Source organism: Mycobacterium yunnanensis (assembly GCF_025823185.1).
In the GTDB taxonomy this organism is placed as follows: domain Bacteria; phylum Actinomycetota; class Actinomycetes; order Mycobacteriales; family Mycobacteriaceae; genus Mycobacterium; species Mycobacterium yunnanensis.
In genome coordinates this window covers 1-57671 of sequence record NZ_JACKVK010000008.1, presented here as the reverse complement: position 1 = coordinate 57671, position 57671 = coordinate 1, and the positions used below count along the sequence as shown (strand labels likewise).

54 protein-coding genes and 1 pseudogene (1 of these 55 running past the window's edge) are annotated in these 57671 nt (G+C 68.9%); 34 read left to right on the top strand and 21 right to left on the bottom strand.

Annotated elements, in window-relative coordinates:
- Positions 1-1693, top strand: partial view of an adenylyl-sulfate kinase gene (gene cysC, locus H7K45_RS10385; protein ID WP_263995722.1) — the 3' portion only. The gene continues 209 nt to the left of window position 1, outside the view; the window shows 1693 of its 1902 coding nt (coding positions 210-1902); its start codon lies off the left edge, out of view; its stop codon occupies positions 1691-1693.
- A 67-nt stretch (positions 1694-1760) separates the two neighbouring features.
- Positions 1761-2681 carry an LLM class F420-dependent oxidoreductase gene (locus tag H7K45_RS10380; protein ID WP_263995721.1) on the top strand — a complete coding sequence of 307 codons (921 nt, stop codon included), beginning with the start codon at positions 1761-1763 and terminating at the stop codon, positions 2679-2681.
- On the opposite strand, the gene H7K45_RS10375 is transcribed toward H7K45_RS10380, so the two are convergent.
- The gene (locus tag H7K45_RS10375) at positions 2667-3443 is read right to left on the bottom strand and encodes a trans-aconitate 2-methyltransferase (RefSeq protein ID WP_263996952.1); all 777 of its coding nucleotides are present in this window, start codon (positions 3441-3443) and stop codon (positions 2667-2669) included. The genes H7K45_RS10380 and H7K45_RS10375 overlap by 15 nt on opposite strands.
- Positions 3444-3490: 47 nt before the next feature.
- On the opposite strand from H7K45_RS10375, the gene H7K45_RS10370 reads away from it, so the two are divergent.
- Entirely contained in the window at positions 3491-4381 is an 891-nt protein-coding gene (locus tag H7K45_RS10370) for an amidohydrolase family protein (protein WP_263995719.1), read from the top strand.
- 26 nt (positions 4382-4407) lie between these two features.
- Positions 4408-6222, top strand: coding sequence for an ArnT family glycosyltransferase (locus tag H7K45_RS10365; protein WP_263995717.1), 1815 nt, complete (start codon positions 4408-4410; stop codon positions 6220-6222).
- Here the strand turns inward: H7K45_RS10365 and H7K45_RS10360 are convergent.
- Together H7K45_RS10360 and H7K45_RS10355 are read right to left on the bottom strand one after the other, a co-directional pair.
- A complete protein-coding gene (locus tag H7K45_RS10360) occupies positions 6212-7126 on the bottom strand; it encodes a class I SAM-dependent methyltransferase (RefSeq protein WP_263995716.1) in 915 nt (304 codons plus the stop codon). The two genes, H7K45_RS10365 and H7K45_RS10360, sit on opposite strands and share 11 nt — an antisense overlap.
- Before the next feature lie 27 nt (positions 7127-7153).
- Positions 7154-8053: an oxygenase MpaB family protein gene (locus tag H7K45_RS10355; protein ID WP_263995715.1), complete on the bottom strand. Its 900-nt coding sequence runs from the start codon at positions 8051-8053 to the stop codon at positions 7154-7156.
- 75 nt (positions 8054-8128) lie between these two features.
- On the opposite strand from H7K45_RS10355, the gene H7K45_RS10350 reads away from it, so the two are divergent.
- The 7 genes from H7K45_RS10350 to H7K45_RS10320 all read left to right on the top strand — a co-directional run bounded on the left by H7K45_RS10350 (position 8129) and on the right by H7K45_RS10320 (position 16723).
- Positions 8129-8770: a TetR/AcrR family transcriptional regulator gene (locus H7K45_RS10350; RefSeq protein ID WP_263995714.1), complete on the top strand. Its 642-nt coding sequence runs from the start codon at positions 8129-8131 to the stop codon at positions 8768-8770.
- Positions 8771-8821: 51 nt separating this feature from the next.
- Positions 8822-9940 (top strand): alpha/beta hydrolase, encoded by a 1119-nt coding sequence (locus H7K45_RS10345; protein ID WP_263995713.1) that lies wholly within the window; start codon positions 8822-8824, stop codon positions 9938-9940.
- Entirely contained in the window at positions 9931-10893 is a 963-nt protein-coding gene (locus H7K45_RS10340) for a 2-hydroxyacid dehydrogenase (RefSeq protein ID WP_263996951.1), read from the top strand. The genes H7K45_RS10345 and H7K45_RS10340 overlap by 10 nt, the downstream gene beginning before the upstream one ends.
- A gap of 49 nt (positions 10894-10942) precedes the next feature.
- A complete protein-coding gene (locus H7K45_RS10335; protein ID WP_263995712.1) occupies positions 10943-13123 on the top strand; it encodes an acyl-CoA dehydrogenase family protein in 2181 nt (726 codons plus the stop codon).
- A gap of 25 nt (positions 13124-13148) precedes the next feature.
- The gene (locus tag H7K45_RS10330) at positions 13149-14084 is read left to right on the top strand and encodes a LysR family transcriptional regulator (protein WP_263995711.1); all 936 of its coding nucleotides are present in this window, start codon (positions 13149-13151) and stop codon (positions 14082-14084) included.
- Positions 14085-14172: 88 nt separating this feature from the next.
- On the top strand, positions 14173-15672 hold the full coding sequence (locus H7K45_RS10325; protein WP_263995710.1) for an APC family permease: 1500 nt from the start codon (positions 14173-14175) through the stop codon (positions 15670-15672).
- A gap of 28 nt (positions 15673-15700) precedes the next feature.
- Complete coding sequence (locus tag H7K45_RS10320; RefSeq protein WP_263995708.1) at positions 15701-16723, top strand: aminotransferase class IV; 1023 nt, start codon at positions 15701-15703, stop codon at positions 16721-16723.
- Positions 16724-16793: 70 nt separating this feature from the next.
- Here the strand turns inward: H7K45_RS10320 and H7K45_RS10315 are convergent, their stop codons facing one another.
- A complete protein-coding gene (locus H7K45_RS10315; protein WP_263995707.1) occupies positions 16794-17597 on the bottom strand; it encodes a transglutaminase-like domain-containing protein in 804 nt (267 codons plus the stop codon).
- Between the two features lie 134 nt (positions 17598-17731).
- Positions 17732-18511, bottom strand: a pseudogene (locus H7K45_RS10310) (SDR family NAD(P)-dependent oxidoreductase).
- Positions 18512-18653: 142 nt separating this feature from the next.
- Between H7K45_RS10310 and H7K45_RS10305 the strand changes: the two are divergent.
- Both H7K45_RS10305 and H7K45_RS10300 read left to right on the top strand, forming a co-directional pair.
- Positions 18654-19586 carry an esterase family protein gene (locus H7K45_RS10305; RefSeq protein ID WP_263996950.1) on the top strand — a complete coding sequence of 311 codons (933 nt, stop codon included), beginning with the start codon at positions 18654-18656 and terminating at the stop codon, positions 19584-19586.
- A 16-nt stretch (positions 19587-19602) separates the two neighbouring features.
- Positions 19603-20400: an MBL fold metallo-hydrolase gene (locus tag H7K45_RS10300; protein WP_263995706.1), complete on the top strand. Its 798-nt coding sequence runs from the start codon at positions 19603-19605 to the stop codon at positions 20398-20400.
- On the opposite strand, the gene fadD2 is transcribed toward H7K45_RS10300, so the two are convergent.
- Positions 20397-22148, bottom strand: a complete 1752-nt coding sequence (fadD2, locus tag H7K45_RS10295; protein ID WP_263995705.1) for a long-chain-fatty-acid--CoA ligase FadD2 — start codon at positions 22146-22148, stop codon at positions 20397-20399. The two genes, H7K45_RS10300 and fadD2, sit on opposite strands and share 4 nt — an antisense overlap.
- Before the next feature lie 57 nt (positions 22149-22205).
- On the opposite strand from fadD2, the gene H7K45_RS10290 reads away from it, so the two are divergent.
- The 3 genes from H7K45_RS10290 (at position 22206) to H7K45_RS10280 (ending at position 25767) form a co-directional block, all read left to right on the top strand.
- Complete coding sequence (locus H7K45_RS10290) at positions 22206-23471, top strand: DNA polymerase domain-containing protein (protein ID WP_263995704.1); 1266 nt, start codon at positions 22206-22208, stop codon at positions 23469-23471.
- Positions 23472-23632: 161 nt separating this feature from the next.
- Positions 23633-24088, top strand: coding sequence for an STAS domain-containing protein (locus H7K45_RS10285; protein WP_263995703.1), 456 nt, complete (start codon positions 23633-23635; stop codon positions 24086-24088).
- 191 nt (positions 24089-24279) lie between these two features.
- Entirely contained in the window at positions 24280-25767 is a 1488-nt protein-coding gene (locus H7K45_RS10280; protein ID WP_263995702.1) for a sugar porter family MFS transporter, read from the top strand.
- Between the two features lie 205 nt (positions 25768-25972).
- On the opposite strand, the gene H7K45_RS10275 is transcribed toward H7K45_RS10280, so the two are convergent.
- On the bottom strand, positions 25973-28495 hold the full coding sequence (locus H7K45_RS10275; protein ID WP_372512528.1) for an excinuclease ABC subunit UvrA: 2523 nt from the start codon (positions 28493-28495) through the stop codon (positions 25973-25975).
- Between the two features lie 132 nt (positions 28496-28627).
- Between H7K45_RS10275 and H7K45_RS10270 the strand changes: the two genes are divergently transcribed.
- The 10 genes from H7K45_RS10270 (at position 28628) to car (ending at position 36395) form a co-directional block, all read left to right on the top strand.
- Positions 28628-28921 (top strand): hypothetical protein, encoded by a 294-nt coding sequence (locus H7K45_RS10270; protein ID WP_263995700.1) that lies wholly within the window; start codon positions 28628-28630, stop codon positions 28919-28921.
- A 43-nt stretch (positions 28922-28964) separates the two neighbouring features.
- Positions 28965-29402, top strand: a complete 438-nt coding sequence (locus tag H7K45_RS10265; RefSeq protein ID WP_263995699.1) for a hypothetical protein — start codon at positions 28965-28967, stop codon at positions 29400-29402.
- On the top strand, positions 29399-30628 hold the full coding sequence (locus tag H7K45_RS10260) for an NRAMP family divalent metal transporter (protein ID WP_263995698.1): 1230 nt from the start codon (positions 29399-29401) through the stop codon (positions 30626-30628). Before H7K45_RS10265 ends, H7K45_RS10260 begins: the two co-directional genes overlap by 4 nt.
- The gene (locus tag H7K45_RS10255; RefSeq protein ID WP_263995697.1) at positions 30625-31014 is read left to right on the top strand and encodes a hypothetical protein; all 390 of its coding nucleotides are present in this window, start codon (positions 30625-30627) and stop codon (positions 31012-31014) included. The genes H7K45_RS10260 and H7K45_RS10255 overlap by 4 nt, the downstream gene beginning before the upstream one ends.
- Positions 31001-31354, top strand: coding sequence for a PRC-barrel domain-containing protein (locus H7K45_RS10250; RefSeq protein WP_263995696.1), 354 nt, complete (start codon positions 31001-31003; stop codon positions 31352-31354). The genes H7K45_RS10255 and H7K45_RS10250 overlap by 14 nt, the downstream gene beginning before the upstream one ends.
- A gap of 63 nt (positions 31355-31417) precedes the next feature.
- Positions 31418-31828: a phage holin family protein gene (locus H7K45_RS10245; protein WP_263995695.1), complete on the top strand. Its 411-nt coding sequence runs from the start codon at positions 31418-31420 to the stop codon at positions 31826-31828.
- Positions 31815-32102: a DUF3618 domain-containing protein gene (locus H7K45_RS10240; RefSeq protein WP_263995694.1), complete on the top strand. Its 288-nt coding sequence runs from the start codon at positions 31815-31817 to the stop codon at positions 32100-32102. Before H7K45_RS10245 ends, H7K45_RS10240 begins: the two co-directional genes overlap by 14 nt.
- On the top strand, positions 32099-32389 hold the full coding sequence (locus H7K45_RS10235; RefSeq protein ID WP_263995693.1) for a DUF4235 domain-containing protein: 291 nt from the start codon (positions 32099-32101) through the stop codon (positions 32387-32389). Before H7K45_RS10240 ends, H7K45_RS10235 begins: the two co-directional genes overlap by 4 nt.
- A 67-nt stretch (positions 32390-32456) precedes the next feature.
- The gene (locus tag H7K45_RS10230) at positions 32457-32657 is read left to right on the top strand and encodes a hypothetical protein (RefSeq protein WP_263995692.1); all 201 of its coding nucleotides are present in this window, start codon (positions 32457-32459) and stop codon (positions 32655-32657) included.
- Positions 32658-32852: 195 nt separating this feature from the next.
- Entirely contained in the window at positions 32853-36395 is a 3543-nt protein-coding gene (gene car, locus H7K45_RS10225) for a carboxylic acid reductase (protein WP_263995691.1), read from the top strand.
- 94 nt (positions 36396-36489) lie between these two features.
- On the opposite strand, the gene H7K45_RS10220 is transcribed toward car, so the two are convergent.
- From H7K45_RS10220 to H7K45_RS10190, 7 genes are all read right to left on the bottom strand, one after another.
- The gene (locus H7K45_RS10220; RefSeq protein ID WP_263995690.1) at positions 36490-36828 is read right to left on the bottom strand and encodes a hemophore-related protein; all 339 of its coding nucleotides are present in this window, start codon (positions 36826-36828) and stop codon (positions 36490-36492) included.
- Positions 36829-37056: 228 nt separating this feature from the next.
- Positions 37057-38028 carry a pyridoxal-phosphate dependent enzyme gene (locus H7K45_RS10215; protein WP_263995689.1) on the bottom strand — a complete coding sequence of 324 codons (972 nt, stop codon included), beginning with the start codon at positions 38026-38028 and terminating at the stop codon, positions 37057-37059.
- Between the two features lie 28 nt (positions 38029-38056).
- Positions 38057-38827, bottom strand: a complete 771-nt coding sequence (locus H7K45_RS10210; protein ID WP_263995688.1) for a class I SAM-dependent methyltransferase — start codon at positions 38825-38827, stop codon at positions 38057-38059.
- Positions 38824-39774, bottom strand: a complete 951-nt coding sequence (locus H7K45_RS10205; RefSeq protein ID WP_308206400.1) for a methylenetetrahydrofolate reductase — start codon at positions 39772-39774, stop codon at positions 38824-38826. Before H7K45_RS10205 ends, H7K45_RS10210 begins: the two co-directional genes overlap by 4 nt.
- A gap of 40 nt (positions 39775-39814) precedes the next feature.
- Positions 39815-40996 (bottom strand): zinc-dependent alcohol dehydrogenase, encoded by a 1182-nt coding sequence (locus tag H7K45_RS10200; protein ID WP_263995687.1) that lies wholly within the window; start codon positions 40994-40996, stop codon positions 39815-39817.
- 94 nt (positions 40997-41090) lie between these two features.
- Positions 41091-41339 carry a hypothetical protein gene (locus H7K45_RS10195; protein ID WP_263995686.1) on the bottom strand — a complete coding sequence of 83 codons (249 nt, stop codon included), beginning with the start codon at positions 41337-41339 and terminating at the stop codon, positions 41091-41093.
- A 133-nt stretch (positions 41340-41472) separates the two neighbouring features.
- Complete coding sequence (locus tag H7K45_RS10190; protein WP_263995685.1) at positions 41473-44952, bottom strand: indolepyruvate ferredoxin oxidoreductase family protein; 3480 nt, start codon at positions 44950-44952, stop codon at positions 41473-41475.
- Positions 44953-45090: 138 nt separating this feature from the next.
- Between H7K45_RS10190 and H7K45_RS10185 the strand changes: the two genes are divergently transcribed.
- The gene (locus tag H7K45_RS10185) at positions 45091-45561 is read left to right on the top strand and encodes an Lrp/AsnC family transcriptional regulator (protein ID WP_263995684.1); all 471 of its coding nucleotides are present in this window, start codon (positions 45091-45093) and stop codon (positions 45559-45561) included.
- Here H7K45_RS10185 and H7K45_RS10180 read toward each other — a convergent pair.
- Entirely contained in the window at positions 45551-45922 is a 372-nt protein-coding gene (locus tag H7K45_RS10180) for an SRPBCC family protein (protein ID WP_263995683.1), read from the bottom strand. The two genes, H7K45_RS10185 and H7K45_RS10180, sit on opposite strands and share 11 nt — an antisense overlap.
- Positions 45923-45982: 60 nt before the next feature.
- A complete protein-coding gene (locus H7K45_RS10175) occupies positions 45983-46222 on the bottom strand; it encodes a hypothetical protein (protein WP_263995682.1) in 240 nt (79 codons plus the stop codon).
- 121 nt (positions 46223-46343) lie between these two features.
- Here H7K45_RS10175 and H7K45_RS10170 point away from each other — a divergent pair, with 121 nt between their 5' ends.
- On the top strand, positions 46344-47051 hold the full coding sequence (locus H7K45_RS10170; protein ID WP_263995681.1) for a TetR/AcrR family transcriptional regulator: 708 nt from the start codon (positions 46344-46346) through the stop codon (positions 47049-47051).
- Position 47052: 1 nt separating this feature from the next.
- Here H7K45_RS10170 and H7K45_RS10165 read toward each other — a convergent pair whose 3' ends face one another.
- Entirely contained in the window at positions 47053-48171 is a 1119-nt protein-coding gene (locus H7K45_RS10165) for an alpha/beta hydrolase (protein ID WP_263995680.1), read from the bottom strand.
- A gap of 117 nt (positions 48172-48288) precedes the next feature.
- Between H7K45_RS10165 and H7K45_RS10160 the strand changes: the two genes are divergently transcribed.
- The 3 genes from H7K45_RS10160 (at position 48289) to H7K45_RS10150 (ending at position 50456) form a co-directional block, all read left to right on the top strand.
- Positions 48289-49617: an NAD(P)/FAD-dependent oxidoreductase gene (locus tag H7K45_RS10160; protein ID WP_263995679.1), complete on the top strand. Its 1329-nt coding sequence runs from the start codon at positions 48289-48291 to the stop codon at positions 49615-49617.
- Positions 49618-49729: 112 nt separating this feature from the next.
- A complete protein-coding gene (locus H7K45_RS10155; RefSeq protein ID WP_263995677.1) occupies positions 49730-49861 on the top strand; it encodes a hypothetical protein in 132 nt (43 codons plus the stop codon).
- A gap of 22 nt (positions 49862-49883) precedes the next feature.
- Complete coding sequence (locus H7K45_RS10150) at positions 49884-50456, top strand: hemerythrin domain-containing protein (RefSeq protein ID WP_263995676.1); 573 nt, start codon at positions 49884-49886, stop codon at positions 50454-50456.
- Positions 50457-50474: 18 nt separating this feature from the next.
- On the opposite strand, the gene H7K45_RS10145 is transcribed toward H7K45_RS10150, so the two are convergent.
- The 4 genes from H7K45_RS10145 to H7K45_RS10130 form a co-directional block, all read right to left on the bottom strand.
- On the bottom strand, positions 50475-51344 hold the full coding sequence (locus H7K45_RS10145; protein ID WP_263995675.1) for a LysR family transcriptional regulator ArgP: 870 nt from the start codon (positions 51342-51344) through the stop codon (positions 50475-50477).
- 7 nt (positions 51345-51351) lie between these two features.
- A complete protein-coding gene (locus H7K45_RS10140; protein WP_263995674.1) occupies positions 51352-51603 on the bottom strand; it encodes a DUF3297 family protein in 252 nt (83 codons plus the stop codon).
- 635 nt (positions 51604-52238) lie between these two features.
- A complete protein-coding gene (locus tag H7K45_RS10135; protein ID WP_263995673.1) occupies positions 52239-52370 on the bottom strand; it encodes a hypothetical protein in 132 nt (43 codons plus the stop codon).
- 84 nt (positions 52371-52454) lie between these two features.
- Positions 52455-52739, bottom strand: a complete 285-nt coding sequence (locus H7K45_RS10130) for a hypothetical protein (protein WP_263995672.1) — start codon at positions 52737-52739, stop codon at positions 52455-52457.
- 526 nt (positions 52740-53265) lie between these two features.
- Here H7K45_RS10130 and H7K45_RS10125 point away from each other — a divergent pair.
- From H7K45_RS10125 to H7K45_RS10115, 3 genes are all read left to right on the top strand, one after another.
- Positions 53266-56295: a cadherin-like domain-containing protein gene (locus tag H7K45_RS10125; RefSeq protein ID WP_443677450.1), complete on the top strand. Its 3030-nt coding sequence runs from the start codon at positions 53266-53268 to the stop codon at positions 56293-56295.
- 757 nt (positions 56296-57052) lie between these two features.
- Positions 57053-57253 carry a hypothetical protein gene (locus H7K45_RS10120; RefSeq protein ID WP_263995670.1) on the top strand — a complete coding sequence of 67 codons (201 nt, stop codon included), beginning with the start codon at positions 57053-57055 and terminating at the stop codon, positions 57251-57253.
- Positions 57244-57671: hypothetical protein (locus H7K45_RS10115; RefSeq protein WP_263995669.1), on the top strand; the 428-nt coding region annotated here is incomplete at its 3' end. The genes H7K45_RS10120 and H7K45_RS10115, both read left to right, overlap by 10 nt.

Below are 57671 nucleotides of genomic sequence, written 5' to 3'. Positions count from 1 at the left end.
CGAGCGCGAGCAGGGCATCACCATCGACGTGGCGTATCGCTTCTTCTCCACCGCCACCCGCAGCTACATCCTGGCCGACACCCCCGGCCACGAGCGCTACACGCGCAACATGTTCACCGGAGCGTCCAACGCCCACGTCGCGATCCTCCTCGTCGACGCCCGCGCGGGGGTGCTGCGCCAGACCCGGCGGCACGCCAGGATCGCAAAGCTGTTGGGCATCAAGCACTTCGTCGCGACGATCAACAAGATCGACCTGGTCGACTTCGACCAAGGCCGGTTCGACGAGGTCGCCGGCGAGCTGCAGCGAATGGCCGCGCGCCTTGGCGGCGCCGAACTGACCGTCATCCCGATCGCCGCCAAGCACGGCGACAACGTCGTGCACCGTTCGCAGAGCACTCCCTGGTATTCCGGGCCCACGCTGCTCGAGTACCTGGAGGGCGTCGAATTGTCCGCCCCGCAGCCGGAAGCCGCCAAGCTGCGACTCCCCATTCAGTGGGTGTCGCGGCCGACGGCCGAGGAGCGGCGGCGCTACACCGGGCGACTGGCGGCCGGTACGGTCAGCGTCGGCGACGCGATCGTGTCGCTGCCCGCGGGCACCCGCTCGACGGTCACCGCCGTCGACACTCTGGACGACGACCGTACGACCGCCGTTGCGCCGCTGTCGGTTTCGATCGAGCTGGCCGACGACATCGACGTCGGCCGCGGTGACGTGTTCGTCAGCGGTGCCGACGATGCCGCCCTGCCGGTGTTGGCTCGCGAGCTGGACGCCACGGTGTGCTGGTTCACCGAGACCCCGTTGCGGGCCGGCGACCGGGTAGCGCTCAAGCAGACCAGCAAGACCGTCCGCGCGACGGTCCAGGCCCTGCACACGCGGCTGGATCCCGAGACGCTCGACGAGCTCGACAACCCGGTCGAGTTATCCATCAACGACATCGGCGCGGTGACCCTGCGCACCAGTTCCGTGGTGGTTGCCGACGCCTATTCCGACAACCGGGACAGCGGCGCGTTCATTCTGATCGACGAGACGTCCAACGAGACCATTGGCGCCGGCACCATCGTCGAGCCGCGCGAGGTCAAGCCGGGCGCCCAGACGCGCAACGACATTCGTTGGCATCCTTCGTCACTCGACCGCGACCACCGCTGGAACGCGACCGGTCAGCGCGGCGCCACCATCTGGTTCACCGGCCTGCCGGCGTCCGGCAAGTCGACCCTGGCGGTGGCCGTCGAGCGTGCGCTGGTCGAAGCGGGCGACGTCGCCTACCTGCTCGACGGCGACAACATCCGCCACGGGCTCTCCGACGATCTCGGCTTCACCGCCGGTGACCGTACCGAGAACATCAGGCGCGTGGGACATTTGACGCGGTTGTTCGCCGACGCAGGAGTCGTCGCGCTGGCGTCGCTGGTGTCCCCGTTGAAGTCCGACCGGGAGACCGCCAGGGCGCTCAGCGATGCGGCGAAGCTGCCGTTCATCGAGGTGTACATCTGCACCTCGGTCGAGGAGTGCGAGAAGCGCGATCCCAAGGGCCTCTATGCCAAGGCCCGGGCCGGCGAACTGAAGGGACTCACCGGGGTCGACGCGCCCTACGAGGCTCCGGAGAACGCCGACCTGGTCCTGGACACCGCCGGCGCCGACATCGACGAGCTGGTCGCCAAGGTACTCGAGGTGCTGCGGGCCACCCGCGATCGCGGCTGATTTATTCCCGCTTCGCACGCAGCGAAACGTCGTTCACGGGCTGGCGCGCTCTGGTTAAGGTCGACGCATGACCATCAAACTGGGCTATCAGATCCCGAACTTCTCCTACGGAACCGGTGTTGAACAGCTCTTTCCGACCGTGATCGAGCAGGCCAAGGAAGCCGAGGGCGCCGGTTTCGACACCGTGTTCGTGATGGACCACTTCTATCAGCTGCCCGGCCTCGGGACGCCCGACCAGCCGATGCTGGAGGCCTACACCGCGCTCGGGGCCCTGGCGACGGTCACCGAGACCGTCCAACTGGGCACGCTCGTCACGGGCAACACCTACCGCAACCCCACCCTGCTGGCCAAGGCCATCACCACGCTCGACGTGATCAGCCAGGGCCGCGCCATCCTGGGCCTGGGCGCCGGCTGGTTCGAGCTCGAGCACGATCAGCTGGGATACGAGTTCGGCACCTTCACCGACCGCTTCAACAAGCTGAACGAGGCGCTCGAGATCATCCTGCCGATGCTCAAGGGAGAACGGCCGACCTTCACCGGTCAGTACTACCGGACCCAGGAGGCCATGGCCGAGCCTCGCTACCGCGACCACATCCCGTTGATGATCGGCGGCAGCGGCGAGAAGAAGACGATGCCGTTGGCGGTCAAGCACTTCGATCACCTGAACCTCATCGCCGGGTTCGACGACCTGCCCGGAAAGGTCAACGTGCTCAGGGAGCGCTGCGAGGAGGCCGGCCGCGACCCGGCCACGCTGGAGACCAGCACGCTGATCTCGGTGATCGTCGACGAGAAGGCCACTCTCGACGACGTGCCGGAAGGCAGTCGGCAGCGCACCGCAATCGGCAGCCCCGAGGCAATTGCCGAACAGATCAAGACCAAGGTGTTCGACGCGGGCATCGACGGCATCGTGTTCAACATGCCGAACTACACGCCGGGCGCCGTCGCCGCGGTCGGCGAGGCTGTCAAGCCGCTGCTACCGGGCGCCTAACCCGACCTGCGCCACGACGAAGACCCGGCGGAACGGGAAGAACGTCCGTCCGTCGGGTCGGGCCGGGTACGACTCGGCCAGCCGGGGGATTAACTCAGCGCGGAAGCGTTGCCAATCCTCTTCTGCCAGTGCGCCCTTGACCGGGGTCAACGCCGTGCCGGTGATCCAGTCCAGCACCGGGTGCTCACCGGTGAGCTCGTGGACGTAGGTGGTCTCCCACGCGTCGACGGCGCCTCCGGCGTCGGTCAGCAGGCCCGCGTACTCGACGGCCGAGTCGGTCACCTTCCCGACGCGAAACGGTATGTCGCCCAACGCGTCCACCCACTGCGGGCTGCTTGCCAGCTCCCGCACGGCGGCGTGCGACGGCGCGTCGAAGTTTCCCGGGACCTGCACCGCGATCCATGCCCCCGTGGGCAGTGCGTCGACCCAGCGGCGCAACAGGTCTCGATGCGACGGCACCCACTGCAGCGCGGCGTTGCTCACCACGACGTCGGTGTCGGGCTTCGGCGTCCACGCCGCCAGATCGCCGAGCGTGGCGTCGAGGCCACGCTCGCGGGCCGCGGCGACCATCTCGGGAGACCCGTCGACCGCCTCGACGACGGCGTCCGGCCAGCGCTGCGCCAGCGTCACCGTCAGATTGCCCGGCCCGCACCCGAGGTCGACGACGCGGCGCGGTGATTCGGCCCGCACCCGCGAGAGCAGCTCGTAGAACGGACGGCCGCGGTGGTCGGCGAAGGCCAGGTATACGTCGGGATTCCACATGTACTGGATCATCCTCCTCGCGTCCGGGTATGCCATCCTGTCCCACGATGGACGAGTCAGCCGCAGTGCGGGCGATTTGGGAACCCCTGGGGATACCGGGAATCGTGGACGTGCACACCCACTTCATGCCCACGCGCGTGATGGACAAGGTGTGGCAGTACTTCGACGCCGCCGGGCCCCTGGTCGGCCGCACGTGGCCCATCACCTACCGCACCGACGAGGCCGAGCGGCTCCGCACGCTGCGCAGCTTCGGGGTGCGGGCGTTCACCTCGCTGATCTATCCGCACAAGCCGGACATGGCGGCGTGGCTCAACCAATGGGCGGCCCACTTCGCCTCGACCACGCCGGATTGCCTGTCCACCGCGACCTTCTACCCGGAACCCGGTGCCGCCGAGTACGTCACCGCCGCCATCGAGGGTGGCACCCGGGTGTTCAAGGCCCACGTCCAGGTCGGCGGTTACGACCCCACCGACCCGCTGCTCGACTCCGTGTGGGGCGTCGTCGCCGAGGCAGGCGTCCCCGTGGTCATCCACTGCGGTTCCGGACCTCAGCCCGGACCGCACACCGGACCGGGCCCCGTGGCGGCGGTCCTGGCCAGGCACCCCGGGCTGCGGCTCGTCGTGGCCCACATGGGCATGCCCGAATACGGCGAATTCCTCGACCTCGCCGAGCGCCACCCCGACGTTCGGCTCGACACGACGATGGCATTCACGCCGTTCGTCGAGGAGGACCACCCGTTCCCGCCGTCGGAGCGACCCCGGCTGCTGGCCCTTGGCGACCGCATCCTGTTCGGCAGCGACTTCCCCAACATCCCCTACGGCTACCTGGAGGCCATGCGGGTGTTGACCGAGGTGCCCGGCGTGGACGACGACTGGTTGCGTGGTGTGTTGCACGACAACGCCGCAACACTGTTCGGGTTGGGCGCCACAGCATCCTGACAGCGACGGCCGGTTAGCTTCCCCGTGTGACGACCCGGTGGCCGCGGTGGGGACTCGCCCTGCTGCTCGTGGGAACGGCCGCCCTGTATCTGCCGAACTTGTCTGCCTCGGGCTACGGCAACGCCTTCTACGCCGCCGCGGCCGAGGCCGGCGCACGCAGTTGGTCGGCCTGGTTCTGGGGTTCGCTCGACGCCGGAGACTTCATCACCGTCGACAAGCCACCGGCGTCTCTGTGGGTCACCGGCCTTAGCGTGCGGATGTTCGGCATGAATCCCTGGGCCGTGCTGGCACCGCAGGCGGTGATGGGCGTCGCAGCCGTCGGGGTGCTCTACGCGGCCGTTCGTCGCGCGGTGCCCGACGCCGGCCAGGGCGCGGCCGCCGGACTGATCGCGGGGGCGGTGCTGGCCTGCACCCCCGCGGCGGCGCTGATGTTCCGGTTCAACGATCCCGACGCCCTCTTGGTCCTGCTGCTGGTCGTGGCGGCCTACTGCCTGGCGCGCGCCCTACAGGCGGCGTCGTGGCGGTGGCTGGCCGCGGTCGGACTGGTCATGGGCGTCGCGTTCCTGACCAAGATGCTGCAGGGCTTCCTGGTGCTGCCCGGATTCGGTTTGGCCTACCTGGTGGGGGCGCCGACGACGTGGCGAAACCGGTTGCGGCACCTGGGTGTCGGCGTCGGTGCGCTCGTGGTCTCGGCCGGTTGGTGGGTTCTGTCGGTGCAACTGACACCCCCGTCGTCGCGGCCCTACGTGGGTGGTTCGACGGACGACTCCGTGCTGGACCTCGCGTTCGGCTACAACGGGCTGAGCCGGCTCGTCGGGCGAGAATCGCACACCTCGGCACCGACTCTCGGGCCGCGCGGCGCCGGGACGGGACTGCATCGGCTGTTCGCCGCCGAGATGGGCAACGAGATCTCGTGGTTGCTGCCCGTCGCGTCGTTCGTCGTGGCCTACGGCGCACTGCTCTGCGTGCTCGGGCGACTCGAGCGCACCGAGTGGGCCGCCCTGGTGTCGTGGGGCGGGTGGCTCGTGGTGACGGGCCTGGTCTTCAGCTTCATGGCGGGAACGATCCACCCGTACTACACGGCTGCCATGGCACCGGCGGTCGCCGCGCTCGTCGGGTTGGGCGGCACGTGGGCCTGGCGGTCGAGGACGGCGTGGGACGGCCGACTCGCGATGATGGCCATGGTCGCACTGGGCGTTGGATGGTCGTCGATCACGTTGCGCCGGAACCAGTTCGGACCCTCCTGGCTGACCACGGCGCTGCTGGTGCTCGCCCTGGCTGCGGCGGCAGGCGTCTTGCTCGGCCGGCGCTGGTCGATGACGGCGGGGCTCGTCGCGGGGGCCGTGGCGGCGGTCGCGGGCACCGTCGCCTTCACGATCGCCACGGTTACGACGCCTCACCACGGTGCCGTTCCGACCGCCGCCGCGCCGCGCGGGCAGACCAACCACACCGTGGGCGGCTGGACCGGCGACGAGGGCAGCAACCCGACCCTGGCCGCCATGCTGCGGTCCACCACGACGCGTTGGTCGGCCGCCACCAACGGGTCGCAGTCCGCGGCGGCGCTCGAGCTGGCGACCGGAACCTCGGTCATGGCGATTGGCGGCTGGAGCGGTGATCCGACGCCCACCCTGGCGCAATTCGTCGACGACGTACGCGCCGGGCGGGTGACCTTCTACGTGGAGGCCGGTCGCGGGGGTGCGGCGCCGAAGGGTCCGGTGATTCGGTCGCAGAACCACGGCCCGTCCCACGTCAGGGAGATCGCCGACTGGGTGGCCGACCACTATCGGGCGACGACGGTTGGCACGTCACTGGTGTACCGGTTGTGCGGAGTCAGTCCTTGACCGCGGTCACGAGGCTGTTGGATTCGGCCATCGGGCCCGCCTCCGGGTCGTCGGCGGGGATGGGCCGCCCCACCGACGCCAGGTACTGAGCCAGGGGTGTCGGCGTGGCGTGCCACCCACGCGCGCCGAACCACTCGGCGGCGGGAGCGATCTGCTCGTTGTAGATCAGGGTGAAGAAGGTGCCTGCCTGACCGGCGTCGCGCTCCTGCTGCTGCTTGGCCTCGAACACCCGCTGCGGCATGGGCCTGCCCTCCTCGACGGCCACCCGACTGCCGGGGGCCGAGAGGCGATCCATGCCGAGGAACAGCTGCTCCTGCGCCGCCGCGGGAAGGTAGATCAGCAGACCTTCGGCGATCCACGCGGTGGGTGCCGTCGGATCGAAGCCGGCCTCGGCCAAGGCCGCAGGCCAGTCGTCGCGTAGGTCCACGGCGACCTCGCGTCGCTCGGCCCGAGGTGACTCGCCAAGCTGGGCCATGGTGTCGCGCTTGAACTCCAGGACCTTGGGCTGGTCGAGTTCGAAGACCACCGTGCCGTCCGGCCATGGCAGGCGGTACGCACGGGAGTCGAGACCGGCCGCGACGACGACCACCTGCCGCACGCCCGCGTCGACGGCATCGGCGAAGTACGCGTCGAAGTACTTCGTCCTCGCGGCCTGGAACGACGTGAAGTGCCGACCGAAGTCACCTTCGAGCAACTGCGCGCCATGGCTACCCGTCACGCGGCCGTCCATCAAGTCCGCCCACTCACCGCCGGCTGCCTGGCAGAAGACCTCGGCGTAGGGGTCGCGCACCAGCGGCTCGGGGCGCTGGGCCTCCAATGCCCTTGCGGCGGCGACGAACAGGGCCGTCGACCCGACGCTGGTGGTGATGTCCCACGTGTCTCGTTCGTCGCCTCCGGGTCGCACGACGCCGACGATACGCCCGTCACTCGACTACACCAACGGACGCCCGGTCTTGATCCGCCAGTCCAGATCCTTGAGCAGGACGTTGAACGGAAACTGCCGCACGACGCGCGGCGACAGGTGGGTGCCGGCTCGGAGCAGCCTCATCAACTGGTCGAAGCGGCGCTGCCGACGGACATCCCACGGCAACTGCATCTCGTCCCGAAACCGTTGCGGCAGAAAGCCCGTCGTGATGAACAGGGCGAGAGCCTCGTTGGCGCGCTGCACCGGTCCCGGCAGGCGAACCCCGCGAATGCGGCTGGCGGCGATCGGCAGTAGGTACTCACGGACGGTGTCGTCGATGTGCACCTTGGCGAGCTGTTCGTTCCAGTAGGCGTCGAACGCGGCCCGGTCGGGCGGCCACGTCTCGGGCCGCACCTGCAGCGTCGTGCCGAGCGCACTGCCCTCGGCGTAGTGCTGATCGGCGGTCTCGTCGTCCATTTCCCCGACGAACGTCCGGTACGAGTCGACGGCGCCCTTGTACAGGCAGGCCGCCACCCACATCTGGAGGTCCTCGTCGAAGGCGTTGTACGCCACGGGGCTTGCCTCGGTGGAGTACACCTGCGCGTGGGCCCTGTTCACCGCGCGACGGAAGGCGGCCTTCTGCTCGTCGCTCCCCCGGCCCGCGACGGCCAGGTAGGTGAACGTGGTCCTGGCCCGCTTGACGGGATGCAGGTCGACCCGTCCGCTCTCGACGCGGCTCTCGAGCACGCCGTAACCGACGCCGGGCCTGGCCAGCTGCATGATCACGTTCGCCGGGCCCAGCAGCAGACCCACGCCCAGCAGCCCGTCGTCGATGGTCGGGCCGCGCCGCCTGGACGTCCTGCGCCGCGCCGCGCTCGAGGCCGGCGCGCTGATCGCCCGCTCGACGTGACTGTCGTCGACCGCCATGGTCCCCGCCTTCATATCTGACAACGAATGTTTCCAGATATTGCTCGCCCCGGGTCCGCGTGTCAAGATCGACCCATGGCAGACGTGCGGCCCTACCGCGGCGTGCAGGCCCGCGACCGGGTCGCCGAGCGCAGACGCCGCCTGCTCGACGCGGGTCTCGAGCTCCTCGGCGGCTCCGAGAGCCCACCGGAGCTCACCGTGCGCGCCGTCTGCTCCGAGGCGGCAATCACCGCCCGGTACTTCTACGAGAGCTTCACCGACAAGGACGCCCTGGTGGCCGCCGTCTTCGACCAGGTGGTCGCCGACATCGCCGCCACCACCCAGGCCGCGGTGGCCGCCGCACCGCCCGAGGAACAGAACCGGGCGGGCATCGCCAACCTGGTCGGCGCGGTGGCCGACGACGCCCGTGTCGGACGGCTTCTGTTCAACCCCCGGCTGACCAATGCGGTGCTGGCGCGCAAGCGGTCCGAGGCGGGCGGCTTCTTCGCGCTCCTGTCCGGCGAGCACGCGACGAGCGCCCACGCGCTACCGGACGACGATTGGACCACGGCCGCCGCCCACTTCATCGTCGGCGGCGTGGCCCAGACGATCAGCGCATGGGTGTCCGGCGACGTCGCACTCAGCCAGGCGCAGCTGGTCTCACACCTCACCCGAATGCTCGACCTACTCGCGCCCTCGAACAGGGAATCGGCTGGTCAACGGGCGATCTTGAAGTAACATCAGCGCATCGGCACCCGGTCGTCGACGAGCGCCAGAGAGGTCGTCACCATGACACCTGGCGTGCTACGCGAATTCGTGGCCCTGGACTCCCCCACTGCGCGACGGGCAGGTTCGGGCGGCCACCCGTGCCAAGGCGTGTATCACCGTGGCGTCGGCCGCAAGCCGAAGATCGGGATGATCGCCGCGCACTATCAGATCGACTTCTCCGAGCACTACCTCGCCGATTACATGGCCACCCGGGGCGTCGGCTTCCTCGGGTGGAACACCCGCTTCCGCGGTAACGAGAGCAGCTTCCTGCTCGACCACGCGCTGGTCGACGTGGGGGCCGGAGTTCGATGGCTCCGCGAGGTACAGCACCTCGAAACCATCGTGCTGCTTGGCAATTCGGGTGGCGGGTCGTTGATGGCGGCATACCAGTCCCAGGCCGTCGACCCACACGTGACCCCTTCCGCGGGCATGCGGCCCGCGGCGGGCCTCGGCGAGCTTCTTCCGGCCGAGGGCTACGTCGCCAGCGCGGCACATCCCGGCCGGCCCGAGGTGCTGACGGCGTGGATGGACGCCTCCGTCGTCGACGAGAACGACCCCGTCGCGACCGATGCCGGCTTGGACCTGTTCCGGCAGGGCAACGGGCCGCCATTCTCGCCGGAGTTCGTCGTGCGCTACCGCGACGCCCAGACCGCCCGCAACCACGCCATCACCGACTGGGTGCTCGAGGAGATGAAACGCGTTCGTGCGGCGGGGTTTTCCGACCGCGCGTTCACGGTCCACCGCACCTGGGCCGACCCGCGGATGGTCGACCCCACACTCGAGCCGACCAAACGGCCGCCCAACACCTGTTACGCGGGCGTGCCGGCCACGGCCAACCGGTCGGCGCGCGGCATCGCCGCGGCGTGCACACTGCGCAACTGGCTGGGCATGTGGAGCCTGCGCACGGCCCAAACCAGCGCCGAGCCCCACCTGGCGCGCGTCGACTGCCCCGCCCTGATCATCAACGCAGACCAGGACACCGGCGTCTACCCGTCCGACGCACGGCGCATCCACGACGCGCTGGCCAGCGCCGACAAGACCCTCTGTTCGATGGACACCGATCACTACTTCACCACTCCCGGCGCGCGCAGCGAGCAGGCCGATACCATCACGAGGTGGATAGCCAAACGATGGCGTTGAGAGTGCTGGCCCACTTCACTCCCGGCGAAAAGGTACTCGAGTTCCTTGCGCCACAGTCGGATTGGCTCGACGTACGTTATTGCGACGCCGAGGACGACGAGACCTTCTACCGCGAACTGCCGGAGGCCGACGTCGTCTGGCACGTCCTGCGCCCGCTGTCGGCCGGCGATCTCGAACGGGCGACCCGGTGCCGCCTGGTACACAAACTCGGGGCCGGGGTGAACACCGTCGACGTGGACGCCGCGACGCGACTGGGCATCGGAGTGGCGAACATGCCGGGGGCCAACGCGCCGTCGGTGGCCGAGGGCACCGTGCTGCTGATGCTCGCCGCACTTCGCCGTCTGCCCACGCTGGACGCCGACACCCGGCAGGGGCGGGGCTGGCCGTCGGATCCCACCCTCGGCGAGACGGTGCGCGACGTCGGCAGTTGCACGGTGGGACTGGTGGGCTATGGCAACGTCGCCAAGCGGGTCGAGACGATCGTGACCGCGATGGGAGCCACCGTCGTGCACACCAGCACCCGCGACGACGGCACCCCGGGCTGGCGGCCGTTACCCGCCCTGCTCGCCGAGAGCGACGTCGTGTCGTTGCACCTGCCGCTCACCGAAAGGACCGAAGCCCTGCTGGATGCCGACGGGCTGGCCCTGATGAAACCCGGCGCCGTGCTCGTCAACACCTCGCGCGGTGCGATCGTCGACGAGGGCGCACTGGTCGCCGCGCTCCAGTCGGGCCGCCTTGCCGCAGCCGGCCTCGACGTGTTCGCGAAGGAACCCGTGCCCGTCGACGATCCCCTGCTGACGCTGGACAACGTCGTCGTCAGCCCGCACGTCACCTGGTACACCGCCGACACCATGCAGCGCTACCTGGCCGAGGGCGTCGAGGCGTGCCGACGCTTGCGTGACGGGGAGCACTTGATGAACCTGGTAAACGAGGTGACTATCGCGCGGGACTGACCCGCAGGTACCCTCGACCCCAACCCACCGGTTGATCTAGGAGCACCGCATGCCGATCGCGATCCTGTCCGAGCACAACGACCTCGCCGATTCAGTACGGGATTTGGTGAAGCGGGTGGCACCGTCGGACGTGCTGCACGAGGCGCTGGAGACTCCCATCGCCAACCCGCCGACCTACTGGAAGGCCGCCGCCGAACAGGGTCTACCGGGTCTGCACCTGTCCGAGGACGTCGGCGGGCAGGGCTTCGGCGTGCTCGAACTCGCCATCACACTGGCCGAGTTCGGCTACGGCGCCGTCCCCGGCCCGTTCGTGCCATCGGCGATCGCGAGCGCGCTGATCGCCGCCAACGACCCCGGCGACAAGTTGCTCGAGGCCCTCGCCTCCGGTGAAGTCATCGCCGCATACGCCATCGACTCCGGGCTGACGGCGACCCGTCAGGGCGGCGGCCTCGTCATCCGCGGTGAAGTGCGGGCCGTACCCGCCGCGGCCCAAGCCTCGCTGTTGGTGCTCCCGGTGTCCATCGACGGCGACGAACGGTGGATCGTCCTGGACGCCGACCAGGTCGAGATCGAGCCGGTCACCAGCGTCGACCCCCTGCGGCCCCTGGCCCACGTGCGCGCCAACGCCGTCGAAGTCGCCGACGATCGCGTGCTCGCCAACCTCGGCCGCACCCGCGCTCGCGCCCTGATCTCGACGCTGCTGGCCGCCGAGTGCATCGGCGTCGCGCGCTGGGCCACCGACACGGCGTCGGAGTACGCCAAGATCCGCGAGCAGTTCGGCCGCCCGATCGGCCAGTTCCAGGCCATCAAGCACAAGTGCGCCAACATGATCGCCGAGACCGAGCGCGCGACCGCGGCAGTCTGGGACGCCGCGCGTGCACTGGACGAAGACCCTCGGGACAGCAACTACGAGTTCGCCGCCGCGGTCGCAGGCACGCTGGCGCCCGTCGCCGCACAGCACACCACCCAGGACTGCATCCAGGTGCACGGCGGCATCGGCTTCACCTGGGAGCACGACACCAACGTCTACTACCGGCGGGCCATCGTGCTCGCCGCGTGCTTCGGACGGGCCGCGGACTACCCGCAGCAGGTCGTCGACGTCGCCACCGACAGCGGGATGCGCCCGATCGACATCGACCTGGACCCCGACACCGAGAAGCTCCGCGAAGAGATTCGTGCGGAAGTCGCTGCGCTGAAGGCACTTCCGAGCGAGGAGCGCGTCACCGCCATCGCCGAGGGCGGCTGGGTGTCCCCGCACCTGCCCACGCCGTGGGGCCGAGCGGCCAAGCCGATCGAGCAGATCATCATCGCCCAGGAGTTCTCCACCGGACGCGTGAAGCGGCCGCAGATGGGCATCGCCGCCTGGATCATCCCGTCTATCGTCGCCTACGGCACCGAGACCCAGCAGCAGCGCTTCCTGCCGCCGACGTTCCGCGGCGAGATGATCTGGTGCCAGCTGTTCTCCGAGCCCGGCGCGGGCTCCGACCTGGCCAGCTTGACCACCAAGGCCACCAAGGTCGACGGCGGCTGGCGCATCACCGGCCAGAAGATCTGGACCACCGGCGCCCAGTACTCCCAGTGGGGTGCGTTGCTCGCGCGGACCAACCCGTCGGCGCCGAAACATCAAGGGATCACCTACTTCCTGCTCGACATGAAGGCCGAGGGAGTCGAGGTCAAGCCGCTCCGCGAGCTCACCGGCAACGCGATGTTCAACACGGTGTTCATCGACGACGTCTTCGTGCCCGACGAGATGGTGCTCGGCGAGGTCGACCGCGGCTGGGAGGTCAGCCGCAACACGCTGACCAACGAGCGCGTGTCGATCGGCAGCAGCGAACCGCCGTTCCTCGCCAGCCTCGAACAGTTCGTCGAGTTCGTCCGCAACGGTCAGTTCGACCAGATCGAACAGACCGAGGCAGGCAAGCTCATCGCCGAGGGGCACGCGGCCAAGCTGCTCAACATGCGCTCCACACTGCTGACGCTGGCCGGTGGCGATCCGATGCCCGCCGCGGCCATCTCGAAGCTCCTGTCGATGAAGACCGGCCAGGGGTACGCCGAATTCGGGGTGTCGTCATTCGGCACCGACGCCGCGATCGGCGACCAGGACGAGGCCTCCGGCAAGTGGGCGGAGTACCTGCTCGCAGGGCGCGCCACCACGATCTACGGCGGCACCTCGGAGGTGCAGCTCAACATCATCGCCGAGCGCCTGCTCGGCCTGCCGCGTGATCCGTAACCCCCAGAGGCCGTAGTTTCGGCGCATGAGCGCCGACATCACGCTGCGTCAGCTGCGGTACTTCGCCGTTCTCGGCGAGGAACTCAACTACCGGCGCGCGGCTGGGCGGCTGTTCATCACCCAGCCCGCGCTGTCCACGGCGATCAAGCAGATCGAGCAGCACTTCGGCGTCGTGCTGTTCACCCGCAACACCCGCGAGGTCGCGCTGACCGATCTCGGGGCGGCGTGGTTGCCGCAGGTGCAGCAGGCGCTCAGTGGCGTCGACGCGGTCGTCGACAACCTCGTCACCCTCTCGGGGACGCGAAAGGGCGTGCTGCGCCTCGGGTATCTGATCGGCACCGGGGCCGACCTCCTGTTCCGGGTGGTGCGCCACTTCGAGGCCGCCTACCCGGAGGTCACGGTGGAACCCATCGAGTACGACTTCGCCGATCCGACCGCCGGGCTCGGCGACGGCAGCACCGAGGTCGCGATCATCCGGCCTCCGGTCGACCTGCCCGAGCACCGCATGCTGATGCTCGACTCCGAGGCGTGGGTGGTCTGCATGCCGCGCGACCACCGCCTCGCCGACCGCGCCGAGGTGTCGATCACCGAGCTGCTCGACGACCCGATCGTGTGTGCGCCGCTAACTGCCGGCACGTGGCGCGACTACTGGTTGGCGATGGACGTGCGGGGCAACCGGCCGCCGACCATCGCCGCGGTCGCCGCGACCTATGAGGCGGAGACGACGTCGATCGCCCGCGGCCTCGGCATCAGCTTCACGTCGTCGTCGGTGTCGCGGTTCTACGATCGGCCCGGGATCGTCTACGTGCCGATCACCGACCGGCCGCCGAGTTACACGGCGCTGGCGTGGCAGCCGGGAGTGCTGTCGCCGCAGGCAGACGCGCTGGTCAGGCACGTCCGGGCACATTGGAACCTCGGCGAGGCGCCGGTCGACGAGATCATTGATAACGACAATTTATGAGCAGATCAAAACACGGAACTTCCGCCGGCCCGGCCGGACCGCTTTCCTGTCTCTAGGCGCAATTCGACAGACCTGACCTGGAGCGATCATGACCGATGCCCTGGCTTCACCCACTCATTCAGAACCACCCCTCCGCGACGAGGACGCCAAGCTCGCCGACTTCGGCTACACCCAAAAGCTCGACCGCTCGGTCGGAAGGCTGGCGTCCTTCGCGATCGGCTTCGCCACCATCAGCGCGACGACCGCGGTGTTCACCGGCTTCGGCGCGGGCTACTTCACCGCGGGCGGACCCTTCGTCTGGACGCTACTGCTGGCCGCCGCGGTGTTCATCATCTGGACGCTGATCGCCGCCGACCTGACGGCCAAGATCCCGCTGGCCGGCTACTCCTACCAGTGGACCAGCCGGCTCGTCGGCTCCACCATGGCGCTGTTCACCGGCGTGCTGGCGCTCGCCGGCTGGATCTGCGGCATGACGGGCGTCGGCTTCATCCTCTCCGGCTACCTCGGCAGCCTGTTCGGCTGGAACATGAGCCAGACCTCGCAGATCCTCGTCGCGATCGGCGTGATGGCCGTGTGCATGCTCATCAACCTCTACGGCGTTCGCTTCGCGACGATGGTCAACAACATCGGGGTCAGCCTCGAATTCATCATCACCGTCGGCGCCACCATCGTCGTCGCGGTCATCGCGTTCTCGTCCCCCGACAACCACCAGTCGGTGTCGGTGCTCTTCACCGGCGGCGCGTCCGACGACAGCACCCCGTACGTGCTGGCCTGGTTGGCCGCCTCGCTCGGACCGTTCTTCGGGCTCATCGGAGTCGAGGCCAGCGCCGACATCGCCGAGGAAACGGTGAACGCCCGCAAGGTGATTCCCCGCACCATGTTCTACGCCCTGACCGCGTCGATCATCATCGAGTTCGGCATGTACGTCGTGTACGTGCTCGCCATCAAGGACGCCGCCGCCGTCGAGGCCGCCTCGGCCGCACCCATCGAGGAGATCATCACCCAGCAGGCGGGCCCGGTCATCAGCCGCATCGTGGTCGCCGTCGCGCTGACCAACGTGCTGGCGTGCATCCTGGCCAACATCCTGGTCGCCACCCGGTTGACGTACTCCATGGCCAGGGACAACATGCTGCCGTTCTCCCACGTCTGGCGGCACGTGTCGCCGTCGAACCGCACGCCCACCTACGCGGTGCTCGGCATCTTCGGACTGTCGACCATCCTGCTGCTCTCGGCACTCGTCAGCGAGAAGGCCTTCTTCCTGATCCTCGGGCTCTCCTCGCTGGCCGTCTGCGCGATGTACCTGTTGCAGACCGTCGCCGTCATGATCGCCACTCGCCGCCGCACCATCCCTGCTCCCGAGCCGGGAACGTTCGACCTCGGCAAGGCCCGCGTGCCGGTGGCCGTGGTGGCCGCGATCGCCTTCACGCTGGTGTGCGCCGCGCTGATCTTCCTGCCCCAATTCGCCGGCAACGGTTACGTGTTCGCCGGCCTGCTCGCGCTGACCGCGCTCTGGGCCGTCACCGGACTGCGCAAGCGGCTGGCGACCGGCGAGGCCGGACCCGATTACGCCAAGACCCACACGTCCTGAAAACCACTAAGCAGCAAGGATATTCACCATGAGCCTCACCACTGACATCGGCACCAGCAACCTCGTCGCCGTCGAACCCGGCGCCGCCATCCGCGAGGACACCCCCGCCGGCTCGGCCATCCAGTACAGCGACTACGAACTCGACACCTCCAGCCCGTTCGCGGGCGGGGTGGCCTGGATCGAAGGCGAGTTCATCCCCGCCGAGGAAGCCAGGATCTCGATCTTCGACACCGGTTTCGGCCACTCGGACGTGACCTACACCGTCGCACACGTATGGCACGGCAACATCTTTCGGCTCGACGACCACGTCGACCGGTTGTACGACGGCGCCAGCAAGCTGCGGTTGGACGCCGGGATGAGCAAGGATGAAATCTCCGAGATCACCAAGAAGTGCGTCTCGCTGTCGCAGCTTCGCGAGTCCTTCGTCAACCTGACGATCACCCGTGGCTACGGCAAGAAGAAGGGTGAGAAGGACCTCTCGAAGCTCACCCACCAGGTCTACATCTACGCCATTCCCTACCTGTGGGCGTTCCCGCCCGCCGAGCAGATCTTCGGCACCACCGCGATCGTGCCGCGCCACGTGCGGCGGGCCGGGCGCAACACCGTCGACCCCACCATCAAGAACTACCAGTGGGGTGACCTGACCGCCGCCAGCTTCGAGGCGAAGGACCGCGGCGCCCGCACCGCCATCCTGCTGGACTCCGACAACTGCGTCGCCGAGGGCCCCGGCTTCAACGTCGTCATCGTCAAGGACGGCGCCCTGGCGTCGCCGTCGCGAAATGCGTTGCCGGGCATCACCCGCAAGACGGTCTACGAGCTTGCCGACCAGATGGGCATCGAGGCCACGCTGCGCGACGTGACGAGCCGCGAACTCTACGACGCCGACGAAATCATGGCCGTGACCACGGCCGGTGGCGTCACGCCGATCAACACCCTCGACGGCGAGAAGATCGGCGACGGCACACCCGGCCCCGTCACCACCGCCATCCGGGATCGCTTCTGGGCGCTGATGGACGAGCCCGGACCGCTGATCGAGGCCATCGAGTACTGAGCACTCGCGCCGACTGCCCGCTTCCTTGACGCAACGAGACGGCGTCGAGAAGCGGGCAGTCGGCGTGGGGCTAGCCCAGCGAGACGAGTTCCTCGACCGAGTCCAGCGGCAACATGCCCTCGACCCAGGCGTTGACGTTCATGCTGGTGAGGTTGATGCCCCCACCGTGGTTGTCCAAGAATGCGGTGTCGGCGGCGTCACGGCCCGTGGCGATGCGCACCATGGTCTGCCGTGGCGCCAGGCACGTGGCGTCCACCACCCGCCACATCCCGTCGACGTAGGCCTCGGCGACGGCGTGGAAGTCCATCGGATAGCAGCCCGGCGCGTACACCGCGACCAAGCGGGCCGGAACGTTGACCGCCCGCAGCAGGGCGATCACCAGGTGCGCGTAATCGCGGCAGACGCCGGTGCCCGCCAGCACGGTGTCGGCGGCCCCGTCGATGGGATCACTGGAGCCCGGCACGTATTGCAAGCGGGTGCCGACCCATGACGACACCTTCTCCAGCAGCGCCGACGACTTCGCGTCATTGCCGAATTCCGTGGCGGCGAAGCCGTAGAACTTGTCGGCCTCGGCGTAGCGGCTGGGTCGCAGATACGTCGACAGGTCGATCTCGGTGACCGGGGCCGGCTCGGCCTGGCCGATGACGGTGGCCGAGTAGTTCGCCAGCACCGTGCCCTTGCCCGCCTCGAACTTGTGGATTCGGGTGCCGTGCGGACCGATCAGCTCGATCGGCTCGATGGCGTTGCCGTTCAGGGTGAACGACAACTCCTCGGTCACCTCGGCACCCGGCTGGGGTGCGACGGCGATCTGAAATTCCAGCGTCGTGGTGTCGAACACCTCGACCTGCAACTGGGCGCCAACTTCTCGTCTCATGGGCTCACCACGGCTTTCGATCAGGGGGTGGGGGGTAACGCGGCAAGCGCATCGTCTCGGCCCATCCGTACCCGAATGAGCTGCCGCCGAAACCGTTCACCTGCTCCGATCACGTCGACGTGATGGACAAGAGTCTAGGGGACGATCGAGTCCACGTATCCCCCGTCGACGCGGACGGCCGCGCCGGTGGTCGCCGACGCCAACGGCGAGCTCAGGTAGGTGACCATGTTCGCGATCTCCTCGGGCTCGATCAGGCGCTGCAGCAGAGACTGCGGGCGGTGCTGTCGCATGAACTCCCGCTGGGCCTCCTCCCACGGCAGGTTCTCGTCGACCAATTGGTAGACGAAGTCCTCCACGCCCGCGGTGTGGGTGGGCCCGGCGATGACCTAGTTGACCGTGACCCCGGTGCCCGCCGCGTCCTTGGCGAACCCCCGAGAGACCGCCAGCAGAGCGGTCTTGGAGGTGCCGTAGTGGATCATCTCCTCCGGGATGACGATCGCGGAGTCGCTGGCGATCTGTAGCACCCGGCCCCAGCCACGTTCGGTCATCCCCGGCAGGTAGGTGCGGATCAGCCGGATCGCGGAGAGCACGTTGACGTCGAAGTAACGGCGCCACTCGTCGTCGGAGATTTCGCGGGCCGGTGCCGCGCCGAAGATGCCCAGATTGTTGACGAGCACGTCCACTGCGGGCACCTGCTCGACCAGACCTGCGACGCCTTCAGCGGTGGTCACGTCGGCCGCCACGCCGACCACGTCACCACTCAGCCCGGCCACCGCCTCGTCCACGCGCTCGGCGGTACGCCCGTTGACCACCACGCGGGCTCCGGCCGAGGCCAGCCCCTTCGCGATCGCCAGTCCGATGCCTTGGGTGGAGCCGGTGACGAGCGCAGTCTTTCCTGTCAGGTCGATGTTCACTCCGGTGTAGTACCACCGGGATGCCGGAGCTATTCCCTCCATCGAAGCCACGAGATGTTGACAGGAGCGCGTGCGACCGTTGACGTCACGACGTTCGACACCAGAGGAGATCATTGTGCGCCGGTTCGTCATCACGGCCGTCATGGCGGTTCTGTTACCCGTGTTCGTCGGCATCGCCGGCGGCGCCGCCACGGCGAACGCCTTCTCCAGGCCCGGCCTGCCCGTCGAGTACCTCATGGTGCCGTCGGCGGGCATGGGGCGCGACATCAAGGTCGAATTCCAGAGCGGCGGCCCCAACTCCCCGGCGGTGTACCTCCTCGACGGTCTGCGCGCCCAGGACGACTTCAACGGCTGGGACATCAACACCCAGGCCTTCGAGTGGTACCTCAACTCGGGCTTGTCGGTCGTCATGCCCGTCGGCGGCCAATCCAGCTTCTACAGCGACTGGTACAAGCCCGCGTGCGGCAAGAGCGGCTGCCAGACCTACAAGTGGGAGACGTTCCTGACTCAAGAGCTGCCCGCCTACCTCGCCGACCAGCGCCAGGTGAAGTCCACCGGCGACGCCGCAGTCGGGTTGTCGATGGCCGGTTCGGCGGCGCTGACGTTGGCGATCTACCACCCCGAGCAGTTCATCTACGCGGGCTCGCTGTCGGGCTTCCTGAACCCCTCGGAGGGGTCGTGGCCGTTCCTGATCAACGTCTCGATGGGTGACGCCGGCGGCTACAAGGCCAACGACATGTGGGGCGCCACGGAGGACCCCAACAGCGCCTGGAAGCGCAACGACCCGATGGTCAACATCCAGCAGTTGGTCAACAACGGCACCCGCATCTGGATCTACTGCGGCAACGGCACCCCGAGTGAACTGGGCGGGGACAACCTGCCCGCCAAGTTCCTCGAGGGCCTGACGATTCGCACCAACCGCACGTTCCAGGACGAGTACATCGCTGCGGGCGGCAAGAACGGCGTGTTCAACTTCCCCGACGACGGCACGCACGACTGGCCATACTGGGGCCAGCAGCTGCAGGCGATGAAGCCCGACCTGCAACGGGTGCTGGGCGCCACGCCCACCACCTAGCCGGAGAGGACCGCACATGGGAGTCACGGAGGCGAGGCGCCCATGTGCGGTCAGCGTGCTCGGCGGCCCGACGATCGTGCTCGACCTCGGCGGGCAGCGAATCGTCGTCGACCCCACGTTCGACCCGCCCGGCCCGCACGCCTACCTGACCAAGACGGCCGCGCCCGCGGTCGACGCCGCGGCGCTCGGTCGGGTGGACGTGGTGCTCGTCAGCCACGATCAGCACCTCGACAACTTCGACGACGCCGGCCGCGCGATGGCCCTGGCGGCGCCGCTGGTGCTCACCAATCCTGGTGCGGCCCAACGGCTTGGGTCACCCGCGCGGGGGTTGGCCCCCTGGGAGACCGCAGAGCTGGACGGGCTACGAATTCAGGCGGTGCCCGCGGTGCACGGCCCGGCCGACGGCGAGAGGGACGACTCCGGTCACGTCAACTGCGAGGTGACCGGTTTCGTGCTGTCCGGCGAGGCGGTGCCGACCGTCTACGTCAGCGGTGACAACGCCTCGCTGGCCGCGGTGGCGGAGATCGCGAACGGCGTCGGCGCGATCGACGTCGCGGTGCTCTTCGTCGGCGCTGCGCGCGTGCCCCCCAAACAGGGCGGCCGCCCGCTGACCCTCACCAGCGCCAGGGCTGCGGCGGCCGCCGAGGTGCTGGCACCACGGGTGGTGGTCGCCGCACACCTCGACTCCTGGGCCCACTTCACCGAGGGCGTCGACGACGTCGCGGCGGCGTTTCACGACGCCGGCATCGGCGACCTGCTGGACCGGACCCCGCATGGCAGCTGGCTCGACCTGGAGCCCTTCGTCGCGACCTAATCGGCCTTCTGGTCGACCTTCTCGTCGGGCGCATCGTCGGATTCCGGCTCGGGGTCCTTCTCGTCGGCCTTCGGCTCGATGTCCTTCAGCTCGCGCTTGAGGATCTTGCCCGTCGGGTTGCGCGGCAGTTCGTCGAGGAAGATCACCTCGCGCGGCACCTTGTAGCGAGCCAGGTTGTCCTTTACGTAGGCCTTGATGGCGTCCTCGTCGACCGACGCGCCCTCGGTCTTGACGACGAAGGCGCGCAGCCGGTGGCCCCACTCGGAGTCCTCGACCCCGATGGCGGTGGCCTCCACGACCTCCGGGTGACCGCTGATGAGGTCCTCCACCTCGGCGGGGAAGACGTTCTCGCCGCCACAGACGATCATCTCGTCGTCGCGGCCGCTGACGTAGAGCAGCCCGTGTTCGTCGAAGTAGCCGACGTCGCCGGACGACATCAGGCCGTCGATGATCGCCTTGTGGCCGCCGCCGGTGTAGCCCTCGAAGGGGAAGGTGTTGCCGACGAAGATGCGGCCGACCTCACCCGGGGCCACTTCCTTGCCGTTGTCGTCGAAGAGCTTGACCTTCACACCCTTGACGACCGGTCCCACCGTCGACGGGTTGACGGACAGATCCTTGGGCCGGGCGATCGTCGCGAACGCGATCTCCGTCGACCCGTAGAGGTTGTAGACGACCGGACCCAGATCCTTCAGCGCGCGGGTCGCCAGCTCGCCGCCAAGCTGCGACCCGGAGACGAAGACGATCCGCAGGCTCGACAGGTTCGGCTTGGGGCTGGTCTTCTCCAACTCGTCGAGGATGCGCGACAACATCACCGGAACGACCACCACGGCCGTCACCCCGTGCTTCTCGATGTCGGCGAGCACGGTGTCGGGCTTGAACCTGCGCCGCAACACCAGCGTGCTGCCCAGCATCATCGCGATGGTCGCGTGCAGGAATCCCAGGGCGTGGAACATCGGTGCGGGCAGCGAGGTCACCTCACCCGACCGGAACGGCACGTGCGACAGGACGCCGCCGATCGGGGCCAGCGACGGCGGGCTGCTTCGGTTGGCGCCCTTGGGAGTTCCCGTCGTGCCACTGGTCAAGATGATGATCTTGGAGTGCGCCGCGGCCTTCGGCGGCGGGCCGGACTTGCTGCGCTCGATCAGGTCGGCCAGGGTCTCGTCGTTGCTCTCCGACGGCTCGTCGGGCTTGTCCGGATTGGTCGGCAGCGCCCGGAGCTTGCCCAGCTCCGGCTCTGCTGACGCACACGCCGACGTGTACTCGTCGTCGTGGATGATCAGCTTGGCGCCCTCGCGCTCGGAGACCTCCTTGATCTGCGGACCCGAGAACTCGCTGTTGAGCATGATCAACCGCACGCCGACCTTGGCGGCCCCGTAGAGCGCGATGAGGAACCAGCGGTGGTTGCGGATCAGCAGCGCCACCCCGTCGCCGCCCCGCACGCCCATGCCGATCAAGCCCTGAGCCACGGCGTTGGCCGCCTCGTCCAGTTCGGCGAACGTCACCTCGCCGTCGTCGTCGACGATTGCCGTGCCCCGAGGATTGCGCCGCGCGTTGAGCGCCGGGATCATTCCGATCTCGCCCCACCGCCGGATGTCGGCGAGCATGGCGGCCACGTTCTGCGGCGGCTCGACCTTCAGGGCGCCCGCCTCGAACATCTTCCTGGCGTAGTGCAACTCGGCCGAGCCGCGTTCGAGGTACTGCTGAACCTTGGCCGCTGCCTGCAGCGGAAGCTCTGTGAGGTTGGGCATGGGCACACAATATGTGACCGCCGTCGCATGCGGGCGCGCCTGACTACCATCGTCATCATGGCCTCCGCGCTGTCGATGGACATCGGCGGCCGAATCCTGCGCGTCACCAACCCGGACAAGGTCGTGTTCCCCGGCGTCGACGGCCACGCGGAGGTCACCAAGCGCGACCTCATCGAGTACTACCTGTCGGTGGCCGACGGTGCCCTGCGCGGAGTGGCCGGACGCCCCATGATCCTCAAACGGTTCGTCAAGGGCATCGGCGAGGAGGCCGTCTTCCAGAAGCGTGCGCCCGAGAAGCGGCCCGAGTGGATCGACGTCGCCGAGCTGAAGTACGCCTCGGGTACGTCGGCCAAGGAGGCCGTGTTGACCGACGCCGCCGGCCTGGCATGGGCGGTCAACCTCGGCTGCGTCGACCTCAACCCGCACCCCGTGCGCGCCCACGACCTCGAGCACCCCGACGAATTGCGCGTCGACCTCGACCCCATGCCCGGGGTGGAGTGGGCCCAAATCGTCGAGGTCGCGCTGGTGGCCCGCGACGTGCTGACCGACTACGGCCTCGTGGCGTGGCCCAAGACGTCGGGTTCGAAGGGATTCCACGTCTACGCCCGCATCGAGCCCAACTGGCCGTATCGGCAGGTTCGACTGGCCGCCGAGACGATCGCACGCGAAGTCGAAAGGCGGGCACCAGATTTGGCCACCAGTCGGTGGTGGAAGGAAGAGCGCGAGGGCGTCTTCGTCGACTTCAACCAGAACGCCAAGGACCGCACCGTCGCGTCGGCCTATTCGGTGCGGTCACGGCCGGACGCGCGGGTGTCGACGCCGTTGAGGTGGGACGAAGTCCCCGGCTGCCGCCCCGAGGCGTTCACCGTCAGGACCGTGCCGCAGCGCGTCGCCGACATGGGCGACCCGTGGGAGGGGATGGACACCGCCGCCGGCGGCCTAGAGGGCTTGCTCGCCCTGGCCAAAGAACTGGGCCCGGCGGAGAAGGCACCCAGCGGGGCACGGCGCGACGCTGGTGGAGCGGGCCACCCGCCCGGTCAGCGGGTGTCGACCAAGCCCCTCATCGAGATCGCGAGGACCAAGACGAAGGACGAGGCGATGGCCGCCCTCGAGTCCTGGAAGGCGAAGTACGCCGCCGCCGCCGACCGGCTGACCCCGGTCGACGTGCTCGTCGACGGCATGCGCGGCCCCAGTTCGATCTGGTACCGGGTGCGAATCAACCTGCAGCACGTGCCCGAAGATCAACGGCCACCGCAAGAATCGCTCATCGCCGACTACTCCCCGTGGGAGGGTTACACCGGGGGTCAGGGTCGCCGGACCTGACCGCTTCCCGGAACGGTTTGCCGTCTGCGGCCGCGGAAGTCTTAGCGATGATTTAGGAACTACTCCCCGGTACCTTATTTTGGGCCCTTACCTTGGGTTTCAGGTCGAAGTGACGGCGACGCCGCCAACTCATTCGGCAACTACCGAAGGGAGGCAGTGCCATGATCGCAACGAGCACCAGCTCAGCTACGAATTCCCGCTTCCGCTATGGAAATCCGTCGGTCGAATGCAACGGCGCCGAGCTCCACAAGCAGTGCCGCCAGCTTGCCACCGTGCTGACCATCACCGGATCCATTGACGAGGTGAACGTCGGGCAGGTCGTCGCCCACGCCAAGGGCTGCATCATCGCCGAGAAGCCCTTCGTCCTGGATCTCAGCGGCGTCACCTCCTTCGCTGCGCCGGGCATCGAACTGCTCGACGCCATCGACGAGGCCTGCTTCGCCGCCGGCGACGAATGGTCGCTGGTGATCAGCCAGGCGGTGTCGCGCACGCTTCGCCTCTGTGGCGTCGACGACGTCTTCCCGGCCACCCCGTCGGTTCCCGATGCGCTGCACCACTTCTCGGACGTCGCGGGCGAACGCCGGCGCATCCTCCCCATCCTCACCAAGTCCGCCTAAGCGAAGGAAACACTCGTGATCATCGACGTCCGCTGGATCCGCTTCCTCCTGCAGCGCCACAACAAGAGCGACCTGGCTCAGCCCGCGCGCTGACCCTCGGGGTCGCCCACGCGAATCGACGACGCCCACCTCAGAGCACCGCTCCGAGGTGGGCGTCGTCGTCGGCGCGGAGTTTAGCTTTCGACGAAAGGGTGAAACCGCTTCAGCCAGATCAAGACAGTGACGTCACGGCGGCTGGAGGATCACGCATGGGTTCGACCGACGAAGCACCTACCGGCTCGGCGGAGGCCAGAGAGAAGGCACCAGGACAGCTGACCGGCGCGGTAGTCGTCGTCGCGCTGGTCTCGGCGGTGTCCGGCATGCTCTACGGCTACGACACCGGCATCATCTCCGGCGCCCTGCTCCAGATCACCAAGGACTTCGGCATCGAGGAGGCCTGGAAGCAGGTCATCGCCGCCAGCATCTTGCTCGGCGCCGTCGTCGGGGCGCTGACGTGCAGCCACCTGTCCGAGAGACGCGGCCGCAGAGGCACTTTGGTGATGCTCGCGGTCGTCTTCGCCGTCGGGTCGCTGTGGTGCGCCCTCGCCCCTAATCCCGTACTGCTGTCGATCGGGCGGTTGGTGCTCGGATTCGCCGTCGGCGGCGCCACCCAGACCGCCCCGATGTACGTCGCCGAACTCGCGCCACCGAAGTATCGGGGACGTCTGGTGCTCTGCTTCCAGATCGCAATCGGCGTCGGCATCGTGATCGCGACGATCGTCGGTGCCTCGGAGTCGATACCGTGGCGGTGGTCGATCGGAGCGGCCGCGGTGCCGGCGGCGCTGATGTTGGTGCTGCTGCTGCGCCTGCCCGAGAGCCCGCGGTGGCTGGTCAAGCAGGACCGGCGAGACGACGCACACGAGGTGCTCGACCGGGTGCGGCCCTCGGAGTACGACGTGGAGGGCGAACTCGACGAGATGGCCGAGTTGGCGCACGAGGAGAAGACAGCCGAGACGCGCGGCTGGTCGGGGCTGCGGGCGGCGTGGGTGCGACCGGCCCTGATCCTGGGCTGCGGCATCGCCATCTTCACCCAGCTCAGCGGTATCGAGATGATCATCTACTACTCCCCGACCATCCTCACCGACAACGGGTTCTCGGAATCGGTGGCGCTGGAGGTGTCGGTCGCCCTCGGGGTGAGCTACCTGGTGGCCCAACTGGTCGGACTGAGCATCATCGACCGGGTGGGCCGTCGGCGCCTCACCCTGATCATGATCCCCGGCGCGGCGCTGAGCCTGTTCGTCCTGGGGTGGCTCTTCGTCTCCGGCAACAGCGGACGAGAGTCGACGCCGTTCATCATTGCCTGCTTGGTGGTCTTCATGCTGTTCAACGCCGGTGGGCTGCAGCTGATGGGCTGGCTGACCGGGTCGGAGACCTATCCTCTGGCGGTGCGGCCGGCAGGCACGGCGGCTCAATCCGCGGCGCTGTGGGGCACCAACCTGCTCATCACCCTGACCCTCTTGACGTTGATCAGCGGCATCGGAGTCGGCCCGGCCATGTGGCTCTACGGGGGGTTCAACGTCGCGGCGTGGTTGTTCGTGTACTTCCGGATGCCGGACCTGACCGGTCGAAGCTTGGAGGACATCGAATCGAAACTCAGTGCCGGTGACTTCACGCCGTCGGACTTCGCCTCACGACACTGACCGAAATGTTTGGCAACGCCTGACGTCGGGGTAAATACGCGCCGTGATGGAACGCGACGACCTCGTGACTGCCGAGCGCGGGGGGACACAAGGGTTGGTACCGCAGGTCGTGGATCCCTGCCTGGAACTGTTTGGTTTCGGCTGGTCACCGACCCAGGGCTCCGTCGGCGATGGCTACCGTGGCAGGCACCGCGCCGAGGGCTGACTAGCGCAGTCGCGCCGCCAGATAGGGCGCCGTCCGGCTCCGTTTCGCTCGCGCAACGTGCTCCGGTGTCCCGGCGGCAACGACGCGGCCCCCGTCGTCACCGGCCCCGGGGCCGAGGTCGACCACCCAGTCCGCACCCGCCACCACTCTCATGTCGTGCTCGGCGACGACCACGGTGTTGCCCGCGTCGACCAGCAGGTGGAGCTGGCGCTCCAGCAGGTCCACGTCGGCAGGATGCAGACCCGTCGTCGGCTCGTCGAGAACGTAGAACGTATGACCCCGGCGGGCGCGCTGCAGCTCGGTGGCCAGCTTGATGCGTTGCGCCTCTCCGCCGGAGAGTTCTGTGGCGGGTTGCCCCAGCCGGAGGTAGCCCAGCCCAACGTCGACCAGCGTGGTCAGGCTGCGCACCGCCCCCGGAACGTCGGCCAGGAACTCCGCGGCCTCCTCGACCGTCATGGCGAGCACGTCGGAAATGGTGCGGTCGCGGTAACGCACCTCGAGGGTCTCCGCGGAGTAGCGGGCCCCATGACACGTCGGGCACGGTGCGTAAGTGCCTGGCAGGAACAGCAATTCGACCGCGACGAAACCCTCGCCCTGACACGTCGGGCAGCGTCCCTCGGCCACGTTGAAGGAGAAGCGGCCCGCGCTCCAGCCCCGCCGTCGCGCCTCGTCGGTGCCGGCGAACACCTTGCGGACCGCGTCGAACATGCCGGTGTAGGTCGCGAGGTTGGACCGCGGCGTTCGACCAATGGGCTTTTGGTCCACGGTGACGAGTCGGTCGACGAACTCGACCCCCTCGACCGTCACCCCGATGCTGGCGTCGGCGTCGACGTCGGCCACGCCCCCGTCGGCGTCGGCGGGATCGGCGCCCTCGGCGTCGATGACGGTGTTGACCGCGCCCAGATGTCCGGCGACGACGTCACCGACGACCTTGCAGACCAGGGTCGACTTGCCCGATCCGGACACCCCGGTGACGGCGGTGAACACCCCGAGCGGAATGCGCACCTCCAGGTCGCGCAGGTTGTGGAAGTTCACGCCGCGCAGGTGCAGGTGGCGTGACGCCACGCGGGCGGCGCGCGGCTCGGTTTCGGTGTCGCCGAAGAGGTAGCGGCGGGTCACCGAGGTCGTCACGTCGGCCAGGCCGGGCACGGGGCCGCTGTAGAGCACCTCGCCGCCGAGTTCGCCCGCGCCGGGCCCGACGTCGACGATCCAGTCGGCGCGCCGGACCACGTCCATGTCGTGTTCGACGACGAACAGCGAATTGCCCGCGCGCCGAAGCCGATCCAAGACGTCGAGCAACGGTTCTGCATCGGCGGGGTGGAGTCCGGCCGACGGCTCGTCGAGCACGTACAGGACGCCGAACAACCCGGCTCGAAGTTGTGTCGCCAACCGCAGGCGTTGCAGCTCGCCGGGTGAGACCGTCGGCGTCCGGCGGTTGAGGCTCAGATATCCCAGTCCGAGGTCGAGCAGAACCCGGATGCGCGCGACCAGATCCGCCGCGATCATCGTGGCGACCTCGGTGAACTCGCCGGATTCGATGGACTCGTACGCCGCGTCGAAGTCGACGCGGTTGGCCGCCGGCTCCAGCGCGGCGGCCAGCTCCGTCAGCGGAAGGGCCACCATCTCGGCGATGTTGCGTCCGGCGAAGGTGACGGCAAGTGCCTCCGGCCGCAACCCGGAGCCGCCGCACACCGGGCAGTCGACCGCGTCGACGAACTGCAGCACGCGGCGGCGCATCATCGCGCTTTGTGAGTTGGCCAGCGTGTGGCGCACGTGGCGTTCGGCACTGGAGAACGTGCCGTTGTAGTAGTAGTCCGCGGTGACCGGATGTTGGCTCGGGTCGATCTCGACCGTCGGCTGGTCGTCGGTGAACAGGATCCAGTTGCGGGTGCGCTTGGGCAGCTTTCGCCACGGCACGTCGACGTCGTGGCCGAGTGTGATGAGGATGTCGCGAAGGTTCTGCCCCTGCCAGGCCCCCGGCCACGCGGCGACGGCGCCCTCGCGGATCGTCAGCGACGGGTCGGGTATGAGCGTCTCTTCGGTGACGCGATGAATTCGGCCGAGGCCGTGGCACTCTGGGCACGCACCGATGGCGGTGTTCGGCGAGAACGAGTCGGAGTCGAGCCGGACGGTCGCACCGGGTGGATAGGTGCCCGCACGGGAGTACAGCATTCGCAACAGATTCGACAGCGTCGTCACCGTGCCCACCGTCGACCGGGAGGTCCCCGCGCCGCGGCGTTGCTGCAGGGCGACCGCCGGCGGCAGACCGGTGATGTCGTCGACCTTGGGGGCGCCGGCTGGCAGCAGCAGGCGCCGGGCATAGGGCGCGACGGATTCGAAGTACCGGCGCTGCGCCTCCGCGTAGACGGTGCCGAACGCCAACGACGACTTGCCGGACCCGGACACCCCGGTGAACGCCACGAACGCGTCGCGGGGCGCCGCCACGTCGACGGTCCTCAGATTGTGGACCTGTGATCCGATCACGCGGACGAACGGATCGACGTCTTCGGACGGGGTGGACACCATCTCAGTGTGGTAGCCGAGTCGGCACGGATCAAACGGCGACGAAAAGGCCAGTGGCACATGGCGATGAATGATCTTGATCAATTTCGCGGGGTCACCACGAAGCCGCCGCCGCGGTGGCAGGCTCTGGCCATGGCATTCACACTGACCTATTCCGACGGGCAAGAGACCGACTACGACGACGACACGGCGTGGGAAGTCGACGACGGTGTGTTGAAGATGGGGCGGCGTGACGGCGAGTGGTCCGTCTACGTCTCTCCAAGTCACTGGGCCGTTCTCGAGGTCGGCGGCCGACGCAGCGACGACGAGAAGGAGTCCAAGGGCAAGTCCGACGACTCCGACGAGGACTCCGACGACTCTGACGAGTCCGACGACACCGACGTCAAGGCCGAGAAGCCCGATCAGAAGGCCGACGACGAGGACTGACCGTCCCGGGGGTTGACTCGACCGCCGCTGGGTACAGCCGGGGGTGAGGTACGTACGCCGGATCGTCGTCGCACTGGTGGTCGCGGCCTGCCTGGGGCTGCTGCTCCGTGCGTGTCCCTCGGTCCGCGACGGCGTACCCGGTCAGCTCGTTCAAGCCCACCGCGAAGGCGAGTCCGCCGCGCGCACCGGCGTTCTCGTCCTCGAGCTGTGGCGTGATCACCGCGCCAGCGGTGCCCTTGTCGCCGTGCAGCTCGACGACGCCGGGGAGCAGGTCACCACCGCACTGGGCGACGTCGCGGCACTCGCTCCCGACACCGCGGCCGACACTGCCCGGCAGCAGACCCTCATGGCGACCCTGGCCGAGGCGGCCGCCGCTCTCGACGCCGCAGGCGCGGTGGTTCGGGGAGTGCCGGTGTCCGAGGACGTCGGCGACGAACTGAACCGCGTGGTGGGAGAGTTCACCGATCGGCGCGGGCCGTGACGAAGGTGTTCGCCATTGCCCTTGGCGTGCTCACGGCGATCGGCGGGTTTCTCGACATCGGCGACCTGGTCACCAACGCGGTGGTCGGATCCCGATTCGGGATGACGCTGGCCTGGGTGGTTCCGGTTGGCGTAGTGGGCATTTGCCTGTACGCGAACATGGCAGGCCGGGTCGCCGCGGTGAGCGGACGTGCCACCTTCGAGATCATCCGCGACCGCCTGGGCCCCCGCTCCGCGCTGGTGAACCTCTCCGCCTCGTTCCTCGTCAACCTGATGACCCTCACCGCCGAGATCGGCGGCATGGCGCTGGCGCTGCAACTCGCCACCGACGTGGGACCGACGCTGTGGATGCCGGTGGCGGCGTTCGCCGTGTGGATCGTCATCTGGCGGGTTCGGTTCACCGTCATGGAGAACGTCACCGGTCTCGTCGGGCTGTGTCTGATCGTGTTCGCGGTGAGTGTGTTCCTGCTGCACCCACATTGGGGCGACCTCGGGCGCCAGGTCGTCGCGCCGACCGTCCCGCAGTCGGAGTCGACGGCCACCTACTGGTACTACGCCGTCGCCCTGTTCGGCGCGGCGATGACGCCGTACGAGGTGTTCTTCTTCTCCTCGGGGGCCGTGGAGGAACGCTGGAGCATCGAGGACCTCGGCCGCTCCCGGATGAACGTCCTCGTCGGCTTCCCGCTCGGCGGCCTCCTGTCGCTGGCGATCGCCGCGTCGGCGACGATCGTCCTGTTGCCTCGGCAGATCGACGTGACATCGCTGTCCCAGGTGGTCGCGCCGGTGGTGGTCGCCGGGGGCAAGCTGGCGCTGGCGTTGGTCATCGTGGGCGTCGTCGCCGCGACGTTCGGCGCCGCGCTCGAGACCACCCTGTCGGCCGGCTACACCATTGCCCAGTACTCGGGCTGGACGTGGGGCAAGTTCCGGCGACCGGCGGAGGCGGCGCGCTTTCACCTGTTGATGATCGTCGTCCTGATCGTCGGCTGCGCGGTGCTGCTCACCGGCGTCGACCCGATCAAGGTGACCGAGTACTCCGTGGTGTTCTCCGCCGTCGCCCTGCCCCTGACCTATCTGCCGATCCTGTTGGTGGCCAACGACTCCGAGTACATGGGCGACCACGTCAACGGAAGGACCACCAACGTGTTCGCGACGATGTACCTCGGGTTGATCCTGGTTGCCTCGATCGCCGCCATTCCGCTGATGATCGTGACGGGGGCCGGGCAATGAGGACCGGGCCGCCGTGGGACGGCCGGGTCGTCGACGCCCGGCGCCAGGTGCTCGACCGCCAACTCCACGACCACGACGGCGACCCGATCGGCGTCGTCGACGACCTCGATCTGGCCGACGTTCCCGTGGGGGTGGACATCGAGCCGGGCACGCCGGCTCCCACCGTCGCCGCACTGGTGACCGGACACGTGCTGGCCACGCGCATCCTCGGCGGCAGCACGTCCGCCTCTCGGCTCTGCTTCATCCCGTGGGACCTGGTGGACCGTCTCGGCGTGACGCTCACCCTGCGACCCACCGACGTCCGGCCGAGCTCATTGTGGCTGGAGGACTGGTTGCGGCACCACGTGATTGGACGCATCCCTGGAGGTCGACATGCTCCTGAGTGACATCCTCGGTCTAGCCGTGCTGGAGGACGACGGGACGCGCGTCGGCACCGTGGTCGACGTCCGACTGGGTCTGCCGCCCGGCGACGGGGACGGTACCGGGGCAGGCCTCGCGAGAGTGCTCGGGTTCGCCGTCAGCCCACACCCCCGGGCGTCATACCTCGGCTACGGGTGCACCGGACCGGCGGTCGTCTCGACGGTCCTGGGGTGGCGGCACCGGGGCACCTTCCTGGCCGCCTGGGACGACGTCGGCCGCCTCGACCAGCAGTGCGTGACACTTCGGCCGTCCTACCGACGACACCCCATTCAGCTCGTGAATCGGCATCGCGACGTCGACGTTTGAGTGCGGCCGCAGCGGGAACGTCGCCTACACCCACGGAGAACACGGGCCCGAGAAGGAGCAGTGATGAGCACAGGCTCGATGCCGACCGAGAGTGCCTCCACCGGCGAATTGATCACCCAACTGGCCACGCAGACGTCACGTCTCGTACGCGACGAGATGCGCTTGGCCCAAAAGGAGTTCCAGGAATCGGCCAAACGTGCCGGGGTCGGCGCCGGATTGTTCAGCATCGCAGGGGTATTCGCGGTCTTCGGCGCGGCCACCCTGGTGGCCGCAGCGGTGGCCGCACTCGCGCTGGTGCTTCCGGTGTGGGCGGCGGCCGTGATCGTCGGAGTCGTCCTGCTGGCCGTCGGCGGTGTCGCCGCTCTGATCGGCAAGCGCCAGGTGCAGGAGGTGTCGCCGGTGCCAGAACGAACGGTCGCGAACGTGAAGGACGACATCCACGAGGTGAAGGACGCCCGCCATGACAGGACCTGACCCCACGCCCGCCGAGCCGGGACCCGAGGCCGGCATCGACGAACTCCAGGCCGACATCGAGGCCACCCGAGCCGAACTCGGTGACACCGCACGCGCGTTGACCGACAAACTGGACGTCAAGGCCCGTGCGAGCGACGCCGTCACCGGTGTCAAGCGCGACCTCATCGACAGCACCACAACCCCCGAAGGAACCGTCAAGCCAAGCGTCGCCGCGGTTGTCGCGGTGGTACTGCTGACGATCGGAGTCGTCGTATGGCGAAGGAGAAGGCGATGACCAACGCACCGTCGGCCACGGCGAAGATCCTCTACCGTCCCGTCGGGTTGGTGAGCTCGATTCTGGGCGGGTTGGTGGCCAGTGCCATCTTCAAGCAGATCTGGAAGCGGGTGAGCCCCGGTGACAAGCCCGACCCGCCGACGGCCCTGCAGACCGAATACCCGTTCAAGGAGATCCTGGTGGCCGCCGCCGTGCAGGGTGTCGTCTATTCGCTGGTCAAGACGGTCATCGACCGGCAGGGGGCACGTGTCTTCGAACGGTGGACCGGCGAGTGGCCGGGTAGCTGACGTCGTCCCAGCCAGGGGCTAGCCAATCCACAGCTGGCCCCGGTGTTTCCGTGCCACCATCGCAGGAATGACCACCACCCAGATGGCACTCGCGGTCATCCCCCGCGGCGGGCCTGCCATCGCCGTGTTCGTGGGCTCCATCTTCTTCGCCGTCGTCGCCGCGGTGGTCGCCATGGAGAGCAAACGCCACGCCGTGGCGTGGGCGGCCGCGTCGTTCGTGGTGTGCGCCGTGGTGCTGAGCGCTGGAGTCGACGTTTTCACGCGGTGAGATCCGGTGACATCGGTCACCCGGTCGTCGGGACGCATCGACGACGTGGCCGATGGGAGCCTCGCCCCAGCCAGCGGCAAGTCCCCGCACAGGGAACGTTCAGGAATATTTAGTTTTGCTAACGTAGTTTCCGGTGGTGGAGCCGGTGACACATCCCGCCGGCGATTCGACCACCTGCACGTCCCAGGAGACCCAATGTCAACTGCTGCCGCCGACCGTCAAGCGCGACTCACCAGCCGATTCGAGGAATTGACCTCCCCCAATGGCACAGGTGACGCGCAACTCGTTGCCGCACAACCCGATCCGGCGATCGTCGCCGCCATGAACACGCCCGGGGAGATGCTCGCCGACGTCATCCGGATCTCGATGACCGGTTACGCCGACCGCCCCGCACTCGGGCATCGGGCCGTGCAGTTCGTCACCGACGATTCCGGGCGCACCGTCGCCTCCCTGCTGCCCCGCTTCGACACCCTGACTTACCGCGAGACCTGGGAGCGGGTGCGCGCCCTGGCCGACGGATTGGCCGGCGACCCCGTGCAACCGGGCGACCGCGTCGCCACGCTCGGCTTCACCAGCGCCGACTACGCCGTCGTCGACATGGCACTGTCGCTGACGGGCGCTGTGTCGGTGCCGCTTCAGACCAGTGCGCCCGTCGCGCAGCTGCAGCCCATCCTCGTCGAGACCACGCCCGTGGTGATCCTCTCGAGCGTCGACCACCTCGACGACGCGGTCGAACTCGCCGTGACCGGCCATGCGCCGCGACGGCTGGTGGTCTTCGACTACCACCCCGAGGTCGACGACCACCGCGACGCGCTGCGGTCCGCCGCCGACCGGCTCGCCGAGCTGAACGTCGCCGTCACGTCGCTGCAAGACGTGGTCGACGGCGGCGCCAAGCACGCCGCGGCCGTTCGGCACCGCGCCGGCGACGCCGACGCCCTCCGACTCCTGATCTACACCTCCGGCAGCACCGGTGCGCCAAAGGGCGCGATGTACACCGACCGCCTGATGGCCAACTGCTGGCGCGGCTGGTTCAGCCCCGAATGGGACACCGAGAACAAGCTGCCCGCCATCACCCTGAGCTTCATGCCCATCAGCCACGTCATGGGCCGGGTCATCCTGTACTCGACGCTGGGCGCCGGCGGCACGGCGTACTTCGCCGCCAAGAGCGACCTCTCGACGCTGCTCGAGGACCTCTCGCTGGTGCGCCCGACCAAACTCGACTTCGTCCCCCGCATCTGGGAGATGCTGTTCCAGGAAGTGCAAAGCGAGACCGACCGGCGGGCCAGCGGCCTCGACGGCGCCGACCGAGCCGCCGTCGAACGCGAGGTCATGGCCGAACAGCGCACCAGTCTCGTTGGTGGGCGGCAGTTCTCGGCGATCACGGGGTCCGCGCCGATCTCTCCGGAGCTGCACGCGTGGATCGAGGACTTCGTCGACGTCCACGTCCAAGACGGTTACGGCTCCACCGAGGCCGGCGTCGTCCTGGTGGACGGCGAGATCCGACGCCCACCGGTCGTGGACTACAAGCTGGTCGACGTTCCGGACCTTGGCTACTTCGCCACCGACCGACCGCACCCCCGCGGCGAACTGTGGGTCAAGACCGCCGACGTCATCCCCGGCTACTTCAAGCGCCCCGACGTGACCGCCGAACTGTTCGACGCCGACGGGTGGTACCACACGGGCGACGTATTCGCCGAGACCGCGCCCGATCACCTGGCCTACGTGGATCGCCGCAACAACGTCCTCAAGCTGTCCCAGGGCGAGTTCGTCACCGTCTCCAAACTCGAGGCGGCCTACGGCGGCCACCCGCTGGTCCGCCAGATCTTCGTCTACGGCAACAGCGCTCGCTCGTACCTGCTGGCGGTGGTGGTGCCCACCGACGACGCGCTCGCCGCCGTCGGCGGTGACGTCGCCGCCGTGAAGCCGGTCCTGGCCGAGGCCCTGCAGAGCGTCGCCAGGGAGTCAGGCTTGCAGGGTTTCGAGATTCCTCGCGACTTCTTGGTGGAGACCACACCGTTCACCCTCGAGAACGGGCTGCTGACCGGTATCCGCAAGCTCGCCCGCCCGAAGCTCAAGGAGTTCTACGGCGAGCGACTCGAGCAGCTCTACGTCGACCTCGCCGACGGGCAGGCCGACGTCCTGCGGACGCTGCGACGCGACGGCGCCCAGCGCCCGGTGGCCGAGACCGTCGGCCGCGCAGCGAGCGCATTGCTCGGGACCGCCGCCGCCGACGTCGCACCGGACTCCGCGTTCACCGATCTCGGTGGAGATTCGTTGTCGGCGTTGACCTTCGCCAACCTGCTCCACGAAATCTTCGACGTCGACGTGCCGGTGGGGGTGATCGTCAGTCCCGCAAGCGACCTCGCGTCGATCGCCGCGTACGTCGAGGCGCAGCGTGCCGGCGGCACCAAGCGCCCCACCTATGACGCAGTCCACGGCCGCGACGCCACGGAAGTGCACGCGCGCGACCTGACGTTGGAGAAGTTCCTCGACGACGCCACCCTGGCCGCGGCACCGTCGCTGCCCAGGCCAAGCGGCGAGGTTCGCACGGTGCTGCTGACCGGTGCCACCGGCTTCCTCGGCCGGTACCTGGCGCTGGATTGGCTGGATCGGATGGACCTGGTCGACGGCAAGGTCATCTGCCTGGTGCGAGCCAGGACCGACGAGGACGCTGGCGCTCGACTGGACGCCACGTTCGACAGTGGAGACCCGCAACTGCTGGCCCACTACCGCTCGCTATCCGACCACCTCGAGGTCATCGCCGGAGACAAGGGTGAGGCGAATCTTGGCCTGTCCCAAGCGACCTGGCAGCGACTGGCCGACACCGTCGACCTGATCGTCGACCCGGCGGCGCTGGTGAACCACGTGCTGCCCTACAGCCAACTGTTCGGACCCAACGTCGTCGGGACCGCGGAGCTGATCCGCATCGCGCTGACGACCCGCGTCAAGCCGTTCGTCTACGTCTCCACGATCGGCGTCGGTGACGGCATCGAGCCGGGCCACTTCGTCGAGGACACCGACATCCGAACCATGAGCGCGACGCGAAAGGTCAACGGCGACTACGCAAATGGTTACGGCAACAGCAAGTGGGCCGGAGAGGTGCTGCTGCGCGAGGCGCACGACCTGTGCGGTCTGCCGGTCTCGGTGTTCCGGTGCGACATGATCATGGCCGACACCAGCTACGCCGGTCAGCTCAACGTGCCCGACATGTTCACCAGGATGATGCTGAGCCTGGTGGCCACGGGCGTCGCCCCGGCCTCGTTCTACGAGCTCGACGGTGGCGGAAGCCGGCAGCGGTCCCACTTCGACGGCCTGCCCGTCGAATTCATCGCCGACGCCGTCGACGCCATCAGCGGGCACGTCACCGGCTTCGAGACGTTCCACGTGATGAACCCGCACGACGACGGCATCAGCATGGACACCTTCGTCGACTGGTTGGTCGACGCAGGCCACCCGATCGTCCGCATCCCCGCCTACACCGACTGGCTGGCCCGATTCGACACCGCCCTGCGGTCGCTGCCCGACAAGCAGCGTCAGGCGTCGTTGCTGCCGCTGCTGCACAACTATCAGTCAGCTCAGCAGCCGATCAACGGCTCGCTGGCTCCGGTGGACCGGTTCCGGACTGCGGTGCAGGAGGAGAAGTTGGGTCCCGACCCCACCGATCCCGACATCCCGCACCTCACCGCGCCGGTCATCCTGAAGTACGTCACGGATCTGCAGCTGCTCGGGCTGCTCTGACCCCTCGCACGAATAAGCCCACCTCTGAGCGCATGGCTCGGAGGTGGGCATTCGTGTCGGTCGCCGAGCGGGTCACGCCCGGCAGCTCAGCCGATCAGTAGTTGTTGCAGCTGTTCGCCACGGACATGATCAGCCCGTTGAACTGCGCCGCCTGCGGGAAGCTGCGCACGAAGTCGATCTTCTGCTGGCGCTCCGGCGATCCCGGAGGCGAGGCAACCAGACCCTGAAGGAATCCGTTGGCCGCGGGGTCGTTCTGCAGCGCAGCGGTCGCGACGGGATCCTGGGCGTTCGCTGCGGCGATCACCTGGGGGTAGGTGCACGTCGAGTTCAGGATCACGGCGTCGCCGGGGGCCGCCGAGGCGATCCCGCTCCCGGCCATCGCCGCAAGAGCCACGCCGCCCAGACCGGCAGCCAATTTCGTTATAAGAGCCATTTCTTCAACCTTCCGACACGTGTAGACGACGGCATCATCGAAGTGTCGTCATGAGTTTAACCGTCTGCCAGGCCCGCCGCGTTACATCTTCTCCGAGGGAGAAATCCGCCGGGGCCGACCACGCGAGTGAGTTGGTTAGCCACCATAGCGAATTTGCCGCACGGGGTCGAGCCGAAACCGGTCCCGACGGGCGCGGGAGCGCCGCGATGCTGTCCCGGACTGAGTTCGCTAATTTTCCGCAGCGTCACCGAGTGACCCTGCCCACACCATGGCCGCGCTCGAGCCGAACAGCCCCGGCAATCCTCCGGAGTGCAGAAACACCGTCGGTTCGCCCGGACGTACGTCACCCTCGAGGACCGCAGCCGCCAGGCCGGCGAGCGCGCGTCCGGTGTACACCGGGTCCAGGATCAGCCCCTCGGTGCGCGCCGCCAACGCCAACGCGTCCTGAACCGAATGGGTCAACGACGAGTAGCCCGCGCCCACCTGGTCGGTGCGCAGCCGCAACTCCCCATCGGCGTGCGCCGAGCCGAGGCTGGCGAGCATGCCGGAGATTCGCGCCTCGGGATCGGGCACGGCACCGGTGTGCACGCCGAGCACGCGCCGCTCCCCCAGGGCGTGGACCAGTCCGGCCGCAGTGCCCCCGGAACCCACGGCGACCACCACCTGAGCCAAGCCCGGTAGCTGCTCGAGCAGTTCGTGCCCGGCGTCGACGTAGCCGTGCGCGCCGACGGCGTTGGAACCGCCGAACGGAATCTGAGCCGCGGGGCGACCGTCGGCAGTCAGCTCCTCGACGATCCGGCTGGCCAGCTGCTCGGTCTCCGCGGCCTCTACGTCGCCCGCCCAGACGATCCTGGCTCCGAGAAGTGCGTTCAGCGCCAGGTTCCCGGCGACCGCGCCGCCGGATCCGGCCAGCACCAGGACGACGTCGAGACCGAGCCGAGCCCCGGCGGCGGCGGTGAGCCGCGCGTGATTGCTCTGTGCCGCACCCGTGGTGACGAGAGTGGTTGCGCCGCCAGCCATTGCCGCGGCAACCGTGTACTGCAGCTTGCGAACCTTGTTGCCACCGCCGCCGAGTCCGATGAGGTCGTCGCGCTTGATCCACAGGTCCTCGGGTCCAAGCCCCAGTGCCGCGGCCAGCCGTGGCGCCGCCTCGAGCGGCGTGGGGAAGGTGCCGAGGGGAACTCGTTCGCCGATGCTCATCGTGACTGATTCTGCCTCTTAGATGGCACTACCGCCGTCGCAAGGAGAGCAGTTCGGCGAAGATTCGTCCGTCCGAGATCAATTGCCCGATCAGGTCGGACTGGTGCTCGGCCTGCTGCCACGCGGGGTCATCGCCGTGACGTGCGGCCAATTCGGCGGTCACCGCGTCGACGCGGCTGCTCCAGTCGCCAGGAACGTCGTCGAGATCGGCGGTGTCGCATAACGCCTCGACGGTCAGACCCGCCGCGTCCACGAGCTCGCGCAAGCCGTCGACGGTCGGAAAGTGGTTGCCGTCGGGCTGTTCCCCGTGCCCAGGGGACCCGACCTCGGGGTCCCTCGCGACGAGAACCAACAGCCCGATTCGACCGGGCGCGCTCGTCACCCGTCCGAGTTCGCGCAGAAGCGGCGCTTGCTCGTCCGTCGTGCACAGCACGCCCAACGCCCAGGCCGCGTCGAACGCGCCGTCTCTCAGCGGCAGTGCGGCGGCGTCGCCCCGGACCACCGGGTACGAGAAGAGGGTCCTTGCCGCGCGACACGCACCCGCCTCGGGCTCCACCAACAGTGGCCGCACCCCACTGCGTTGGGCGGCGTAGGCGGCCGGCCCTCCCACGCCCGCCCCACAGTCGACCAACGACTCGCCGTGGGTGAGCTCGAGGCCATCGAGCAACCAGTCCAGCGCCGCGGGACTGCCACTGCCGCGACAGCCCGCCGGAACGTGGTAGTCGGCACCGAGGTCCGCCGCGACCTCGGCAGTCCACTGCGCGACCGTGTCGAACTCGGCGGTCATCGCGTCGCTCATCGACCCACTTCCGCTCGGATGCGCGCGCCGACCTCGGCCTTGATCTCAGCCCCCGCGCGAGTGCCGCCTGAGGTCGCCGAACCCGACAGGTTCACCCCGTGCACGCCGTCGATCGACAACAGGGCGCGCGCCTGGGCGACCGCTGCTTCGATGCCGGCCTCGACGGGATCGGCGTCAGTCAGCACGGCCTCGACGACCTGCGGGTCGAGGTCGAGCCCCGGCAATCCTTGCAGCACCGCGGCCGAACTTTGGTCGGTGAACACGGCGACCCCGGCCACCACCGGGATCGTCAACCCCGCCGCCCGCGCCTCGGCCATGAACGTGCGCGCCGCCGCCGGGGACGGCACGTGGTTGAGTACCGCCAGCCGGGCGCCCGCGTGTTGCTTGTACACCAGGCGACGTGGTCGGGCGGCCACCGGTGGCGCGGTGGGCGTTTCGGGCACCGCCGCCACCATGTCGAGGGCGTCGGCCAGGGCGACGAGCCGCGGACCGTCGAGGTCGAAGGTCTGCGTGACGTCGGGACGCACGTCGTAACCACGCCCGTCACCGGTCACGCAGAGCACGGTGCGGACACCGACGTGAGCCAAACCACGGAGCTCCTGCTCGAGCACGATGCGGTTGCGGTCGCGGCACGACAACGTGATCCACGGTCTGACACCGGCTTCGGTCAACAACGCCCCCATCAACGTGGGCGGAAAGTCGGGCCGGTTTTGATGCTCACCGACCAGCACGGCGTCACACGACCGCGAGAGAATTCCCGCAGTGGCTGCGACGTCCGTGGCGTCGAACGGGTTGCAACTGAAGTCGCCGAGGATCAACGGCGCCTGCACCGCCCTCGCCTCCGCGGTGGGGCCGGTCCACGGCACCGCGTCGTCGAAGACGCACGGGCCGGCACGCATTTCGCAACCCCCGTCGGAACGCACTCCACCACACGGGCCGAAATGCATTCCTTTGGGACAACTCTCGTCTACCAACCGGATGCCCACGTCACGGCGTGAGCATGATCTTGACGGCGTCGTCCTGCTTCTTCTGGAAGATGTCGTAGGCGTGCGGGGCGTCGTCGAGCGGCAGCACGTGGCTGGCGAAGTCGTCGACGCCCAACGGGTCGTCGTCGGTCAGCAGGGGCATGATGTCGTCGACCCATCGCTTGACGTTGGCCTGGCCCATCCGAAGCTGAATCTGCTTGTCGAACATGGTCAACATCGGCATCGGATCGGCCATGCCGCCGTACACGCCCGCCAGCGAGATGGTGCCACCGCGCCGCACGACGTCGATCGCGGAGTACAGCGCTCCCAGCCGGTCCACCCCGGCCTTCTGCATCATCGGCTTGGCCAGGGCGTCGGGCAGCAGACCGGTGATCTGCTGGGCCAGCTTGGTGACCGGCGACCCGTGCGCTTCCATGCCCACCGCGTCGATCACCGAGTCGGTGCCGCGGCCGTCGGTCATCGACCGGATCGCGTCGCCGACGGCGAAGTCGATCTCATTGAGGTCGACCGTCCGGATTCCGCGAGAGGCCGTGCGCGCCAACCGTTCCGGCACGAGGTCGACGCCGATGACGTCGTAACCGAGGTGGTGCGCGATGCGCGCGGCCATGTCACCGATGGGTCCGAGTCCGAGGACGGTGACGGTGCCACCGTCGGGAATTCCCGCATACGCCACCGCCTGCCACGCCGTGGGCAGCACGTCGGAGAGGTAGACGAACCGCGAATCCGGCGGGCCGTCGGGCACCTTGATGTGGGTGAACTGTGCCTGCGGCACCCGCAGCAGCTCGGCTTGCCCGCCGGGCACGGCCCCGTAGAGCTCGGAGTAGCCGAACAGCGCGGCCCCCATGCCCTGATCGCGGACCTGCGTGGTCTCGCACTGGGTGAACAGATGGGCGTCGCACATGTAGCAGTGCCCACAGGAGATTTGGAACGGGATCACCACCCGGTCACCCACCGACAGGTTGGTCACGTCGTTGCCCACTTCGCGCACGACTCCCATGGGCTCGTGACCGAGGATGTCGCCGGGCGTCATGAACGCACCGAGGACCTCGTACAGGTGGAGGTCCGAGCCGCAGATGTTGGTCGACGTCACCTCGATGATCGCGTCGTTCGGCTCCTCGATCTTCGGATCGGGGACCTGTTCCACCCTTACGTCGCGCTTGCCATGCCAGGTGACTGCCTTCACGCCCACTCCATTCGCCGTCTCTTGGGTCCCTGGCAGGTACCCGTGTGCGAGACGGCAAAACGCGCTGGCGGTCAGGCGATGTCGCGGGGCGAGCTCATTCCGGTTCGATGTCTTCGCTGTCGACGAAGAGGAGGTTGTCGTCGTCGAGCATGACTGCCCAGCGGCGTGCTGGACCGGCAATGCGATTGCCGCCGATTTCGACCGGGATGCCGATGGATTCGCCGAAGTCGTCGACGATGACGCCGTGCACTTCGCGATCGGAGCTGGGGAACACGCGAACGCGGGTGGTTATGCCGACACCGGCAGGCGAGTCACCCTCACCGCTGGTTGCCTCGTCACTCATGGTCTTTCCCCCGTCTGTCAAAGTTGCCCCGACGGTTCACATTCTGAACCAACGTACGACCATGACACAACGATTCAGCGGATATGTCGTTCGCCTCACGTGCCGGCACGCCGCTGTCGGCGCCGGCCGTTCGTTAGCTGACGCCCAGCTCGCGTAGGCGTGCCCGGTACACCTCGACGTTGGCCAGCTTCACTCCCTCGTAGCCGCGCACCACGTCCGGCAGAGACGCCACCTCGACCGCGTGCTCGTAGGAGGAGTCGGTGAGCTGCGCGGCGAGTCCAGTGACGAGGCGTTCGTAGTCGTCCCGGAGCTGGCGCTCCACTCGGCGCACGTGGGCGTAGCCGAACGGGTCCAACACCGTGCCCCGCAACCGCTTTCCGCGGGCGAGGACCCGTAGGGCCACGTGCGCCTTGGGCCCGAGGCCGATCTTCTTCGATCTGCCGAGGGCCCGCAGCACCGGTGGGTGCAGCCGATAGGTGACCCTCTCCCCGGTGGGAAACTCCGCCCGAACCTGGTCGCTGAAAGCAGGATCCGTCAGCAACCGGGCCACTTCGTACTCGTCCTTGTAGGCGGTGAACTTGAACAGGCCCCGCGCCACGGCTTCGCTGAAGTCGGTTCGCGCCGACACGGCACGCTCGGCTGACCACACCTCGTCGAGCACCGCCACGTAGTGGCGAGCAACCCGCTCACCCTGGAAGGACACCAGATCGGCTGCCCGCCGCGCCACCAGGTCGGCCACCCGGCCGGTGAACGCGGTGCCTGCCACGAGGTACGCCGGCGGTGGCTCGACGCGGCGGGTCCGCTTGGGCATGACCACGTCGCCGAACCGCGACGGGTCGGCGACGGCGACGCGACCCCACCGGAAGGCCGCCAGATTCGCCTCGACGGCAACGCCGTTGATGCGGATCGCCTCCTCCACGCACGCCGCGGGAAGCTTCAGCGCCCCGGCCTGATGCGCGGCGCCGACGAGCAGGAAGTTGGCCGCCGCGGTGCTGCCGAACAGCGACTGAGCGGCGGCGAGGGCGTCGAAAGAATGCAGGTGCTTGGACACCCGGTCCAGCCGATTCAGGAGGTACGGCGTCTCGGGATAGGCGACCGACGTGTCGTAGACCATCGACCCCGTCGGCGTCTTGCTGGTCGACGCCACCGCGATGGTCCGCGCGGGGTCGCCGTAGTCGAGGTTCTTGCCGTCGACCGCCGCGAGCAGGTCGAAGGCGACGATGCAGTCCGCCGCGCCAGGGGTGAGCCGGTTGGACGGCTCGAGCGCGGCCGGAGCGAACCGCAGGTGCGACACGACCGGCCCGGCCTTCTGACTGAGGCCGATCTGATCCAGACCCTCCACCTCGAGGCCCGCGCGCAGCGCGGCCGTCGCCAGCACCTGGTTGACCGTGACGATGCCGGTGCCACCGATGCCCGCGAGGAAGACGTTGTGGGTTGCGGTGAGGGGTTCGACGTCGACCTCGGGCAGCGAGGGCGCGTGCGGCGCCGTCGGCTTCCCGACGCGGCGCCCGGGTGCCACCTCGACGGTGACGAACGACGGGCAGTCACCGTCGAGGCAGCTGTAATCGGTGTTGCACGACGTCTGGTCGATGCGCGTCTTGCGGCCCAGGTCGGTCTCGACGGGTTGCACCGAAAGGCAATTGGACTTCACGCCGCAATCTCCGCACCCCTCGCACACCGCCTCGTTGATCATGACGCGTGTGGTGCGCACCGGCAGGGTGCCGCGCTTGCGCTGGCGACGCGCGTCGGCCGCGCAGTGCTGGTCGTAGATCAGGACGGTGACACCCTTGATCTCCCGGAGGCGTCTCTGGGCCTCGTCGAGCCGGTCCCGGTGCCACACGATCGTGCCCTTGGCCATCCGCTCGCCGGTGTTCCTGCGGTGGTGGCGCCGTGGCTCGTCGGCGCACACGATGATCTGCTTGACACCCTCGGCGGTCAGCTTGTGCGTCAGCCTGGCCACGGACAACGCGCCCTCGGCGTCCTGTGCGCCGGTCATGGCGACGACCTCGTTCCAGAGCACCTTGTAGGTGATGTCGACGCCCGCCGCGACGCACGCCTGCACGGCGAGTTGTCCGGAGTGGAAGAAGGTCCCGTCGCCGATGTTCTGGAACAGATGCCCCACGTTCGTGAAGGGCGCCTGACCGATCCACTGGCTGCCCTCGCCGCCCATCTGGGTGAGCCCGGTGACGGCGCTGTCGGTGCGCGGCGACATCGTCACCATCGTGTGGCAGCCGATTCCACCGCCGGCCAGCGAGCCCTCGGGCACCGCCGTGGACCGATTGTGCGGGCAACCGCTGCAGAAGTATGGCGCCCGCGTCACCGGCAGCACGTCCAGCGACAGCGCCGGGGGCGGCGGCTTCCTGAGTTCGAGGCGACCGGCCAGCACGCGGCGCAGCGGCGCCGCCAACCGGCCGGCGGTGAGTTCACCACCGGCGGGGATCAGCAACCGACCGCCCGCGTCCTTCTTGCCGAGGATCTGCGGCGCACCCGGTGTGCCGTAGAGGATCTCGCGCATCTGGGTCTCGACGAACGCCGTCTTGTCCTCGACGACGAGGATCTCCTCGAGGCCCGCGGCGAACGTCGTCACGGCGTCCGGACCCAGCGGGGTGGGCATGCCGATGCGCAGCAACCGAATTCCCGCCCGGTGCAGCGCCGCGTCGTCGGCGCCGAGGTCGCCCAGTGCCTGCCGCATCGCGTCGAATGCCGGTCCCGCGGAGGCGATTCCGAGCGTGGCGCCGGGTGGGTCGAGTTCCACGACGTCGAGACCGTTGGCGGCGCCGTAGGCGCGCACCACCTCCGCGCGGGGGCCGTAGAGATCGGCCTCCGCGTCCAGGCTGCTCGACGGTGCGGCCATCGGTCGCTGCCGATAGGTGAAGGGGCGGCCGTTCCACTGCACCTCGGGCACCACGACGTCGAGGTCGGCCATGTCGCCGGTGACCGACCAGGCACCGTCGGCGACGTCGGCGACGATCTTCAGCGCCACGACGCAACCCGACGCCCGCGACATCGCCACCCCGTGCATGGCCATGGTGACGATCTCGCGGGCGTTGCGCGGAAACAGCACCGGGATGCCGAGGGCGGCCAGCGATCGCTCGCTCACGGCCGGCACGGTGGAGGACTTCGAGGCGGGGTCGTCACCCACCAGGAGCAGCATTCCGCCGGTGGGGTTGACGCCGTACATGTTGGCGTGGCGTAGCGCGTCGGTCGCGCGGTCGAGACCGGGCCCCTTGCCGTACCAGACGCCGACGACACCGTCGTACCGCGGCGAGGTCCCCGTGGCCGCCGCGAAAGCGGCCAGATCGGCCTGGCTGCCCCACACCGCGGTCGCGGCGAGTTCCTCGTTCAGACCGGGCACGAAGGTGACGGAGTTGGCCTCGAGGACGTCGGGCATGCCCGACAGCATCCGGTCGACGCCGCCGAGCGGGCTGCCCTGGTAGCCGGACACGAACGTCGCCACCGTGCGGCCGGCGCGTACGTCACGCTGATGCTGCTCGACGAGCGCCCTGGCGATGGCCTGCACCCCGGTCAACACCACGGCTCCCGATCCGGACCGGTAGCGGTCGCCCAATTCGTAGGGCTGGCGGTGGGTCGGGCGGGTGTCGAGATCCGTCATGAGAGATCACCACCTTCGGCGCAGTGGGCGTATTGCTACCTCAAGGGAACCATCGGGACGCATAGTGAGCAAGCAATGTCGAACACACTGAGCATGTCGCCCACTTATAAGCGAATGTGACATGGAATACTGCGCGTCATGGCGAAGCTCGACCGCACCGACGCCCGCATGCTCCTGGCAATGTGTGACGCACCTCGCGCCACCGGTGTCCAACTGGCGGCCACCCTCGGCCTGGCGCGCAACACCGTTGCCGCCCGGTTGGCCCGCTGGGACGACGAACGGGTCCTCGCACCCATCGACCGCTGCGTCTCACCCCGCGACCTCGGCTATCCGCTCAAGGCGTTCATCACCGCGGTGGTCGACCAGCATCGACTCGACCAGGTGCTCGTCGAACTGGAGACCATCGCCCAGGTCACCCAGATCACGGGCCTGTCAGGTGCGGCCGACCTGCTGATCGGCGTGGTCGCCACCGACGCCGACGATCTCTACCGGGTCGCCGGCCTGATCCTCGCGGTGCCGGGCGTCGAGCGCACCACCATGTCGGTCGCGATGCACGAGGTGGTCGCCTACCGCACCAAACCGTTGCTGGAGCAGCTGGCTAAGCCCTAGCCAGATCCTCGATCCGCTTGAGCGCCAACGCACACACCGGTAAATAGGCCGGCGCCCACAGCGGCACGCCGAATGACACGCGGCAGCCCTGCGAGTGCCCGGTCACCACGTGCCGGGTCGCCGACACCCCGGCAACCTTCCACGCCCACGCCGAACCGTCGTCGAACTCGGTGATCTCGAAGGGCAGCGGAACGCCGATCGGGGTCCACACCCGTCCGCGGGACCCGAGCCGCAGCGGTCCGTCCTCGTCGAGCTCGGCCCGCTGCACCGTCGGCCCCCACCGCGGCCACTGCGAGAGGTCGGTCAAGACCCGCCACGCCGACTCCGCGGGGGCGGCGATGGTGCGCGCCGTGGTCAGCATCGATCTGCGCTCGACGAGGTCATGGCCTCTGGCTTTCCCGGCTGAGGGGCGAGCCAATCGTCAGGCGGCCCTTGCCTTCGGCCATGACTCGAGAAATCGGTCGACCCATTCCGCCGAGACGAACTCACCGAATCGACGAGGATCGTCGATCACCTCGTAGTCCCAGCGCCCGGCGCCGTCGCGGCTGGTGACGAGCACCGGGCCGACGAAGATGTTGCCCGTGAAGGCGAAGTGCCTGGTCTCACCGCTGCTGGTCTCGACGTCGACGTAGTAGCCAACCTGTCCGGCCTCGCCCGCCACGCGCCTCACACTGTTCACTTCGAACTGGCCGCTGCTCACCGATGTAGACCCCCTTCGGCGAAAGAGATTGCGGCATCCCTACCGTGGCGTCAACGGTGTTGACATAAGGAGCGCGGGAAACGTGGCGGAATCGGGACGACGACCGGCGGCGGGGCGCCGCCGGCGGCGCACTTCGAGTGGCGCCGAACTGTCGCGCGAGGTATACGTCGACGCCGCGGTCAATCTGATCGAGAACCGAGGCGCCGCCGTGTTGAGTGCCCGGACGCTTGGGGCGGCGGTGGGTGCCGACCCCTCGGCGCTCTATCGCTACTTCCCGGGCGTCGACGACGTGGTGCGGGCCGTCGCCGACCGGATGATCGGCCTCGGCCTGGACCGCTGGACGCCCGGGGCGGACTGGCTGGAGTCGCTGTCGAGACTCGCCCGCGTGCTGTTCGAGGTCTACGCCCGCGACTTCCCCCGCACCGGGTTCGCGGTCGCGGCGCGGACGACCGGCCTGCCCAACGAGATTCGCGCGGTGGAACTCACCCTGGGACTGCTGCGCGCCGGTGGCTTCGACGACGAATCCGCCGCCAAGTGGTTCGTCACGCTGTCGGACTTCCTGCTCGGTCAGGCGATGCTCGAGAGTGCTTCCGCGACATTGCCGACGGAGGTCCGATCCGCTGACGACTCGGCATGGGAGGCCCTGCCCGAACGTCTTCCCGACGGCGACCACCCCTACACCCAGGCAGCCGCCCCGCACTTGGCGTCCTACATGGTGCAGTCGTCGTTCGACGCCACCCTCGAGCTCGTGATGCGGGGCCTCAGGACGTGCGCGCCCCCGCAGGCCTAGCTCAGACCGCCGCGGCGGTGCACTGCTGATGATGCCGGTCGCGCGCCTCGCCGAGGAAGCGGGCGATCTCCACCGCGCTGCGTCGGGCGTGCGACGAGTCGACCAGGTCGAAGGCATGCCCGGCACGCGGGATCTCCAGGTAGTCGACTGCGTTTCGCGACACCGCTGCGAGTGCATCGCGGAAGGCGTGGGCCTCCCCCACGGGGATGAGCGCGTCGTGCTCGCCGTGGATGAGCAGGAACGGCGGGGCGTCGGCGTGGATGCGAGCCATCGGCGACGCGGCGGCGTAGATCTCCGGATGGCGAGCTTGGCTGCGCCGCACCACGACCCGCTCGAGGAAACCCTGGAAGTTGCGCCGGGTCGGGGACGAGCGGTCCTCCCAGTCGTAGCGGCCGTAGATGCCCACGACGGCGTCGACCGTGGTGTCGGCGTCGTCGACGAGTTCGCCGCGGAACGCCGGCTCGCCTGGGGTGAGCGCGGCCAGCGACGCAAGGTGCCCGCCGGCCGAACATCCTGCGATGGTGACGAACTCGCGATCGCCGCCGTACTGGTCGACGTTCGCCCTCGCCCAGGCGATCGCCGCGTTGACGTCCTGGACGTGCCGGGGCCAGCGGTGCACGGGTGAGACGCGGTAGTCCATGGTCAGGCACACCCAGCCCAGTCGAACCAGATGTGAGAGCAGCGTGTGGCCCTGCAGCACGCGGGTGCCCTGCACCCACGCCCCGCCCGGCACGAAGAGCAGCACCGGCGCGTTCGGGGGCAGGTCGGGGCGGCGCCATACGTCGAGCAACTGCGACGGGTGGCTGCCATAACGAATGGAGCTGGCGTGCAGACACTTGCGCTTCTGACCGCGGGCCCTCAGGTAGGGCGGAATCCGGCCGACGCTCGGGGCGCCCGGTTCCACCGCCACGGGCGCCGCGGCCACGCCGGTGTGGCGACTGACCGCTGCGCGCGCCGCGGCGGGCGCGTAGTGACCGCCCCACAGCGCCAAGGCGGTCAAGCCGGCGAACGGTTCGAGGTGCTTGCCAACCACGGGAAGCGACGAGTACGCCCGCGTGGTCGCCAGCACCAGGTCGACCGGATGGAGACGGGCAAACCGCCGGGTGGTCGAAGAGGTCATGGCACGGGGCCTTCCGCTGACAGTGATCCGACGCCGACGTGGCTGCAGCGTGGGGCTCAGCTACCCCGCCACGGTCGCGCCCAAACTCCTCCCGGGTTCGCTGCGTATGGTCGAGCGATGAGCAACGGCCGGACGAAGGTCCTGATAATCGGCGGTGGATTCGGCGGTCTGTTCTGCGCGCGAAGCCTCGGTGGTGACGACGTCGACGTCACCCTCCTGGACCGGACGGCATGCCACGTCTTCCAGCCACTGCTCTATCAATGTGCGACCGGGACGCTGAGCATCGGTCAGATCAGCAGGTCCCTGCGCGAGGAACTGGCCGGCCACCGCAACGTGACGACCCTGCTCGGCGAGGCCGTCGACCTCGATCCCGAGGGACGACGCGTGACGGCCCGGCGTCCGGACGCCAGCACGTTCGTCCTCGACTACGACGTGCTGGTTGTCGCCGCCGGCATGCGTCAGTCCTATTTCGGCCACGACGAATTCGCGACCTGGGCGCCAGGGATGAAGACCCTCGACGACGCTCTGACCATCCGCCGCCGCCTGTTCGCGGCCTTCGAGATCGCCGAGACGCTCGCTCCCGGTCCGGAACGCGACGGATGGCTGACGTTCGCCGTCGCCGGAGGCGGACCCACCGGCGTGGAACTGGCCGGACAGATCCGGGAGATGGCCACCCGGGCCCTGGCCCACGAGTTCCACAGCATCGAACCTCAGGAAGCCCGGGTACTCCTCTTCGACGGCGGCGACTGCGTGCTCGGCAGCTTCGCGCCGAACCTTGCCGCCAAGGCCGCATCGATCCTCGAAGGGCTCGGGGTCGAGCTACGCATGGGCGTCCACGTCACCGACGTCCGGCGCGACGGCATCACCGTCACCCCCAAGTCCGGTGGCCCGAGCGAGGAGCACGCCGCGCGCACCGTGCTGTGGACCGCAGGCGTCGAGGCCGTGCCGTTCGCCAAGCGGGTGGCCACGGTGCTTGGCGCGCCGTCGGATCATGCCGGTCGGATCACAGTGGAGGCCGACCTGACCGTGCCGGGGCACCCGGAGATCTTCGTCATCGGCGACCTGGTGGGCCGCGACCACCTGCCCGGGGTGGCCGAGAACGCCATGCAGGGCGGTCTGCACGTGGCCTCGTGCGTACGTCGGGACGCCAAGGGCACGCCGCGTAAGCCGTATCGGTACCGCGACCTGGGTTCGGCGGCGTACATCAGCCGCGGCCACGCACTGTTGCAGGCCGGCCCGGTGAAGCTGACCGGATTCTTCGGATGGGTGGGGTGGGGCGTCATCCACATCGCCTTCCTCACCGGAGTGCAGAACCGCGTCAGCACCGTCGCCACGTGGCTGGCCACGATCGCTCGCGCCCGCCGTACCGACCGCACCTTCATGCTCGGCAGCGCCAACACCCCCGAGCAGCCCTACACCTGGGCGGCGTGCGGGCCAGCTGATTGACACACGCACGGGGTGGGTACCCGGCAGCTGCAGGCAGCAGACCTGCTGCCCTGGACGAAAGGCCCTGCCCATGAGCGTGGTCGAACGTGGCACCGCACGGTGCCCCCGGTGCATGGTTCAAGCCGACTACGCCTTCCAGGAGGGCGACGGCGGATTCCTGCGCTACCAGGTGTCCTGCCAGCCGTGCGGCTACGAATACGTGGAGGACTGCACGTCACCCACGGTCGGCATCTCTGCCGCCTGACGCGCCACCCGCCCACCCTTCGATGGCCGACATCACCAGACTGATCCTCGCCGACCACGAGTGGTTCCGCGAGCAGTTCGCCAAGCTCGACTACCTGCAGGCCCGTGCGCATCCCCGTGCCGAGGACCTGCAGCGGGTGTGGGTACCGCTGGCCGACAAACTCGACGTGCACGCTTATGCCGAAGAGTCCCTCTTCTATCCCCAACTCCTCACACGCGGTGAGGACGACCCCGAGGGGGAGACGCTCGACGCGATCGGCGACCACAACGACATTCGTGACGGCGTCGCCGACGCAGCCAAGGCGGACGTCGGCTCCGACGAGTGGTGGGCGGCGGTGGGCCGGGCCCGCAAGGCCAACGACGAACACATGGGCGAGGAAGAACGAGAAGGCTTGTCCGACTTCCGCAAACACGCTCCCGCCGGTCTGCGCGAGGCGCTCGGTAGGCAGTATCACGCGTTCATGACCGACCACCCCACCACCCGCGGCCTCGACATCACCGACCGAGATCCGCAGGCCTACGTCGACGCCGTCGAGGGTGACTCCGGCGCGCCCACGGACACGTCGTTGGGCATCGGAAGCCTCAAGGACACGTAGGCCGCTGCGAGTCGGAGGTCAGCGCAGCGCCGAGGCTGCCGCGCGGACGGCGTCGGTCACGGCCTCCACCATGGGGCTGTCGAGCTTCCAGCACTGCCAAAACAGGGGAACGTCGAGATGGGCGTCGGTGATCGGGACGAACGCGCCGGCGTCCACCAACGCCACTGCGGCACGCTCCGGGTACATCGCCCACCCCAACCCGGCCGTCGTCGCGGCCTCGAAGCCCTCCGCGGTGGGCACGTAGTGCACCGGGTGGCTGACGGCGCGACGAAAGAGCTTGCGCAGCAACATGTCCTGCAGCGCATCGTCGCGATTCCACGCCATCGCCGGCGCCACGGCCATCGTCGCCGCGGTGACACCGTCGCCCAGATACCGGTCGACGTAGCCGGGACTGGCCACCGGTAGGTACCGCATCACCCCGAGCGGTTCGGTCCGGCACCCGGACACCGCGACGCGCTCGGTGGTGACCGCGCCCATCACCGCCCCCTCCCGCAGTAACCGCGCCGACCGGTCTTGGTCCTCGATCCGAACGTCGAACAACACCCCGGGCAGTGCGCCGAACACGTCGGCGAACCACGTCGACATCGAGTCGGCGTTGACCGCCAGCGCCACGCGCGTCAGACGGTCGGAGGCTCCGCTCATCTCGGCGAGCGCCTCGGACTCCAGCATTGCCGTCTGGGCAGCCAGCCGCAGCAGCGGCACCCCCGCCACCGTTGCAGTACAAGGCTTTTCGCGCCTCACCAACACCTGGCCGACATCGTGCTCCAGGGACTTGACGCGTTGGCTGACCGCCGAGGGCGTGACGTGCAACCGTGCCGCGGCGGCGTCGAAGGAGCCCAGTTCGACCACGGCCGCGAAGGCCGCCAGCCGCTGCCCGTCCAGCCTCACACTCGCGTCAGGTCGCCGGACGGAAGAACGGCTCGACCGTGCCGCGGAGCTTCACGACCATGGGATTGCCGCGACGATCCTTCGCGGTGGGCACTTCGACCCGTACCCATCCCTCGGCTACGTCGTATTCGTGCACGTTGGTCTTCTCGGACCCGTTGAAGCGGATGCCCACGTCGCGCAGCAGCACCTCTTCGTCGTAGAACGCGCTGCGCGGATCGATGGACAGATGATTCGGCGGAACGTCTTGGTCCTCGGACATGATGGCCTTCGTCGTAGTACTGCGCTGGGGCGCGTGGGTTGGTCGTCGACGAATCTACGCGACCCCGTCGGTCGGTTCCCGCAGATGCTCAGGCGCCACTGAGAGCGTGCCGCGATGCGCCAAGGGCGTCGCGGCGCAGCGCCCCCCGGTGGGACTACTGCAATGGACCGGACTTGCGGGGGGTGGACTACTGCACTTTGGGCACGGGACTACTGCATTCTGCGTTGGCGGCACTTTTGGGGTCGCCGGTGGTGCTGGGTAGGTTACATTTCGCGTCGGCGTCGTCGTGTAGCAAACCGCGGCCACGCCCAGGACACACCCGAAATCGCCATCACCGGTTCCGTCGTCGACGGGGTCCGGGCGATTTCGCGCGTCCAAAGGAGGTGCGGGATTGGCGGGACGACATGTCTCACGAGCTGCCCGACGAGCAATGAATGCGAAGGAGAAATTCTGATGGCGGGACGGCATCGCAGTAACACTCGACGGACCGCCACACGCACCGGCAGCGGTGGGGCGGGCCGGGTGTTGCCGGTGTCGGCGTGGCTCACCGCCGGAGCACTCAGCGTCGGTGTAGGTGCGGCAATGCTGACGGGGGCCGCGGCGGCCCACGCCGAGACCGGGGACTCCTCGACCAATCACCCCGCCGGGGCCGGCGCGTCGGATGGATCGGGTGGATCGGCCGGCACCGGAAGCACCACCGCCTCGGCGACGAAGGGCACTCCCACGTCCTCGACGACGGCATCCTCGTCCCAGACCTCCGCCTCCACGGAAGCCGGAGATCGCTCCTCGGCAGCCGACGCCACCTCCGTCGACGACTCCCCCGCGGCGTCGACGAGTCAAGCCACCGCCGGTCACACAGGTGGCCACTCCTCGCACGACCCCGACTCGGGTACCGCGCGCACCGCGACGCCCACGACGACGCACACGGCATCGACGAGCAGGTCCACTACGCGGGCGTCGACCGCGTCGTCCAGTACGAACACCAATTCGGTTGCCGCCGTTGAGGATTCCGCGTCACAAACATCGCCGTCGGGGCTGCCACACGCCTTGGCGTCGACCACGGGTGCGCAGCCCACCCCCACCAGCCCGGGCACGGCCCGGGTTCTGGCCCCGGTGAGCACGGTCGTGGTTCCCACCGCACTGACTCCTGCCTTACCGGATCTGGGGACGTTCGTCTCCGATGTGTTGGCGTTGTTCATCAGCAACGGCACCGCCGCGCACCCCAACGCGGGGTTGTTGTTGGGCACCGGATACAGCTACACCGCCGCCACCTGCGCCAGCGGTGTGGCGTGCCGCGGCGGCAACGGCGGCCTGTTGCTAGGCGTGGGCGGTGCCGGTTTCGCCGGCGGTGACGGCGGCGCGGTTGGGTTCCTCGGCAACGGCGGCAACGGCGGGGTCGGTGTAGCAGCCGTCAACGGTGGTGCGGGTGGGCGCGGCGGCAACGGCGGACTCCTCATCGGTACCGGCGGTGCGGGCGGTGCCGGCGTGAACGGAACCGACGGCGCGAACGGTCTGAGCGCGGGGCAGTCCGGCACCAACGGGTCCGCCGGCGGTCGGGGCGGGGCCGGCGGTAACGGCGGTCTATTGCTCGGCAACGGCGGCAGTGGTGGGTCCGGCGCGAACGGCGGCACCGGAGGCAACGGTGTGGCCGGCGCCCACGGGATGTCGGCCACCATGCCCGGAGCCGCGGGCGGCACCGGAATGGCGGGCGGGTCCGGCGGTGCAGGTGGAGCGGGCGGGGACGCCGGGTCCGGTGGCGGGGCAGGGCTGTTCGGTACCGCCGGCACGGCCGGAACGAACGGTTCCGGAGGCCGGGGCGGGAACGCCGCCGACGGCGGTGCAGGCGCCGCCGGCGCGAACGGAGCCGACGGCACGGACGGGGCCGACGCGACGATGGCCGGAATGAGCGGCGGCGCGGGCGTCGCCGGTGGTGATGGTGGCGCGGGCGGAAATGGCGGCGCGGCCGGGGCGGCCGGACTCGGCGGCGTCGCAGGCCGCGGTGGCCGCGGCGGGTCACGCGGCGCCGATGGCGCCACCGCGATCCAGGGTGCGGGCGGGGCCGGGGGTGACGGAGGCCGCGGCGGCAACGGTGGTGACGGCGCCGCCGGGGACGATGGCGCGAACGGTGTCACCCCGGGCGCCAACGGTGGCAACGGCCAAGTCGGTGGCGACGGCGGCGCGGGCGGCCGCGGCGGCAACGCAGGAATTGGTGGCAGCGGGTCCACGATCGGGCTGGTCGGGCACAACGGTTCCGGTGGCGCCGGTGGTAACGGCGCCGCGGGCGGGGACGGCGCCACGGGTGCCGCAGGCTATGACGCCGCCAGCGACCCAGCCGCCGCCGAGACGGGAGCCGACGGCGGGAACGGTGGTGACGGTGGGAACGGCGGTCGCGGTGGGCGCGGCGGCGCCGGTGGCAACGCCGGCACGACCGCTGGCGGTGGGCTCGGGACCAACGGTGACGGCGGCAACGGCGCCGATGGTGGCGCGGCCGGACTACCCGCCGACGGTGGCTCCGGTGCGACCGGCGGTGTCGCGCACCCCAACGGGGGCAACGGCGGCAACGGCGGGAACCCCGGCACGGTCGGCGCCGGCGGCAGCGCCGGCTCGCCCGGGACCACCCCCGGCGGGGGCGGTGCTCGCGGCAGCAGCGATGGGGTCGACGGTGCCGCGGCCACCGGGTTGGCGGGCAACGGCGGCAACGGCGGGACCGGGTCCGACACCTTGTCGTACGAGGCCGCGGGCACCGGCGGTAACGGCGGCGACGGAGGCAGCCTGGGCAACGGCGGCGACGGTGGGACCGGCGGCAACGACCTGATCCAGGATCCGGACGGGGGGTACATCGGCGGCGGAGCAGGTGGCGGCGGTGGCGGCGGTGACGGCGTCATCGGCGGTCATGGCGGCACCGGCGGCAGCGCCGGCTACGCCTACTTTGGCCAGACCATTTCCGTCGTTGCAGGAGGCGCTGGAGGCGCAGCCGACCGCGGCGGCGACGGTGGCAATAACAACAAAAGCAGTGGAGGCGTGGGCGGTCCGGGAGGTGGTGGCGGCGGCGCTGCGATCGAGAGCGACGGGTACGGCGGCTCCGCAGCCGTCGGTGGCGACGGGGCGGCAGCCCACGGCGCCAGCGATGTCCCGACCGTCGAAGGTGGCAGCGGTGGCGGAGCCGGCAGCCCCGGTAGCCCCGGCGTCAACGGCTACGAAGTTGGCTCGGGCTATTACGGCGGCGGCGGCGGTGGTGGCGGCGTCGGCGGCGCCGGCGGTAATGGCGGCGGAGGTATCAACGCCGGTAGTGGCGGTGGTGGCGGTGTCGGCGCTGCGGGTGGCGCCGGTGGCCAGGGAGATCAGTTCATCGGCACCGGCGGCGGCGGCGGTGGTGGTCGAAGCCTGGGCAACCACAGCGGGCCGGTCGATCAGCCACCGGTAGCGGTCGACGACTCGGTCACCGTCGCCGAGAACAGTGGCCCTACCCCAATCGCGGTGTTGGCCAACGACACCGACGTCGACGGCGGACCGAAGGTCATCACCGCGGTCACGCAACCCAGCCACGGCGTGGTCACCGTCACCGACACGACCGCCAGCTACACCCCGGCGGCCAACTATCACGGCACCGACAGCTTCACCTACACACTGAACGGCGGCTCCACCGCGACCGCGACGGTCACCGTCGTGGCGGGCAGTCCCCAACCCGGCACTCCCCAGCCCGGCACCCCCACTGCCGGGCAACCCAGCTCCACCGGCGTGATCATCGGCACCGCCACCTTCACCGACCCCGCCGGGGGCACATTGCACTACAGCACTTCCGGCACCAGCACCGGCGGCGCTACCGTCACCATCGACGACGCCGGCACGTACACCTACACCCCCACCCGCGCCCAGCAGCAGGCCGCCGAAATTGCGGGCTCCCGCGGCAGCGACACGTTCACGGTCACCGCCTCCAACGGCGTGCGTTCAGCTAGCGAAACCATTACGGTCACGGTCGATCCGGGCACTCCCCAACCCGGTACCCCTACTGCGGGGCAACCCAGCTCCACGGGCGCGATCGCCGGTACGGCCACGTTCACCGATCCCGCCGGGGGCACCCTGCGCTACAGCACGTCCGGCACCAGCACCGGCGGCGCCACCGTCACGATCGACGACACCGGCACGTACACCTACACCCCCACACTGCGCCAACGCCTGGCCGCCTCCACTGCCCCGACGGACACCTTCACCGTCACCGCGTCCAACGGCGTGAACTCCGGCAGCGAAACCATCACCGTGCCGGTCGCCCCGGTTTCGGAGGGAACGGTCATCGGGCATGGGAATCTGAGTGGTGCGGTGGTGGGGTCGCCGGTGTTCAGTGCCGACGGAACCGCGGCGGTGATCATCCTGAAGACCAGCACCGGATTGACCGCGGTCGACGTCAACACCAGCACCGGAGCTCTGATCCAGCGGCCAATCAGCCTGGGCGGCACGACCAACACCACGGTGAACTCGGTGGCCCTCAACGCCGACGGCACCCACGNNGTGGTCATCACCAAGGTCCCAGCTGGGCCCAACCAGAACTTCCAAACCCTGCTCACCGTGATCGACACCAGCACCGGCACCCAGGCCGGCCACACCGTGACACTGGACGGCTCGCTTCTCGGGTCGTGGTCATCACCAAGGTCCCAGCTGGGCCCAACCAGAACTTCCAAACCCTGCTCACCGTGATCGACACCAGCACCGGCACCCAGGCCGGCCACACCGTGACACTGGACGGCTCGCTTCTCGGGTCACCGCTCTACAGCGCCGACGGCACCCACGTGGTGATCACCACCCAAGCCAGCCTCAACAACCTCGGCAACCCCACCAACGTCAACGTCAGTGNCGTCAACACCGTCACCGGCGTCCAGACCGGCAGCACCATCACCGTCAGAGCCACCGCAGCCACGGTGGTCCTGAACCCCACCGCCACCCGCGTGGTCCTCACCACCGACACCAGCGTGACCGTGATCGACCCCAGCACCGGCACCCAACTCGGCACCACCTNCACCGTCAACCGGGACAATTCATCGCTAGTCGTCGCCTACAGCCCCGACGGAACCCACGCCCTGATCACCACCACACCCCCCAACGACACCACCCGCACCCAGCTCAACGTGATCGATCTCGGCACCGGCGCCCAAGCCCGCCAGGTGCCCCTGGTCGGTGCGGTGGTGGGGTCGCCGGTGTTCAGTGCCGACGGAACCGCGGCGGTGATCATCCTGAAGACCAGCACCGGTCTGACCGCGGTCGACGTCAACACCAGCACCGGAGCTCTGATCCAGCGGCCGATCAGCCTGGGCGGCACGACCAACACCACGGTGAACTCGGTGGCCCTNTGATCATCCTGAAGACCAGCACCGGTCTGACCGCGGTCGACGTCAACACCAGCACCGGAGCTCTGATCCAGCGGCCGATCAGCCTGGGCGGCACGACCAACACCACGGTGAACTCGGTGGCCCTCAACGCCGACGGCACCCACGCGGTGGTCATCACCAAGGTCCCAGCTGGGCCCAACCAGAACTTCCAAACCCTGCTCACCGTGATCGACACCAGCACCGGCACCCAGGCCGGCCACACCGTGACACTGGACGGCTCGCTTCTCGGGTCATCACCGTCAGAGCCACCGCAGCCACGGTGGTCCTGAACCCCACCGCCACCCGCGTGGTCCTCACCACCGACACCAGCGTGACCGTGATCGACCCCAGCACCGGCACCCAACTCGGCACCACCTTCACCGTCAACCGGGACAATTCATCGCTAGTCGTCGCCTACAGCCCCGACGGAACCCACGCCCTGATCACCACCACCTCCCCCGCCGACACCACCCGCACCCAGCTCAACGTGATCGATCTCGGCACCGGCGCCCAAGCCCGCCAGGTGCCCCTGGTCGGCGCGGTGGTGGGGTCGCCGGTGTTCAGCAGCGACGGAACCGCGGCGCTGATCATCCTGAAGACCAGCACCGGTCTGACCGCGGTCGACGTCAACACCAGCACCGGAGCTCTGATCCAGCGGCCGATCAGCCTGGGCGGCACGACCAACACCACGGTGAACTCGGTGGCCCT

Coding starts and splice junctions, on each gene's coding strand:
- H7K45_RS10380 (WP_263995721.1), top strand. CDS start 1,761: ATGACCATCAAACTGGGCTATCAGATCCCGAACTTCTCCTACGGAACC.
- H7K45_RS10375 (WP_263996952.1), bottom strand. CDS start 3,443: ATGTGGAATCCCGACGTATACCTGGCCTTCGCCGACCACCGCGGCCGT.
- H7K45_RS10370 (WP_263995719.1), top strand. CDS start 3,491: ATGGACGAGTCAGCCGCAGTGCGGGCGATTTGGGAACCCCTGGGGATA.
- H7K45_RS10355 (WP_263995715.1), bottom strand. CDS start 8,053: ATGGCGGTCGACGACAGTCACGTCGAGCGGGCGATCAGCGCGCCGGCC.
- H7K45_RS10350 (WP_263995714.1), top strand. CDS start 8,129: ATGGCAGACGTGCGGCCCTACCGCGGCGTGCAGGCCCGCGACCGGGTC.
- H7K45_RS10345 (WP_263995713.1), top strand. CDS start 8,822: ATGACACCTGGCGTGCTACGCGAATTCGTGGCCCTGGACTCCCCCACT.
- H7K45_RS10340 (WP_263996951.1), top strand. CDS start 9,931: ATGGCGTTGAGAGTGCTGGCCCACTTCACTCCCGGCGAAAAGGTACTC.
- H7K45_RS10335 (WP_263995712.1), top strand. CDS start 10,943: ATGCCGATCGCGATCCTGTCCGAGCACAACGACCTCGCCGATTCAGTA.
- H7K45_RS10330 (WP_263995711.1), top strand. CDS start 13,149: ATGAGCGCCGACATCACGCTGCGTCAGCTGCGGTACTTCGCCGTTCTC.
- H7K45_RS10325 (WP_263995710.1), top strand. CDS start 14,173: ATGACCGATGCCCTGGCTTCACCCACTCATTCAGAACCACCCCTCCGC.
- H7K45_RS10320 (WP_263995708.1), top strand. CDS start 15,701: ATGAGCCTCACCACTGACATCGGCACCAGCAACCTCGTCGCCGTCGAA.
- H7K45_RS10315 (WP_263995707.1), bottom strand. CDS start 17,597: ATGAGACGAGAAGTTGGCGCCCAGTTGCAGGTCGAGGTGTTCGACACC.
- H7K45_RS10305 (WP_263996950.1), top strand. CDS start 18,654: ATGGCGGTTCTGTTACCCGTGTTCGTCGGCATCGCCGGCGGCGCCGCC.
- H7K45_RS10300 (WP_263995706.1), top strand. CDS start 19,603: ATGGGAGTCACGGAGGCGAGGCGCCCATGTGCGGTCAGCGTGCTCGGC.
- fadD2 (WP_263995705.1), bottom strand. CDS start 22,148: ATGCCCAACCTCACAGAGCTTCCGCTGCAGGCAGCGGCCAAGGTTCAG.
- H7K45_RS10290 (WP_263995704.1), top strand. CDS start 22,206: ATGGCCTCCGCGCTGTCGATGGACATCGGCGGCCGAATCCTGCGCGTC.
- H7K45_RS10285 (WP_263995703.1), top strand. CDS start 23,633: ATGATCGCAACGAGCACCAGCTCAGCTACGAATTCCCGCTTCCGCTAT.
- H7K45_RS10270 (WP_263995700.1), top strand. CDS start 28,628: ATGGCATTCACACTGACCTATTCCGACGGGCAAGAGACCGACTACGAC.
- H7K45_RS10255 (WP_263995697.1), top strand. CDS start 30,625: ATGAGGACCGGGCCGCCGTGGGACGGCCGGGTCGTCGACGCCCGGCGC.
- H7K45_RS10250 (WP_263995696.1), top strand. CDS start 31,001: ATGCTCCTGAGTGACATCCTCGGTCTAGCCGTGCTGGAGGACGACGGG.
- H7K45_RS10245 (WP_263995695.1), top strand. CDS start 31,418: ATGAGCACAGGCTCGATGCCGACCGAGAGTGCCTCCACCGGCGAATTG.
- H7K45_RS10240 (WP_263995694.1), top strand. CDS start 31,815: ATGACAGGACCTGACCCCACGCCCGCCGAGCCGGGACCCGAGGCCGGC.
- H7K45_RS10235 (WP_263995693.1), top strand. CDS start 32,099: ATGACCAACGCACCGTCGGCCACGGCGAAGATCCTCTACCGTCCCGTC.
- H7K45_RS10230 (WP_263995692.1), top strand. CDS start 32,457: ATGACCACCACCCAGATGGCACTCGCGGTCATCCCCCGCGGCGGGCCT.
- car (WP_263995691.1), top strand. CDS start 32,853: ATGTCAACTGCTGCCGCCGACCGTCAAGCGCGACTCACCAGCCGATTC.
- H7K45_RS10220 (WP_263995690.1), bottom strand. CDS start 36,828: ATGGCTCTTATAACGAAATTGGCTGCCGGTCTGGGCGGCGTGGCTCTT.
- H7K45_RS10215 (WP_263995689.1), bottom strand. CDS start 38,028: ATGAGCATCGGCGAACGAGTTCCCCTCGGCACCTTCCCCACGCCGCTC.
- H7K45_RS10210 (WP_263995688.1), bottom strand. CDS start 38,827: ATGAGCGACGCGATGACCGCCGAGTTCGACACGGTCGCGCAGTGGACT.
- H7K45_RS10205 (WP_308206400.1), bottom strand. CDS start 39,774: ATGCATTTCGGCCCGTGTGGTGGAGTGCGTTCCGACGGGGGTTGCGAA.
- H7K45_RS10195 (WP_263995686.1), bottom strand. CDS start 41,339: ATGAGTGACGAGGCAACCAGCGGTGAGGGTGACTCGCCTGCCGGTGTC.
- H7K45_RS10190 (WP_263995685.1), bottom strand. CDS start 44,952: ATGACGGATCTCGACACCCGCCCGACCCACCGCCAGCCCTACGAATTG.
- H7K45_RS10185 (WP_263995684.1), top strand. CDS start 45,091: ATGGCGAAGCTCGACCGCACCGACGCCCGCATGCTCCTGGCAATGTGT.
- H7K45_RS10180 (WP_263995683.1), bottom strand. CDS start 45,922: ATGCTGACCACGGCGCGCACCATCGCCGCCCCCGCGGAGTCGGCGTGG.
- H7K45_RS10165 (WP_263995680.1), bottom strand. CDS start 48,171: ATGACCTCTTCGACCACCCGGCGGTTTGCCCGTCTCCATCCGGTCGAC.
- H7K45_RS10160 (WP_263995679.1), top strand. CDS start 48,289: ATGAGCAACGGCCGGACGAAGGTCCTGATAATCGGCGGTGGATTCGGC.
- H7K45_RS10155 (WP_263995677.1), top strand. CDS start 49,730: ATGGTTCAAGCCGACTACGCCTTCCAGGAGGGCGACGGCGGATTCCTG.
- H7K45_RS10150 (WP_263995676.1), top strand. CDS start 49,884: ATGGCCGACATCACCAGACTGATCCTCGCCGACCACGAGTGGTTCCGC.
- H7K45_RS10140 (WP_263995674.1), bottom strand. CDS start 51,603: ATGTCCGAGGACCAAGACGTTCCGCCGAATCATCTGTCCATCGATCCG.